The sequence below is a fragment of the Pseudomonas nitroreducens TX1 genome (assembly GCF_000313755.1).
In the GTDB taxonomy this organism is placed as follows: domain Bacteria; phylum Pseudomonadota; class Gammaproteobacteria; order Pseudomonadales; family Pseudomonadaceae; genus Pseudomonas; species Pseudomonas nitroreducens_A.
The window spans coordinates 106,271-160,516 of the sequence record NZ_AMZB01000137.1 but is presented as its reverse complement, the minus strand read 5'-3'; the positions used below and the strand labels follow the sequence as shown (position 1 = coordinate 160,516).

Sequence of the window (54,246 nt, the reverse complement as noted above, 5' to 3'; positions counted from 1 at the left end):
AATCCGTGAACGACAAGAAAGCCGTAATCCTGCTCTCCGGTGGCCTGGACTCTGCGACCGTGATCGCCATGGCCAAGGCCGACGGCTACGACTGCTACACCATGAGCTTCGACTACGGCCAGCGCCACCGTGCCGAGTTGCAGGCTGCCGAGCGGGTCGCCCGTCAGTTGGGCGTGATCGAGCACAAGGTGATCGGCCTAAATCTGAACGGCATCGGCGGCTCGGCCCTGACCGACACCAGCATCGAAGTGCCTGAAGCGCCCAGCGAAGGCATTCCAGTGACCTATGTGCCGGCGCGCAACACCGTATTTCTCTCTCTTGCCCTGGGGTGGGCGGAGGTGTTGGGCGCACGGGATATCTTCATTGGCGTCAATGCCGTGGACTATTCCGGCTACCCGGATTGCCGCCCCGAGTTCGTCGAGGCGTTCGAGCGCATGGCGAACCTTGCGACCAAGGCGGGCGTAGAGGGTGACGGCTTCCGTATCCAGGCGCCTCTGCAGTTCCTCTCCAAGGCGCAGATCATCGAGGCGGGCATCGCCCAAGGCGTGGACTACAGCCTGACCGTTTCCTGCTATCAAGCCGATGAGGATGGACGTGCGTGCGGTAAATGCGACAGCTGCCGACTGCGTTCCGAGGGCTTTTCCGCCGCTGGAATTTCCGACCCTACGCGATATTTCTGAAAAAAGTTTTCGCGGGGTGTTGTTTTTACGTTAGAAATCAGTATTATACGCACCACGTCGGGTCGTTAGCTCAGTCGGTAGAGCAGTTGGCTTTTAACCAATTGGTCGTAGGTTCGAATCCTACACGACCCACCATCAAATCCTGTGAAAGCCCCGTGATCGAAAGGTCACGGGGCTTTTGCCATGTGCCGGAAAAAGCCTGCTGTACGGCCGTCGACGCCGCATCGCATCAAGGGCAGTGGTGATAAAATCGCCGGCATAATCAGACCGTGCCTGTTGAGGTTCTCACACGATGTCCCAGATTTCCGAACGCCTGCTGGTCCAGGCCCATCTGGCGGCGAAGCAGCCGCGGGTGCTGAGCACGCAGGAAGAGGCCGATTACCGTGCGGCCATCGCCGCCGAACTGAAGGCGCAGAATGCCGTGCTCGTGGCGCATTATTACTGCGACCCGGTGATCCAGGCGCTGGCCGAGGAAACCGGCGGCTGCGTATCCGACTCGCTGGAAATGGCCCGCTTCGGCAACCAGCATTCGGCGCAGACGGTAGTGGTCGCCGGTGTTCGCTTCATGGGCGAAACTGCCAAAATCCTCAATCCGGAAAAGCGCGTGCTGATGCCCACCCTGGAAGCGACCTGCTCCCTCGACCTGGGCTGTCCGGTGGAAGAATTCTCCGCTTTCTGCGACAAGCATCCCGAGCGCACCGTGGTGGTCTACGCAAACACCTCGGCAGCGGTGAAAGCGCGCGCCGACTGGGTGGTGACCTCCAGCTGCGCCGTAGAAATCGTCGAGCACCTGATGGACAACGGCGAGCCGATCCTCTGGGCGCCGGACCAGCACCTGGGTCGCTATATCCAGCGCGAAACCGGCGCCGACATGCTGCTCTGGGACGGAGCCTGCATCGTCCACGAGGAGTTCAAGGCCAAGCAATTGGAAGACCTCAAGGCGGTCTACCCGGATGCTGCGATCCTGGTGCACCCGGAGTCGCCGGAAGCGGTGGTGGACTTGGCCGATGCTGTGGGTTCCACCAGCCAGTTGATCAAGGCTGCACAGACGTTGCCGAACAAGCGCTTCATCGTCGCCACCGACCGCGGCATCTTCTACAAGATGCAGCAGCTGTGCCCGGACAAGGAGTTCATCGAAGCACCCACCGCCGGCAACGGTGCGGCTTGCCGCAGTTGCGCGCACTGCCCGTGGATGGCCATGAACACCCTGGAGCGCACCCTGGCGTGCCTGAAGGAAGGCTCGGGAGAAATCTTCGTCGACCCGGCGCTGATTCCCAAGGCGATCAAGCCGCTCAAGCGCATGCTCGACTTCACCCAGGCGGCGAAGCTTAAGCTGGCAGGCAATGCCTGATCAGGTTGAATGAATGAAAAAGCCCGGCCGATGCCGGGCTTTTTCTTGGCTGCTTATAGGAGCGAGCTCGCTCGCGAACCGCATGACACCAAAAACAGGGCGTTCGCGAGCAAGCTCGCTCCCACGGGGGCTGCTCAGCGGCCCATCATTTCCTTGAGAATGCGTTCCTGGTCGCGGAATTCCTGCTGGCGGGCATCCAGGCGCGCGGCGAGGGTGAAGTTGCCGCCGGCGCGGCGCTTAGCGAAATCCAGTTGCTCGATCGCCTGCTTGTAGTCGCCAGTGAGCGCGTAGTACTCCGCGCGAGCCTGGTACACACCAATGGCGTTGCCACTCAGGGTGCAGGCGTCGGCCAGGCGACTCCAGACGTCCGGGTCCAGCGGACGGCGCTGGGACAGCTTGAACAGCGTCTTCTCGGCGTCGGCAGCGCGGTTGGTCTTCATCATCAGGTCGGCGTTGGCCTGGATCAGCGGATAGCTGTCCGGGTATTGGCCGAGCATCTTCTGCACTCGCGCCTGGGCATCGGGCAGCTTGTTGGCGGTAATGTCGACGTCGGCCATCGCCAGGTTGTAGCTGATGTCGTTGGGGGTCTTGGCCAGCAGTTGCTGGAGATTGCTGCGGGCCTCGTTGAGCTGGCCGATCTTGGTCTGCGACAGCGCCAGGCCGTAGCGGGCAGCGTCGTTCTTCGGGTCTTCGTCAAGCTGGGCGCGGAACTGCTTGCTCGCCATGCCCGGCGTGTCCTCGAACATCTGCTGGACACGGGCGCGCATCAGCTCGTAGCGCAGCGAGTCTTCCTTGCCGCCCTTGGGGTACTGCTCGGCGCGGTTGCGGGTGTCGGCGATACGCGATTCGGTCACCGGGTGCGTGAGCAGGAATTCCGGCGGCTTGCCCTCGTAGCGGTACTGGCGGGCCAGGCGTTCGAACATGTTGGGCATGGAGCGCGGGTCGTAGCCTGCACGGACCATGGTGGCGACGCCGACGCGGTCGGCTTCCTGCTCGTTCTGCCTGGAGAAGCGCAACTGGTTCTGGATCGCCGCTGCCTGGGTGCCGGCAATGGCAGCGATACCGGCGTCACCGGCGCCGGCGGCTGCGGCGACGATGCCCGCCAGCATGGCGGCCATCACCGGAATCTGCATGCGCTGCTGTGCTTCGATGCCGCGGGCGAAGTGGCGTTGGCTCAGGTGGCCGAGTTCGTGCGCCAGTACCGCAATGTACTCGCCTTCGGTCTGGGCATAGATGAACAGGCCACCGTTGACGCCGACCACGCCGCCGGGAGCGGCGAAGGCGTTGATCTGCTTGTCGCGGATCAGGATGAAGGCCAGACGGTGATCCTGCAGTTCGCTGGACTCGGCAAGGCGGTAGACGCTGGACTCGACATAGTCCTTGAGTTGCGGATCGTTGAGCGTGTCGACCTGGTTGCGCAGCATGCTCAGCCAAGCGCGGCCGAGCTGGAATTCCTGCTCCGGGGAGACGATGGACGAGCTCGCGTCCCCCAGGGAAGGAAGGTCGTCCGCCAAGGCCGGCATGGCGAAGGCGACAGCGAGCGACAGCAGGGCAGGGCGGAGTACTTTCATGTACACGAGGCTCGTTCCGAGAAAGGCTCTACTTTAGCTGCACGCTAACGCCTATGCCTAGTTTGCAGGACAGAAGTGCGGGGCAATTCGAAATGGGTATTTCCGCTCCGCTGCCGTTTTAACCCCCCGAGGGTGACGGTTGGATTAATGATCAGCGTCTCGGTCGGGCCTGGTTACTTTTCCAACGCTTTCGGTATTCTTGGGCGCCCTGACTGGAGTTCGTTTCGATGTCCGATTCCACGCCGTCTGTCCCCGCCTGTGACGCGGAGCTGGACGCCAGCGGTCTCAATTGTCCGTTGCCACTGCTCAAGGCCAAGCTCGAGCTGAACCGTCTTCCCAGCGGAGCGGTGCTCAAGGTAATCGCCACCGATGCGGGTTCCCAGCGCGACTTCCGCGTTTTCGCCGACCTTGCCGGGCACTCGCTGCTGCATGAAGAGGTCGAAGCCGGCGTCTATCGCTACTGGCTGCGCAAGAAGTAGCCGCTGATCCCCAGCAACGGTGACGTTGCCCCTTTCGTTTTGCAGGTTTCGTTGATGCTCAAGGTTTTGCAGAACTGGATGCAGCGCTATTTCTCCGATGAGGAGGCGATAGTGCTGGCGGTCATTCTCGGGCTGGGATTCACCGTCATCCTGGCCTTTGGCGGGATGCTCGCGCCGGTGCTGGCGGCGATGGTCATCGCCTTCCTCATCCAGGGCATGGTCGGCGTGCTGGAGCGCTTGCGCGTACCGCACCTGTTCGCGGTATGGCTGGTGTATTCGCTGTTTCTCGGCCTGCTCGCGGTGTTCCTGCTGGTGCTGGTGCCGCTGCTGTGGAAGCAGTTGTTCACCCTGTTCAACGAGTTGCCCGGCATGCTCGGCGAATGGCAGGCGACGCTGTTGATGCTGCCCGAGCGCTACCCGGACATGGTCACCGAGGAGCAGGTACTGCGCACCGTCGAGGCGGCGCGCAACGAGTTGGGCCAGCTCGGCCAGTGGGCGCTGACCTTCTCCCTGTCGGGCCTGCCGGTGGTGGTCAACATCATGATCTACCTGGTGCTGGTGCCGATCCTGGTGTTCTTCTTCCTCAAGGACCGCCGGCGCTTCTACCACTGGTTCCGCCGCTACCTGCCCCGCGAACGCGGGCTGATGAAGCAAGTGTGGAACGAGATGAACCAGCAGATCGCCAACTACATCCGCGGCAAGGTCATCGAGATCTTCATCACCGGCGTGGCGACCTACATCGCCTTTGCGGTGCTGGGCCTGAACTACGCGGCGCTGCTCGCGCTGCTGGTTGGCCTGTCGGTGGTGGTGCCCTACATCGGCGCGGTGGTGGTCACCGTGCCGGTGGCAATGATCGGGCTGTTCCAGTGGGGCTGGAGCGACCAGTTCATCTACCTGATGGCCGCCCACGCGATCATCCAGGCGCTGGATGGCAACGTGCTGGTGCCGCTGCTGTTCTCCGAGGCGGTGAACCTGCACCCAGTAGCGATCATCTGTGCGGTGCTGCTGTTCGGCGGGTTGTGGGGCTTCTGGGGCGTGTTCTTCGCCATCCCGCTGGCGACCCTGGTGAAGGCCGTGCTGGATGCCTGGCCGCGCCAGCCCACGCCGGAGCGCCAGGTCAGTCCGATGATGTAAACGAAAAAGGCCGCTGATCGGCGGCCTTTTCCTGCGTGCGGTATCGCTCAGACCCTGTTCAGTTCCTGGGCGGCAGCGAGCACGGCATCCACATGGCCGGGCACCTTCACGCCGCGCCATTCCTGACGCAGCACGCCCTTGGCGTCGATCAGGAAGGTGCTGCGGTCAACGCCCATGTATTCCTTGCCGTAAAGCTTCTTCAGCTTGATCACGTCGAACAGCTGGCAGACCGCCTCGTCCTTGTCGCTGATCAGCTCGAAGGGGAAGCACTGCTTGGCCTTGAAGTTCTCGTGGGACTTGATGCCGTCGCGGGAAACACCGAACACCAGGGTGTTGGCCTTGGCAAAGTCTTCGATCTTGTCGCGGAAGCCCTGGCCTTCGGTGGTGCAGCCCGGAGTGCTGTCCTTTGGGTAGAAATACAGGACGACCTGCTTGCCCTTGAGCTCGGACAGGCGGAAATCGACGCCGCTGGTGGCCGGGGCCTGGAAATCGGCGACGGGTTTGTTCAGTTCGACTGCCATGAGAAATTTCTCCTTGAGAGCCCCTTACGGGTGCTGCGGACGCCAGGGCTCGATCAGTGCATCCAGGTTCAGTGCATCGGCGAAGTCGAGGAACTGATCGCGCAGCCAGCTGATCTGGGTGCCGGCCGGCAGGGTCACGGTGATGGTGGCGTTTAGCATGCGGGTGTTGGTGTGCGGCGCTTGATAGGTGTCGCAGGTGAGGTTCTCTAGCTCGATGTTGTGATCGATGAAGAACTGGCAGATCTCGTTGAGGATATCCGGGCGATAGACGGCGCTGACATAGGCCACGTAGGGCAAGGCCTGGGCACGGGTGACATGGACATTGCTGCGGGTGACGCTGAGGGTGAAGCCGTGGCGCTTGGCCAGGGGCGACAGGCCGCCTTCCAGGCGCGCAAGGGCATCCCAGCTGCCGGAGACCTGCAGGACCAGAGCGCTGAACTCGCCGTGACGGGTCAGGCGGCTGCTGACCACCGAGCAGCGATTGTCGACGCAGGTGCGGCACAGCACACTGGTCAACTCCATCGGGTTCGGGCCCAGAGCACTGATCAGAAGGAATTGTTCACGAGGGTGAGAGGTGGACATGCAGCTTTCCTGGGAGTGGCGGCCAAGCGGGCCGCATCGACAAAGGAGAAAGGGTAGCGAAAAGCGCCGGCAAGGGGAATGTCTGGCCGCTCGTGGGTCGCTGCGTCACCTTGTGCGTGGCCGGTGGCGACAGTACCATTACGGCTTTCTTTTTCCGGCAGGAGCGGTTGCATGATTGCGGGCAGTATGGTGGCGCTGGTCACCCCCTTCGATGCTCAGGGTCGACTGGATTGGGACAGCCTCGCGAAGCTGGTGGACTTCCACCTGCAGGAAGGTACCAACGCCATCGTAGCGGTCGGCACCACGGGTGAGTCGGCCACTCTGGACGTGAAAGAACACCTGGAAGTGATCCGTCGCGTGGTCGACCAGGTCAACGGCCGCATCCCGGTCATCGCCGGCACCGGCGCGAACTCCACCCGCGAGGCCGTCGAACTGACCGAGGCTGCCAAGTCCGGCGGCGCCGACGCCTGCCTGCTGGTGACCCCGTACTACAACAAGCCGACCCAGGAAGGCCTGTACCAGCACTTCCGCCATATCGCCGAAGCCGTTGCCATCCCGCAGATCCTCTATAACGTGCCGGGCCGCACCGCCTGCGACATGTTGCCCGAGACCGTCGAGCGCCTGTCCAAGGTGCCGAACATCGTCGGCATCAAGGAAGCCACCGGTGACCTGCAGCGCGGCAAGGAAGTACTGGACCGCGTCGGCAAGGAATTCCTCGTCTACTCCGGTGACGACGCCACCGCCGTCGAGCTGATGCTGATGGGCGGCAAGGGCAATATCTCGGTGACCGCCAACGTTGCTCCGCGCGCCATGAGTGAGCTGTGCGCCGCCGCCATGCGTGGCGACGCCGCCGCTGCGCGCGCCATCAACGATCGCCTGATGCCCCTGCACAAGTCGCTGTTCATCGAATCCAATCCCATCCCGGTCAAGTTCGCCCTGCACGAAATGGGGCTGATTCCAGAGGGCATCCGCCTGCCTCTGACCTGGCTCAGCCCGCGCTGCCACGAACCGCTGCGTCAGGCCATGCGCCAGACCGGCGTTCTGGCTTAAGGAGCTCCCTCGCATGAAGCGACTGGCAGGACTGACTGCGCTCGCCCTGGTTATCGGCAACACTTCCGGCTGCGGCTGGCTGTGGGGCCCGGAAGGCTACTTCCGCGACCGTGGCGACGATTACCTGAACGCCCGTGAAACTGCACCGATGAAGGTGCCTGAGGGGCTGCAGAGCAAACAACTCGACCCGCTGCTGCCGATCCCGATGAACGTCGCCACCAGCACCGAGAAGGAAGGCGATTTCGAAGTGCCGCGCCCGCAGCCGCTGTCCGGCGCTGGCGAAGTCAGCGACTTCAGCCTGCAGAAGAGTGGCGATTCGCGCTGGCTGGTTGCCCAGCGTCCGCCGGCCGAAGTGTGGCCGGTTGCCCACCAGTTCTTCCAGGATAACGGTTTCTCCATCGCCAACGAGCGCCCGCAGACTGGCGAATTCAGCACCAACTGGCAGCCGCTGTCGCAGCTCTCCGCGTCCCTGGCGCGTCGCCTGAGCAGCCGCGTGTCGGGCGTCGAGCCTGACAGTGAAGCGCGCGTTCGCGTGCGCATCGAGCCGGGCGTGCAGACCAACACCAGCGAAGTCTACGTGCTGAGCGAAACCCGCCCGGCCGGCAGTACCGCCACGGGTGATTGGCCGACCAAGCCGGCCGTGCCGAGCCTGGATGCTGCACTGCTCGACGAAATGATCGCCAGCATGGCCACCAGCGCCGAGAAGGGCGGCTCCGTCTCCCTGCTCGCCGCGCACTCGGACTACGACACCCCCGGTGCCGTCCAACTGAACAAGGACGGCAGCGGCAACCCGGTGCTGACCATCGACTCCGACTTCGACCGTGCCTGGGTCAGCGTGGGTCGCGCCCTCGATCGCGCCGACATCCGGGTCGACGACCTCAACCGCAGCCTGGGCGTGTACTACGTCAACATCGCCGAAGGCGCGAAGAAGAAGGACGAAGACAAGCCTGGCTTCTTCAGCCGCATGTTCGGTGGTGGCGAGAAGACCAAGGAAGAAGAGGACGCCAAGGCCCAGCGTTACCAGGTCCGCCTGACCAGCGTGAGCAACACCGTCCAGATCACCGTCGACAAAGACATCAACACCTCCGCACCGGCTGACGTGGCGCAGGGCGTGCTTGAGAAACTCCAGGAGAGTATGCGGAATGCACTTCGCGGTCCTGGGGAGCGGAAGCCGGGGCAATTCGGCCTTGGTGAGCAGTTCTGACACCCGGATACTGATCGACTGCGGCTTCCCGCTGCGTGAAACCATCCGCCGTCTGGCGCGCCTGGGCGTAGAGCCCGGGCAACTGGACGCGATACTGGTTACGCACGAGCACTCCGATCACATCAACGGCGTCGAACTGCTGGCCCGGCACCATCGAATACCCGTATACCTCAGCGCCGGTACCCTGCAGGGAATGCGCAAGCCGGTGACCCCGGCGGGGTTGCTCAAATGCGGCGACCGCCTGGTACTGAAAGACCTGGAAGTCACTGCGGTGAGCGTCTCCCACGATGCGCGGGAGCCTCTGCAGTACGTGTTTTCCGATGGCCGGAAGCGCTTTGGCCAGCTCACTGATCTGGGAGCTGCCACGGCGCAGGTGCTGGAATGCTATCGTGGCCTCGACGCATTGATCGTCGAAGCGAACCACGATACCGACATGCTGGCCCGCGGTCCGTATCCCTATCCCCTCAAGGTCCGTGTAGGCGGCCAATGGGGACATTTGAACAACCGGCAGGCCGCCGAACTGGTGGCCCAGCTGGGCTGGGAAAGCCTGCAGCACCTGGTGCTGGCGCATCTCAGCGAAAAGAACAACTCGCCGCAGCTGGCCCGGCAAAGCTTCGTCGACACCTTAGGGTGCGACCCGGACTGGCTGCAGGTAGCCGATCAGCATTCTGGACTCGACTGGCGCACCATCGCCTGAGTCCACCCCTAAGCAAGCGGAGCCCATCATGGAAAAACGCGAAGAACTCTATCGCGGCAAGGCCAAGTCGGTTTACACCACCGATGACGCCGACCGCCTCGTCCTGCTGTTCCGCAACGACACCTCGGCGTTCGACGGCAAGCGCATCGAGCAGCTCGATCGCAAGGGCATGGTGAACAACAAGTTCAACGCCTTCATCATGCAGAAGCTCGAAGCCGCCGGCATTCCGACTCAGTTCGACGCCCTGCTGTCGGACAACGAAGTGCTGGTGAAGAAGCTCGCCATGATTCCGGTCGAATGCGTCGTGCGCAACTACGCCGCTGGAAGCCTGGTACGCCGCCTGGGCGTGGAAGAGGGTCTGCAACTCACCCCGCCGACCTTCGAACTGTTCCTGAAGAACGACGCCCTGGGCGACCCGTTCATCAACGAATCCCATGTCCAGGCCTTCGGCTGGGCGACCCTGGAGCAACTGGCCGAAATGAAGGCCTATTCCTTCAAGGTCAACGAAGTGTTGAGCAAGCTGTTCGACGACGCCGGCCTGCTGCTCGTGGACTTCAAGCTCGAGTTCGGCCTGTTCCACGGCAAGATCGTCCTTGGCGACGAGTTCAGCCCGGATGGCTGCCGCCTGTGGGACAAGGAAACCCGCAAAAAGATGGACAAGGACCGCTTCCGTCAGGGTTTGGGTGACGTTATCGAGGCCTATGAAGAAGTTGCGCAGCGTCTCGGCGTTCCGCTCTGATCTGACCAGCGCACGCAAGCGCCTGATACCACGAAAAAAATCCTGAAACAGGGCTTCGCCTTCAGGCTTCAAGCTGGTATCATGCGCGCCGCACGGAGAGATGCCGGAGTGGCCGAACGGGACGGATTCGAAATCCGTTGAACCAGCAATGGTTCCTAGGGTTCAAATCCCTATCTCTCCGCCATTACATATGGCCGAAGCCCCTGAAATTCCTAGAGTTTCAGGGGCTTCGTCTTTTCCGGATCTGCCATTTAGGACAGATTCCAGCGCTTACAGGCCCCGCTGCGCGCTCCTAGGCCTGCTCTCTGAATCCCATCATCTGCGACACGAGCGACGCCATGCTCTTGGTGTCTGTCGGAATCCATCGGCCATAGTGCTTGCGTACCATCGTCGCGTCAGTGTGCCCGAGCTGGCGCGCCACCCATTCCACCGGAACGTAGCTCGACAGCGCTTGGTTGGCGAAGGTATGCCGGCATTGGTTCGCCCCGCGGTGCCGCACGCCGTTGCGCTTGAGGTGCGGGGTCAACCACTTGCTGACCGTTTTTGCCGTCCAGGGCAGCCCGCTGATGCAGTTCCGGAACAGTAGACGGACTTCCTCCTGCTTTTCCGTCACGTTGTCCCGATGGGTAACGGTGGTCTGCATTGGCGCCTCACACTCGGCGTCCTTGAAGATGTCGTCCAGCAGGGCCAAGAACGGGTCGGTCAGCTCGACGAAGCGGAGGCGGGCGTGTTCCGTCGGCACCTTGAGTTCGGTGATCACTCTGGCGCGCTTCATCCACACCCCACCAGCCTCGCGGTCCACATCGTCAACGCCCAGGGCGATGATCTCGCTCAGGCTGAGCCTGGCCCAGCATTTGAACAGGACCATGCGCACATTCGCCATGCGCGCCGAGTCGCCGACGGTCAGCTTGTCGATCTCCTCTCTGGTGAATGGGGCGGCCGTCTCCTGTTTGTCGTCCGCTTCTTAGGGGGGTAGGGGGCGCAAAGCGTGATGTCGTTGATTTATTGCTGCTGCGAAAGGTACGGATCAGTCCTTCAAAAAATCTGTAACTTCTCGCGCTTCGTCCTTTACACATCAAGGAACGAACTATTTTTAAGATGGGGGCCGCAGAGTGCGGAAACGAAGAGCCCCCAGGTGCTACCAACACCTGATGGCTCGAATGAGCATCGTCCATTGGGAGAACTTATCTTGACGAAGCATAGGCGCTGAATTTGCGGCTGCAAACACCTTTTCAAGAACGTCGAACTGGCCTTCCTGATGATGTCATCGGGTCAGACAGCTGAGCCACCACTGTAACCGTACTGTGCCGTAGTGGCGCAATGGCATGGAGTGGGGTAAGTTCGGATCGCCCGGCAATGAACCGGATTAAGGAGCTTTTGTGAGAAAGATCGCCACAGCACTCTTCATCGCTCTAAGTGCGCACGTCGAAGCGTCAAGTGTTGACGTTGCAGGGAAGTTTGAACAACTCAAGGGCACTAGGGAAATGGCGTATTACATGCATGCAACTATGCAGGCTTTTACCATCGCGAACATGGAGCTTGAGATTTCCCGCCACCCTCCAATTTACTGCCAGCCCCGAGAGTTCAGCGCAGTAGATGTGATAGCCATGACATCCAATCAAATCTCGATAGCAAAAAAGGTATACGGGGAAAAATTCGACGAAATGCCCATTGGGATTGTGCTTTTAGATGCGCTTAAGACGAGCTTCCCTTGTCGGTGATCAGAGAACTGCCAGTGAATTTTGTTACGTTTCGGTTGCCCGGCATGAGGCGAATCAAGGAGGAACTGATGAGGTGATTCGTTTGCGATAGCCCTGAGGCCGAAGTGCTCCCAGTGCAGGCGATCGCGCGTCAGTAGAGTGCAGCGATTGCGGCTCTTATGAGATTTCAGAAACAGTCATCGAGATGTTGAGCAAGGCTCATTGGCTGGAAACGGAAGCCGTGCAACGCTGGATCAGTGAACGCCACGCCGCTGATCACAAGCGACGTTGCTGTGTATGACGGAGGACTTCGGGCCGACGGCTAGAGAGCTGCTTCAGCACCCTCCGCTCAATCCAACACACCAAGGGAATGGCCTTGCTGTTCCCTGTCGTGGTCTAAATCATCTGGAGGGTTTTTGATTCGAATCTTTGAAGATGACGATTCAACGGAAGCGATTCTCGAACAGGGCATTGCCGGCGTCACGGGAGGTCGGATAAGCACCCGCAATAAGTTGGCTCAGGTGCACGCCTTAGCTCAGCGGACTCATCACCCCGAAGTAAATACGCTCCCCACCGTCCACCACTTCTGGGTTGAGCTTGCGTTCATCTATGACGGTGCTGAATACAGATACTGTGAGGCGAAAAATGCCGTTGTGGCGTCCTACGACAAGCTCTTGGAGGAGCAGGAAATTTCAACTGGCACCTAGGCGCGCCTCTTGTCGCCGTTCAGGTTGGTGACTTCCTTGGCGCTTGCGGCCCAGGAAAGACTCTCGCCTGTGGTGCCGCGCTTGAACTGGGCGGTGCGCTTGTAGAAATCCAGTGCCTCCTCGGCAACCTGAAACGAAACGCGGTCCGTGATGCCTTCAGCCTGCAGTTGCTGGTCTATCTGCTTCTTCAGGAAATCGTGCGTGTTCATTGCCCCACCGACTTGTTGTTGCCGTTGTAGTACCCAGACCAGCCGGGGATGCTGAATCGAAGCCTGCCAGGGCAGCAGAGCCATTGATGATCGCCCCGCTGCAGGATGCGGTGGATCTTGGCGACGCAACTGATGCTGAGGTGGGTGGCGCTCCTGAAAAGCTGGAAGCAGTATCGGGTTGCCGTGAACCGTATCGATCTTACCCAGCTCGGCCTCAGGTTGCCTTCGCAGCCGAGCTAGCGGGGCGGCTTGGTACTTGTGATGTGTCCTTGTTGTTTCCGATCTTGAGATATCGTGTAGGAGGAAATACAATCCCATCTAAGTTGCTTGAGTGAAAGTTTATTGGGTTTTGCTCGGGCTTTAGATGGCCAAGGAGAGCTTGATGTTTCGTGGATTTTTAAAGGCTAGATATTTATTCGAATTTGAAAAGGTTCGCGGTAATAATTTTACAATTCTGCGATTTTTCTTGGCTTTCGCTGTTCTGTTTGGGCATTCATTTCCTTAGTGGAAATGGTAGCGATCCTATCACTATGCTGATTCTTCCTCATGCTTGGATAGGTAGCATAGCGGTAGGGGGGTGCTATAAGCGGTTTTCTTGTTTCTGCCTCGATATCAAATAGAAGTTTTTCTGATTTTGCTATTTCTCGCATATTAAGATTGTATCCGGCAGTAATTGTTTACTCTCTTGCGGCTATTCTAGTTATTGGTCCAATCGCATCCGGTGTTCCGCTTTCCCAGTATTTTCAACAGAATCCTTGGGTAAATATGTGGAACGCGACCCTGTGGGAGTGGAACTATAATCTTCCATATGGATTCCCTGGAAGGCCATTTTCTGGTGCTACAAATGGCTCCACGTGGACCCTCCCAGTAGAGATGCGCTGCTATGTTGCGTTGTTTATATTGGGCTTGCTCGGGGTTTTCAGATCGAAGGTGATTTCAAATATTGTCCTGGTCTCTGTTCTTGTGCTATCGAAAACCGAATTTTCAGATTTTCCACTTTTTGGCTCCACGGCTAACTTTAAAGAGCCGCTTCTTTTCTTTATTGTTGGTAGTTTGTTTTGGGTTAATCGAAGGTTTGTCCCATTGAATTGGCTGTTGTGTGCCGGTCTTTTGTTGGCTACCTTCGTTGCTGCAGGTTCTAAGTTTTATTTTTACATATACATACCAACTGTTGCATATGTTATATTTGTGATTGCCTACATGTTGCCGCATGTTGATATGGATAAGTTTGGGGATATTTCGTACGGCCTATATATATATATGCTTGGCCGATACAGCAATTGGTTTGGGCTCCCGGTCAAAATGCGTATGTGAATGCTTTTTACGCGAGTGTAATAGCAATCCCTGTTGCCTATGCTTCGTGGCGTCTGGTGGAAAGCCCCGCGCTTAAATTGCGCGCATACCTTGGTGGTGGAGCAATTAAGTCGCTCCCTAAAAGATCAGCTGAAGCCTGAGTAAAAGAGTCGCGAATGCCCACCTTGTGCGGGTATTTTTTTGTCTGGAGAAAAGCACATGCCACTCGCCCAGCAGCAACTGCTGCAGATACTTCTGATCGCCGGCCAGAGAGAGCTGGCGTTTTTGTTTCTGAGACCAGCCATGAATACCCGAGGTCTCCGCAACTGCAAGCCTGGCAACATCGACTACAACCCTCGCAACACCTGGCAGGGCCAGCTTGGCCTGGAGCTTGGCGTGCCGAAGCCGCGCTTCGCCCGATTCGATACGCCCGAGAACGGCATCCGCGCTCAGGGCAAGCTCCTGCTGGCCTATCGCGGAAAGGACGGGATGCTTGGCGTGGGCGGGCCCCGTATCGACACCGTGCGCGAGACTATCAGCCGCTGGGCGCGAGGCAACGAGAACGGCACCGAGGGGTACATCGGCGCGGTGGTCAAGTCACTGGGCGTTCAGCCCAGCCAGGTGATCGACGTTCGGTTGCCGACAACTCTGCGTGGCCTGGTGGTGGCCATCATCCGGCATGAGGACGGAGGTGTGCCCTACCAGGCGTGGCGATCAATGAGGGCATGCGGAGGGCGCTTGCCTGAGAGATAGCGCATTTGACGCGGCGAAGGGGCGGAGTGGTTAGCGGCGCCGGGCGTCGCTAAAGAACCGGGCGATTAGTATAGGGTTTGGTGCTACGGGAGATTGGGAGTCTGCGCCATTCAACTGCTTCAAGGCGTACACCTCGGCAGCGTCGAGGTTGAGATGGCCCTGGATATCTCTGAGCTGTTCAACTAAAGCGGAAATGATGGTCTTTAACGCCTGTATGTCCGCTTTCTGCGGCCGCACTTCAGCTGTAAGTGCTACGATTTCGTTATCGATATGCATTACTTATGCCAGTAAGGAATATGGCCTAAAAAGCTCGTTCTAGACGCTTTGAATGTATCAAAAATTATACGGCACGATTTCGCGTGATGGCAATGTGATTTCATTCGGTTCTCCAGGAGACCTCAATGACTGAAGTGGCCTGGAGGATTCTCGGCTTGGCACTGTCTGCCTTGATATTACTCACCACGGGTTTCGGCCTTGGTATGTGGCAGTCGACTAACCATCTCCGGCCGCAGCTCGACGAAAGTGCCGCACTACTGGTGATGTGCAAGTGGGCCTGGGGCAACCTCGAGGAGTTGACCAAGGAGCAGAACGCCAAGCTCGGTCAGTTGGCCAATCAGGCCGAGCAGTGGCAGGCGAAGGCCACCCAGGCGGTCGCCAATGCCCAGCAGCAGGCCGGCCAGCATTACGCCGCCGCCCAGCGGCTCCAGCACGAGCGCGCCGATGGCGACCAGTGCGCAGCGTCAGAGGCGGTCATCGACAAGGAGTTGGGGCTATGAAGTGGCTTCAGGTGTTTGTTGTTGCGCTGGTGGGATGCGCCGGCCAGGTAGAGCCTGGGCCGCGCACGGTGCGCGTCGAGGTGCCGGTGGCGATTCCGTGCCGCCCGCCGGCAGTGGAGGTACCTGGCTGGGCGACGGCTTCGCTGTAGAAAGACGATAGCCTGCAAACCAAGGTTCGTGCCTTGCTGGCCGAGTTGGAGCAGCGGAAGGAATATGAGCTTCAGCTGCAGGCGGCGGTGTCAGCACGTCAATGAATGGCGCGCAGGGCTGAGTCTGTAGGAGCAGAAATTCCAATATGGCTTACGGGGCGACAGTTGATTCGGGCTGCCTCAAATACTCTGCATTCACGAAAGGGTCAGCAGTCTGGTACTCGCCGACCTTTTCGCCGACGCAGGCCAACGGCATGACGCGAAGCTCAACGGAGGCATCACCAACAGTCACGATCTTCTGTAAGGAGATAGTGCATGCAGGCTGGTTGAACTGATTGCGGGTGTACTGATACCAAGCCTCATAATCTTGGCCCGGTTGGGGAGTGAAGATGATCGGAAATGGCTTGCAGTAAACTGAGCCAGGTCCGCCCGCCACGTAGCCGACGACGAGGGGCTGGTTTGCAGGAACGACGTGCTCATCGTAATAAAGGCGAGACTCGTTAATTTGGGCAGTCGACTTGCTTGCAGGCATGCCGACGACGAAGTTCTCCTCTCGCCGGAACATCTCACCCAAATGCGCATCGCCTTTTTTCCAGCCCGCCCGCTCAGGATCTGCCTGGGCCGCGGTGTCGTTGTAGAAACTCTCGCAACTTTTGCCGCTTACATACCCGCCTTGGATCATCCCTTGGGCGAAGAGACGAATGCGTGCCATCGACGAGGGGTCATATCTGGATGCTTCGGCTTCGTTCCGAACATTGGCTTTCTGGGTGGCGCCGCATCCGGTGAGGCTGAGTGCAACTATTGCGACAACGAGTGTCTTCATGACTGGTGCTGATCCTTCAGACGGTGGTGATTTCCTATAACGGGCGAGAATACACGAGCCTCATTGGCTGTAGCAGCGGCTCTTCCGCGACAAAGCGAAGCTGCTCCACCTGACATCGCATTATCGCTCCATTGCAGCTTCGTTTGGGGGGCGCCGCATACAGCGAGCGCTCGTTGAGCCTAATTCGCGGGAAATCTTAGGGCAGGTTTGCGCTCCCTCTCCCTCCTTTTGCGCCCGCCGAGAAATTCGCAGCCCAGACCTTAAGGGGCCTGCGAGGGTATATAAGTAGATCCCCTGTGGTTCAAATCCCTATCTCTCCGCCATTACATATGGCCGAAGCCCCTGAAATGCCTAGCGTTTCAGGGGTTTTGTCTTTTCTGGCTCCTGAAAACGCTGCCCAGCGCTTTATTACCCGCAATATCCATCCATCTTCTCCCGGTTCCCTTGCGTGGGATTCGCCTGGTACTGCTGTAGCCAGAATTGGCACGGCGCGCTGTTGAAGCGCTTTTCCTGCTCCGTTCTCTCGATCTGTTGATTCTGCTGATCCTGCACAGCCTGCTGACGTTGCAGATACTGCTGGAACATTTCCTCTTTGCTACGCGGTGCTGGCGGAGCAATCGGCGCTGTCTGGGTTGGCGCAGCGAGGCGGGTGACGGCCGGCGGCAGTTCGGACCAGGCCAGCCAGGCGGTTGCGGCGACGGCGAGGCAGCCAAGCCAGATTCCGGCGGCAATGCTGAAGGTGAGTTTCCAGAAGCTGACATTGAGTTCGGGCATAAGCAGAGGCTGTGGTTGGCGAAGTCCCACAGATACCTCATCCGCACCCTTGACGGAAGGAGGCAGGCCCGCCACGCCTTGCTGCGTCGCGGGCTGAGGGCTCATTTCGGAGCGGCGGCGGACTCGTAGGCTTCGAGGGCTCGCAGGGAGTAGATGTAGGCGGCGCCAGCGTTGAGGGAGATGGCGGTGGCCAGGGTCTGGGCGATCTCGGCTTCGGTGGCGCCGGCCTTGCGCGCGGCTTCGGCATGGACGCCGATGCAGCCATCGCAGCGGGTGGTGATGGCCACTGCGATGGCAATCAGTTCGCGGGTCTTGGCATCCAGGGCGTCACCATCAGCGGCAGCGGCTTCCAGGGCCTGGTAGGCGGCGATCATCTTCGGGTGCTTCTTGCCCAGCGCGCCGAAGGCTTTCTTCACGGCGGGAACGTACTCGGACCAGTTGAACAGCATGATGCTTCTCCTTGAGGCCGGCAGGGATGGGGTGTGGCCTTGAAGCTTAGTCTGCGTCAGCCGGCGTGCCTCGTATTGTCTGTTCCGCTCAGTTTTTTTATCGATGCGCTCGTCTGTCGTTGTTCGGTCCGGCGCTGAGTTGATCAATAGGCCTCGAGGATTTCGTAGCGCTGGCGAGCGCTGCCGGTTCCGACTTCCACTTCGTCGCCGGGGTGGCGGTGAAGCAGGGAGCTGCCCAGCGGGGCGCGCGTGGTGATGACCAGGATCTCGCACCCTTCAAACTGCACCTTGAGGCCTGCGCCGTCCGGACCGAGGAAGACCCAGCGTTGCTGGTCCTGCTCGTTGACCAGTTGCACCAGGGCGCTGGTCTGGATGCCCTGTTCCTCGTCGAAGTCGCGCAGTTGCAGGTTCTCGAACAGCGACAGCGCCTGGCGGATTTCCTCCACGCGGCGTGATTGGCCGGCGGCTAGGTAGGCCGCTTCCAGGCCGAGCGTGTCGTATTTGTTCTCGGCGATATTTTCCTCGTGGGTCGCGGTCTCGTGGGCCGTTTGGGCGGCACGCACGGCGACATCGAGGTCTTCGGAGAGGCGGGAGAGAATCAGTTGGTAGGCGCGTTTCTTGTCCATGGCGTCAGGCCGGAAATAAAGGCGCCTATCCTAGGGCCTTTACCCGGCGCCTGCGACCCTTTCCCGCCTTGGCGCGGAGGGTCCGCGCCAGGGCTGAGGGATCAGTAGCCGCTGAGGATGTTGACGATCACGCCGCTGGCGATGGCGACGAGGACGTAGTCGCCATTCACGTACAACCAGCGATGGTCACGCGGCGGCGCGTACAGGTGGCGAGAATGCCAATCCGTGACCCAGTAGCGATCGCCGCGATAGGCGGGCTCCACGATGACGCCGCGCCGCCAATCACGATGGGGGACTGGCATACCGGCTTGCGGGCGATAATTCGGGCTGCGGTAGGGATGGGCGTAGCCCTGGCCGGGACCTGCCGGGTCATATCGGCCGCGCTGCGGCGCTTGTTGCGGCGGGTGCTGAGGTTGCGGCCCGCGAGTGTCCTGCCGACCGGGGACATTGTCCGGACCTGGGCCGGGCTGGGCAAAACTGGCCAGCGGGCTGCCAAGCATCAGGGCGGCACAGAACAGGGTGACGGACTTTCTCATGGTGATCTCCTGGCGCAATCGGCTGAGCGGTGCGTATTTCACATTCTGGTTCCGGTTGATCCGGGCACTTCATGAGACCGCACCGCTGCATCAATCGGTGCCAAGGCTAAGTAAATGTCTGGTAAAGAGTTTTTCCGGTTTGTCAGCGTCCGGATACACGGAGCTGCAGAGTTGGAACATGGGGCGGGAATATCTTCAAATTTGTGCGGTTGCAGCATTTGATGGTATTTTTGTCGCAAACACACTTAATGGAGTTCGGTCATGAGCGCCCTGCTGAAGGAAAGCCCGGCTGCCGATGCCGTCCTGGCGAAAGCGGTGCTGACCGCCCGCGAGCACTTGTCGATGACCCAGCAGGAGTTGGCGGCTATCGTCGGGGTGGATCGTAGCGCGGTGAGTCGCTGGAAGCAGAACGGCCTGCGCGTGGATAGCAAGACCGGTGAACTGGCGCTGCTGCTGGTGCGCATCTACCGCGCGCTATTCGCGCTGTTCGGCGGCAATCATGAAGACATGCGCCACTTCCTGCGCACTGAGAACCGTCACCTGGGCGGCGTGCCGCTGCAATTGATGGAGCAGATACAGGGATTGGTCCTGGTGGTCGAATACCTGGACGCTATCCGGGGCAAGGTCTGAATGTCCTTCGCAGCCGGCGCCCGTCTCTGGGCGAAGTATGAGGATTCGGTCGTCGCTCCCATTCGTGGGCGCCTGGTGCGTTTGGTGGAAAGCCAGGGCCAGGTCGCGACACTGCAGTTGGTAGACACCCTGGAAGAGCAGGCGCTGCTTGAGGAGTTGCTGGAAACCAGCAAGCCGCGCATGCCGCCGCCCGCCGAGTCGCTGCACTATCTGTTGAAGACGCCGTTCCGCTATCCGCCGTTGCGTTGGGGCTCGCGATTTGGCCGCCGCCACGAACCCAGCCTGTTCTATGGCGCGCTCAAGCTGGAGACGGCCATGGCCGAATCGGCTTTCTACCGCTTCGTGTTGTGGGAAGGCATGGCGACACCGCCACCCAGCGGGAGAATCCTCTCCGAGCACGCTTCGTTCGAGGCGCGCTTCCAGGTGCAGAAAGGTGTACGCCTGCATCTGCCGCCTTTCCGCGAACACGCAGCACTGCTCGATCCCCAGGATTACAGTGTGACCCAGGGACTGGGCAGCGCCATGCGCGAGTCGGGTGTGGAAGCTTTCGAATACCGTTCCGCACGCTGCCCGCAGGGCGGCATCAATGTCGCGCTGTTCGCGCCCTCGGCCTTTACCGAGAAGCGGCCGCGTAATCTCACGCCCTGGTTGTGCGAGACGACATCGGAGTACGTGGCCTTCAAGCATGCACAGGTGCCGGATAGTCCAAGACTGTACCGGCGCGAGCACTATCTGGTGGATGGCAGGCTGCCGCATCCGGCCTGACCGTTCATCGTTTTGCCACTGTCGTGTCATGGTGAGCGGTGTATGTTCCGGGATGGCCAAGCAGGGAGCGCCACACCATGGATATACGGATAGCCGTCCATCCCAGCGACGATCGTCGCTGGCGCGTGTACCTCAACCAATTCTTCTACGACTGCAACAGCCGCAGTTCGGCCGAGCGCATTTATGCGCGCGTCTGCGCCGCCGAGCGGCTGGCGATTCAGCTTCCCGAACCACCCCGTATCGTCCGGCCGCAACGTGTGCCGCGCCAGCAGGTTCAGATCGCATAAAATTCGCCGGGTCTCGCGGTGGAAGACGGAGTTTCCGTCGCGCGCGTCGCCCCATGTGGGATTCACTGTCCGCCTGAGAACTCTTCCTATCCACTGCCCTGAAACGGGGCGGTCGGCTGCTGCGTGGCGCGCACTTGTGCACAATGCTGATGCGCTCTGTCAAGTCCCGGAAACATTGCATTTGGCCAGCCCGCGAATTTCCTTGCGTTTTTTAACTATTTGAAAAATAAAGGAAATTTACGTTGGTGAAAAAATCACCAATCTGTCACACGGCCCCAGATCACTGGGGGTAGGGCCGGTTTTCAGCAAGTTCTCCACTGAGTTATCCACAGCTTCTGTGGATTGTCCCGAGCGCTTGCTCCGGAGCCCTGTTCCAGGGCCTTTACAGCGGACGAGGCGGCTGGGGAAGGCGACTGTTAGACTGGCGCGATCCAATGCCACACCCCCCTGGAGTCCCGCATGCCACTCGATCTGTCCGCCCTGTTGCTCGGTGCGCTTGCCGGTTTGCTGCCCATGGCGGCGCTCGCCTGGCGGCTGCAGGCGCGGTGGATAGTGGTAGAGCAGGAGGCGACTTTACTGCGCGAGCGCCTGGCAACGGCGCAGTTGGCTCAGGACGGATTATCCGCCCAGGCTGAGGCGGACCGTGACGCCTTCCAACGGCTGAGCGGGCGGCATGGCGAGCTGTCCGCCGAGGTGGCGGCGTTGCGGCGCGAAGTCGAGCTGAGCAGGGAAGAGCGTGCGCGGCTGGGCAATGCCGAACAGGATTGGCAGGCCGAGCGGGCCGACAAGGAGGCGGAGCTGCGCCGACTCTCCGCCGAGCACGCGGCGCTGTCCGCCGAGCTGCGCGAGCAGCAGGAAAATCACCAGCAGCGTCTGGGCGACCTGCAGGCTGCGAAGGATGATCTGCGCGCGCAGTTCGCCGAGCTGGCCGGGAAGATCTTCGACGAGCGCGAGCAACGTTTTGCCGAGTCCAGCCAACAGCGTCTCGGGCAGTTGCTCGACCCGCTGAAGGAGCGCATCCAGTCCTTCGAGAAGCGGGTGGAGGAGAGTTACCAGGCCGAGGCCCGCGAGCGCTTCTCGCTGACCAGGGAGCTGGAGCGCCTGCAGCAACTGAACCTGCGCCTGGGCGAGGAAGCCACCAACCTGACCCGTGCACTGAAAGGTCAGAAGACCCAGGGCAACTGGGGCGAACTGATACTGGAGCGGGTGCTGGAGCATGCCGGCCTGGAGAAGGGCCGCGAGTACGAGACCCAGGTCAGCCTGCGCGCGCCGGATGGCGAGCGCTTCCAGCCCGACGTGCTGATCCGTCTGCCCGGCGACAAGCAGGTGGTGGTGGATGCCAAGGTCAGCCTGACCGCCTACCAGCAATTCATCGCGGCTGAGGACGAGGTGATCCGCCAGCAGGCGCTCAGGGCGCACGTGCTGTCGTTGCGCAACCATGTGAAGGGACTTTCGGGGAAGGATTACCGCCGTCTCGAGGGCCTGCACAGCCTTGACTTCGTACTGCTGTTCATGCCGATCGAGGCGGCCTTCTCGGCAGCGTTGCAGGCCGAGCCGAACCTGTTCCAGGAGGCCTTCGAGCGCAACATCGTGATCGTCAGTCCGACGACCTTGCTCGCCACGCTGCGGGTGATCGACAGCCTGTGGCGCCAGGAGCGGCAGAACCAGAACGCCCGCGAGATCGCCGAGCGCGCCGGGGCGCTGTACGACAAGTTCGTGCTCTTCGTGCAGGACCTGGACGAGATGGGCACCCGGCTGCAGCAACTGGACAAGACCTACGCGGCGGCGCGCAACAAGCTCTGCGAAGGACGCGGCAACTTGATCAGCCGTGCCGAACAGGTAAAGCTGCTCGGCGCGCGGGCGAGCAAGAATCTGCCGACGGACTGGCTGGAGCGGGCGTTGAGCGACGATTCGCCGGTGGTGGAGGAGGGCGAATAGCGTGAACCCTGGGAATGATCTTGTAGGAGCGAGCTTGCTCGCGAACTCGTTTTTCCCGAGAACATCGATGCCATCGGCGGACCCCGTTCGCGAGCACGCTCGCTCCTACGAAGAGCCGAGCACTCTGTCAGAATAGCGAGTAAGGCCTGCCCGCCGTGCCATCGGCGAAGCGCCTCAGCCTGAACGCGTGAAGGTCCATCCCCGGCTCACCGTTCGATATCCACTGGCTCATCAGCTGCCCGACGATGGGCCCCATGGCGAAGCCGTGTCCGCAGAAGCCCGTGGCGATCAGCAGGCCGGGCACTTCCGCCGGCGCATCGAGCACCGGGATGCCATCGGGCAGTACATCGATCAGGCCGGCCCAGCTTTCCACGACCTTGAGGTCATGCAAAGCCGGGAAAGCCTTGACCAGATTCTTCTGTGCAGCAAACACGCGCGAGGTGTTTGCCTTTACCTGCGGATCACGTTCGCCCAGAACCGGACCGTTCAAGCTGCGTTCAGAACCGGGCAGGCGCTGGCGCAGGTCGTGGAACAGCGCGCCGTTGAGCTTGAACGAGAAGCCCGCGCGGTGCTCCGGAAGATGCGGCAGGTAATGTTTGGCGCCGCGCAGGTAGTCGAGGTTGAGGTCGATATCGGCCTGGGTCTCGTCGGCGAGATTGAGGCTGCCATCGGCCCGCTGGCGAAAGCCGATGCCGTGGCCGATGAAGCTCTGCGCGCCAATGTCCGGACCGGGGCTGGTGCGCGAGACGGTGCAGCGCACGCCCTGTTGCGGCAGTTCCAGCCCGAGGCTCTGCACCAGACGCCAGCTGCTGGCGCCGGCGCAGACCAGCAATTGCCGGGTCTTTACGTAGCCGCGCTCGGTCTGCACGCCGCAGACGGCGCCGGCCGCGCGGTCGATGCCGGTGACGCCGCAGCCTTCGACGAACACGGCGCCGCGCTCGATGGCGCGCAGCGCATAGCCAGGCGCCACGCGGCGCGGCTCGGCCTGGCCGTCATTGGCGGTGTACAGGGCGCCCAGTGCCGGGTCGCTCAGGGCCGGCATCAACTGCGCGACTTCCGCGCGGCTCAGCAGCCGGGTGCCGAGGCCGAAGTTGGCGGCGACCTTCAGCCAATCTTCGTACTTGCGCTGCTGTTCCGGCGTTTCGGCGAGGTACAGGCAGCCGCCCTGGCGCCATTCCAGCGGCAGTTGCAACTCCTCTTCTAGGCGTTCCCACAGCGGGATGCAGGCCATCATCAGCGGCACTTCCGCCGGGTCGCGCGCCTGCTGGCGGACGAAGCCCCAGGCGCGGGTGGACTGTTGGCTGGCGAGGCCGGCCTTGTCCAGCACCAGCACGCTCAGGCCAAGGCCTGCAAGCTGCCAGGCAGTGGCGCAGCCCATGATGCCGCTGCCGGCGATGACCACATCCGCTTGCTCCGGCAGGCGCTCCACGCGGGAGGCAAGGGCGGGGTGGAGGGGGTAGGTACCCATTGGCATACGTCGGCATCCCTGTAACGAACGGAGAAGACCGCAGTATGCGTTCGGCGTGCGCCGCGCATCCACTGCGCGGGCACGCCGACTGGCGTTACGAGGCGCGTGCGGCCCGGCTGGCGGCTGGCGAGCGGGCCAGGTAGTCCAATGCTTCCTGGGTGTTGGCTTCGTGGTCCGGGTGGTACCAGGGCTTGAAGTAGCGCAGGAAGCTGGTGGCCAGCGAGCTGATCCTCGGCAGCACGCCGGACTTCGAACCATCGCGCCAGATGGCGGCGAAGGAGCGCGGCTGGGCGATGGTCGGGTCCTGCCGCGACAGGGTGCGGGTGCCGAAGGCGAACAGGTAGATGATCAGCGGCCACACCACGAACATCCACAGCTGGCGGCTGACGAAGCTACCGCCCAGGTGCACGTGCAGGTCGTGGGCGACGTTGCGGTGCTCCACTTCCTCGGCGCCGTGCCAGCGGAACAGGTCGAGCAGCACAGGGTCGGCCTTGGCGCGGTCCAGCGCATCGGCTTCGAGAATCCATTTGCCGAGAATGCAGGTGAAGTGCTCCACCGCCGCGACGATGGCGCAGCGCTGGCCGATCCACCAGCGCTTGAGCCAGGGTGTGCGGTTGAACAGGTTGAAGCCCAGCGGCGTGTCGCTGAGCAACTGTTCGAACAGGTAGTCCATGACCTTCAGGTAGCGCGTCGAGTCGATGCCATGGTGGCTCAGGTAGCGTTCCAGTGCTCCGGAATGCGCACGGGCGTGCATCGCCTCCTGGCGAATGAAGCCCTGCACGTCCTCGCGCAGGCGGCCCTCCCTCACGAAGGGCAGGGCCTTGTTATACAGCCGGCAGAACCACAGCTCGCCCGCCGGCAGCATCATGTGGATGACGTTGATCGCGTGGGAGGCTTCGGGCTCGCCGGGAATCCAGTGCAGCGGCGAGTCGCTGTAGTCGAACTGCACCTTGCGTTGTACGAGCTTGTGATGATGGTCGTTCATGGCAGTTCTCAGGCAGTCAGATTGAGGCGGGCGAACAGGCGCGACAGCCAGGGCATGAAGCGCCATTGCAGGGCGCCCAGGTGCACTTCGCTGCCGACCTTCACCACCGGCTGGTTGCGTTCCACCGCGCGGGTGATGTGCTCGCCGACGATGTCCGGGCTGAGCCGGCGGCGACGGTAGAAGCGCTGCACTTTCGTGCGGTGTTTCGCCTGTTGTTCATCATTCATGCCGGCGAAGCGCGTGGCCTGGACGATGCCGGTGTCGACGAAGCCCGGACATGCCGCGCTGACGCCGATGCCGTGGCCGGCCAGCTCGGCGCGCAGGCATTCGCTGAGCATCAGCACCGCCGCCTTGCTGGTGGCGTAGGCCGGGTAGTTGCGCGAGGGCGCGAAGGCCACGCCGGAGGCGACGTTGACCAGGTGCCCCGGTTTGCCGCTTTCCACCATCTGCATGCCGAACAGCCGGCAACCGTCGATCACGCTCCACAGGTTGATACGCAGCAGGCGCTCCCATTCCTGCGGAGTGGTCTTGAGCATCGGCCCTGCCATGCCGATGCCGGCGTTGCTCACCACCACGTCGGGCACGCCAAGGCTGCTTTTCACCCAGTGGGCGAAACGCTCCATGGCGGCACTGTCACCCACATCCACGCAATAGCTATGGGCGCTGGCGCCGACCGCGCGGGCCAGTTCGGCGCTGCGTTCGGCGGCGGCCGGGTCAATGTCCGCGGCCAGCACGCTAGCGCCGCGTTCGGCGAAGCTGAGCAGGGTCGAGCGTCCGATACCGCCGCCCGCACCGGTCACCACCACCAGCTTGCCGGCGAAGGGCCCGGAGCCCGGTTTCAGTGCGGCGCGCTGCAGTTCCGGTGTGGCTTCGCCGCCCTCGATGTGGCTCACGAATTCGTCGATCCAGTTGCCCAGTTGAGTTGGCTCGGCGAGCAGTTGCCAGTGCCCGGCGGTGACGTCGCGGCGCCACAGGCGCGGGGCCCACAGCGAGAGTTGCTGGAACAGCTGTTGGCCTACGTAGCGGTCGCGGGTCGGCACGATGAGTTGCACCGGCACCTCGGTATGCCGTTTGCGCGGCTTGAAGATCGAGGTGATGAAGTTGGCCCGGTAGAGCTTCACCCCGTGCTCGCCATCGCTGGCCTGGTGTGGGTTGCGCACGGGGTTGCGGATGCCTTCGACCTTGCGCAGGTACTGCGGCCAGGCCTTCGCCGCGCCGAACCGCCAGGACAGCGACGGCAGTAGCGGCAGGTGGAAGTAGTAGATGTACCAGGAGTGCAGCAGTTGGCTGGCCACCTGCAGCAGCGCACGCGGCGTCTTGCGGCGCAGGCGATCGCGCATCCAGAAGCCGACGTGGTCCAGGCAGGGGCCCGAGATGCTGGTGTAGGAAGCGATACGTGCGCGCAACTGTGGATCGGTGACGCTCTCCCAGGTCTGGATCGAGCCCCAGTCGTGGGCCACCAGGTGCACCGCGCACTGCGGGCTGACCGCGTCGAGCACGGCCTTGAGGTCCTGGCTGAGCAGTTCCAGGCGGTAGTCGCGGGTCTTGCGCGGCTTGTCCGATTCGCCGGCTCCGCGCACGTCATAGGCCACCAATTGGTAGCGCCCGGACAGGCGACGGATCAGCGGCAGCCAGACTTCATGGTTGTCCGGATAGCCGTGGACGAACAGCACCGTCGGCAGGTGCGGCTCACCCCAGCGCCAGACCGCCAGGCGCACGTTGCCGGACTGCACGTCCAGCCGCTCCGGTGCCGGCAGGGCTTTCTCCAGCATGGCGTTCATGCCACCTCCCGCCGCGCCGGGGCGCTGATCAGGCCGCGCTGGGTCCAGCGGCGCACGTGGGGCAGGTCGTCGTCCAGCCAATAGGCATCGTCGTCGGTGACCACCAGCAGCTCCTCGAATTTGGCGCCCACGCCGCGAAGGCCCAGGTGCGGCTCCACCGCCCAGAGGCCCGGCGTGGGGGCGTGCTGCGAGCGGTCGTTGCTGGACCATAGTGGCGACCAGCCTTCGCGGCGGCCGGTGACCAGGGCGTTCTTCATCAGGGTGGCGATATTGCGCACGCCGAATCGCGCCACCGAGGGGCCGCTGTTGCGCGCGCCGAGCTTTTCCACGCGGTGGGCCAGCACTTCGAAGGGGTAGGCCTTGTGCCGGGGCAGGGTGCCCTGGCGTTGGCAGAGACGGTCTACCGACTGGCTGACTTCGGCCAGCGGCAGGCGCTGGCGGACCTGCTCGACGATCAGGTTGCGGTGCGCCAGCAGGTCGTCCATCAGGCGCTCCACCAGCAGGTTGTGGCCCAGCGCGCCGGAGTAGCCGACGTCGGCGGTATAGCCGCCCAGGGTCGGTGCGCAGTCGAGGATGAAGGGCATGCCTTCTTCCAGGCGCTGCTTGCCGGGGTAGAAGGCCAGGTTGAAGCCGCCCAGGTGGCGCAGGCCTTCGAACCCCTTGAACGCCGTGCGCGGGCCGAACCAGGCGAAGGGCTGGTGGAACCAGTCGCGTACGCCGTGATCGAGCAGCCAGGTTTTCATCAGGGCGGCGGTCTCGCGCTCGCTGATGCCCGGGCGCAGTTCGCCGGCGATGGTTTCGCAGCAGCGGTAGGCCAGTTGCTGAATCTCGCGGAAGTGCCGCAGGTCTTCGGGGGTGGGCACCCAGGCGCCTTGGGACATGACTTTCTCCAGGCTGGTTGTTGTTATCGTTACATCGGTCGATGTCATGATCGATGCTGACCCATCGCTCACCGTTGCGCCATGCGTGCGCGGCGGGCCTGAAGTGTTACCGCCGCGGCGAGCCACTGGCGGTGCGGGTTCCGAGTGAGCGGGGGGAATCGGCTGGGTGCAGTTCCCGTCTTTGGTTGGGCTTGGGAGATGAGAAAAGGATCACCGAAGGATTAATCCTTCCGATTGTTCCGCGGGCATGTCGCTGGCTATCATCCGGCCATGAGCACACCCCTGAACCTCCTGCAGCGCCTGCTGCAGCGCCCGGATGACGCGCCTTCCGAACTGGAAGAGGAGCGCGAGTATTCCGTGGATGAGCTGGCCCGCGAGGGCGGCACCACGGTGCGCAACCTGCGCGCGTACCAGGATCGCGGCCTGCTGCCGCCGCCCGAGCGCCGGGGCCGCGCGGGGGTGTACTTCGCCAGCCACCTGCGCCGCCTGCGGCTGATCAACCGTCTGCTGGAACGCGGCTACAACATCGCCAACATTAAGGAGCTGCTGGAAAGCTGGGAGCGCGGCCACGATCTGGACCACGTACTTGGCCTTGACGAGGCCATAGTTGGCCCGTGGAACCTGGAGTCCCCCGGTAGCATCGAGTTCAACGATCTGCAGGCGCTGTTTGGCGATGAGCTGAACGACGCCGTGATCGACCAGGCGCTGGCGCAAGGGCTGCTGGCTTTCGATGGCGAACGCATCAATATCCCCAGCCCGCGCCTGTTCAATGCCGGTGTCGAGCTCTATCGCGCGGGCATTCCGCTGGCGGCGCTGCTGGATCATCTGGCGGTGCTGCGGACCGATACCGAACACCTGGCCGCCGGCATCGTGCGGCTGGTGGTGACCCACCTGGTGGACAAGCCCGGTGCCGACCTGTTGCCCGGTGCAGCCGATCTGGAGCGTCTTGCCGAAGTCTTCCAGCGTTTGCGGCCGGTGGCCGAGCAGGTGGTACTGGTGGAGCTGGCGCGCGGCCTGAAGCGCTCGGCCAACGAAATGCTCGGCGAGCGCGTCGGGGAAATCCTCCGGCGCATGGAGACGCCGGACTAGAGCCTCAGCTGTCGCCGGCGACCTGTGCCAGCTTGCCGCGCAGCCAGCGCCGTGCCGGGTCGTCCTCGCTGGCCTCCGACCAGATCTGCACGAAGTCGAAAGGCGCGAGTTTCAGCGGTGGTGCGAAGCTGGCCAGGCCATGGCTGTCGAGATCGTCGGGGAGCATCCGCGCGGCAATCGTCAGGACCATGTCAGTGCCCGCCAACAGGCTGGGCGCCACGCTGAAGTGCGGCACGGTGGCGGCCACCCTGCGGCGGCGGCCGAGCTTTTCCAGGTGGCTGTCGATTTCTTCCGCAGGGCTCTGCTGCAGCGCGACGCGCAAGTGCGGGGCGGCAAGGTAGGCGTCCAGGTCCAGGCGCTTTCTGTCGCCCAGGGTTTCCGTCGAACACAGGCAGACGAAGCGTTCCTCGAACAACTGCTGCACTCGCAGTCCTTCGGGCAGCATCGGGAAGACCCCGAGTGCACCGTCCAGCTCGCCGCTTGCCACCTGTTCGGCCATGCCCACCCGTGAGGCCTGGCGGATGTCCAGATGGATGCCCGGCGCTTCGCGGCGCAGGAGCGGCAGCAGCGCGGGCAGCACCACCCAGGTGCCGTAGTCGGACATGCCCAACCTCAGTACCAGCTCGGCGCTGGCGGGGGCGAAGTCATCGCCCAGCACCAGCCGCCGCACGCCGCCGAGAATTTCCCGCAGCGGCCCGGCCAGTTCGAAAGCGCGGCGGGTCAGCTGCATCTGGTTGCCGGTGCGTACCAGCAGCGGGTCGTCGAGCAGGTCACGCAGGCGGTTGAGCGCGTGGCTTACCGCCGGCTGGGTCATGGCCAGGCGCTCGGCGGCGCGGGAGACGTGGCGTTCTTCCAGCAGGGCATCGAGGATCACCAGCAGGTTGAGGTCGATGCGGCGCAGGTCATGAATCGAGTGCATTCAGGTTGTACCGATCATTCATTTCCATGAGCCGGATGGATAGCAGAAGCTGAGCCTCATCGACAAGCCATGGAGAATTTTCGATGTCGAAACTGCTTCTGCTCTTGCCCGCCATTGGCGTGGGCGCGCTGGTTGCCTTGCAGGCGGGCAGCAACTCGCTGCTGGGACGCCAATTGGGTCATCCGCTGAGTGCCAGCCTGACCTCGCTGGGTGTCAGCCTGGCGGCGGTGATCGTTGCGCTGCTGGCGTTTCGCGTACCGCTTCCGGCCGCCGCCGGAATAGCCACCACGCCCTGGTGGGGCTGGCTCGGCGGGCTGTTCGGGGCGGCCTATCTGACGGTGGCGGTGATGCTGGCGCCGCAGCTGGGTGCGGCGACTTTCCTGGCCTGCGTGGTGGCGGGGCAGATGCTGATGTCGGCGTTGTGCGACCAGTTCGGCTGGGCGGGTTTCAGTGTGCGGCGGCTGTCGCCGGAAGGGTTCGTGGCGATCGGGCTGATCATTGCCGGGGTGGTGTTGTTGCAGTGGCGGGGGAGGGTGGTTTGAGTCGAGTACGGAACTGGCTGGGAAGACCCTCTCCCCAGCCCTCTCCCTGAAGGGAGCAGTCCGTGCCGGCTGACGACACGGCATCAACCTGCTCCGAACCAGTCCCCTCTCCCTTCAGGGAGAGGGTTAGGGAGAGGGCATCAAACCATCGCGTAGGACCATCACCGCAAACTCAGATGCCGACTCAACAATGCCCGCAACGCGGCCGGCTTCACCGGCTTGGGCAGGAAGTCCAGTCCCGCTGCATGGATCTGCGCCACCAGTTCGGGGCGGGCATCCGCGCTGATCACCACGCCTGGCACCGGTTCGCCCAGACGGGTACGCAGCCAGGCCATGAGGTCGGTGCCCAGCTCGCCGTCGTCCAGGTGATAGTCGATCAACGCCAGTTGCGGGCGCGCGTCCTCTTCCAGCAGTGCTTGGCATTCCTCGCGGCTGCGCGCGGTAAGCACGCGGCAGCCCCAGCGAGTGAGCAGGCTGTTCATGCCGGTGAGGATGCTGTCCTCGTTATCGACGCACAGCACCTGCGCGCCGTTGAGCTGCTCCGGGGTTTCCACCTTGTGCCCGTTGATTGCCGCCGGTGCCGGCTGGCGAGCCAGCGGCACGCTGACGCTGAACACGCTGCCCTTGCCCGGCCAGGAGCGCACCTGCAGGCGGTGGCCGAGCACCTTGCAGAGCCGGTCGGCAATCGCCAGGCCAAGGCCCAGGCCTTTCTCGGCGCGGGTCTGGTGGCTGTCCAGGCGTTTGAATTCCTCGAAGATCACCTGCAGCTTGTCCGGTGGGATGCCCGGGCCGTGGTCCCAGACTTCCAGCCGCAGGTGCCCGGCCTCGCGGCGCACGCCCAGTAGCACGTGGCCCTTGGCGTAGCGGAAGGCGTTGGTGAGGAAGTTCTGCAGCACGCGGCGCAGCAGCTTGATATCACTTTCCACGCGCAGCTTGCTGCCGCGCACGTGGAAGTCGATGCCGTGCTCCTGGGCCAGCACGCGGAACTCCACGCCGAGGGTGTCGTACAGGTTGCTCAGCGGGAAGGCCGCGACGTCGGCGCTGACGCGGCCTCCCTCGAGACGCGAGATGTCCAGCAGGTCGGTGATCAGGTCTTCAGCCGAGCGTAACGAGGAGTCCAGGTGGCGCACCAGTTCGGTGGCTTCTTCGGGCAGTTTTTCCTGGTGGGCGAGGGCGGCGGAGAACAGCCGCGCGGCGTTCAACGGCTGCATCAGGTCATGGCTGACGGCGGCGAGGAAGCGCGACTTCGACTGGTTGGCGGCTTCCGCGGTGCCCTTGGCTTCGGTCAGCGCCTGGTTGAGTTGTGACAGCTCGAAGGTGCGCTCCTGCACGCGTTGCTCCAGGCTCTCGTTGGCGTCCTTCAGGCCCTGTTCGGCATCGCGGTAGTTGGTGATGTCGGTGAAGCTCATGACGAAGCCGCCGCCGGGCATCGGGTTGCCGATCAGTTCGATCACCCGGCCATTGGGGAACAGTCGCTCGGAGGTATGCGGCGTGCCCTGGCGCATCCAGTACAGGCGCTTGGCGACGTGCAGGTCCGGATCGCCCGGGCCGCACAGGCCGCGTTCGGCGTTGTAGCGGATGATGTCGGCAATGGGCCGGCCCACGTAGATCAGTCCGTCCGGATACTCGAACAGCTCGATGTAGCGATGGTTCCAGGCCACCAGGCGCAGCGACTGGTCCACCACGCTGATGCCCTGGGTGATGTTCTCGATGGCGCCCTGCAGCAGCGCGCGGTTGAACTGCAGCACCTCGGAGGCTTCGTCGGCGATCTTCACCACGTCCTCCACCTGCATTTCGCGGCCTTCGATGGCGGCCTTCACCACGGCGCGCGCGGAAGAAGCGCCGAGCACGCCGGCGAGCAGGCGCTCGGTGTGGGCGATCCACTCGTCGTTGGCATTCTGGCTGGGGGTGAAGCCCTTGCCCTGGCGGTAGGCGAAACGGATGAAGCTCTGTCGCGCGCGCTCCTCGCCGACGAAGCGGGCAGCGAGCATCAGCAGGTCTTCCAGCTGCACCGCAAGCATCGAGCGCGAGCTGAGCTTCTGGGAGATTTCCTGGCCGATGAAGCGGCTGGCCTGCCAGTGCTCGGACACGCGGGTACGGGAGAACACCGAGACCAGCCCGAACAGGGCGAAGTTGCCGATCAACGAGAGCAGCACGCCGAGCGTCAGCGGCTCGATGGACAGGCCGAACGGCCGGCCGGCGAGCCAGGCCAGGCCGGGGAAGGCGTGCAGCGGCCAGCCCAGGCCCTTGGCGACCACCGGCAAGACCAGCGTGTAGGCCCACAGCAGCGAGCCTGCAGCCAGGCCGGCGAACACGCCCCGGCGGTTGGCCTGCTTCCAGTACAGCGCGCCGATCATCGCCGGGCCCAACTGGGCGATGGCGGCGAAGGCGATCTGGCCGATGGTGGCGAGGCTCGCGGTGGAGCCCAGCAGGCGGTAGCTGACATAGGCCAGCAGCAGGATCAGCGCGATGCTCACCCGGCGCACGGTCAGCAGCCAGTGGCGGAACACCTCGAAGGGCTGCTCGGCTTCGCCTTTGCGGCGCAGCAGCCAGGGCAGCAGCATGTCGTTGGAGACCATGGTGGAGAGGGCCACGCTGGCGACGATCACCATGCCGGTGGCCGCCGACGCGCCGCCGATGAAGGCCAGCAGGGCCAGTGCCGGGTGCGCCTCGGCCAGCGGCAGGCTGATGACGAAGGAATCAGGCATCACGCCGGCGGGCAGGTGCATCTGCCCGGCGAGGGCGATGGGCACCACGAACAGCGCGGCCAGCACCAGGTAGATCGGAAACACCCAGCGCGCGAGGTTGAGGTCGCGCGGCTCGATGTTCTCCACCACCAGCACGTGAAACTGGCGCGGCAGGCACATGATGGCGGTCATCGCCACGCCGGTCTGCAGCAGCATGGCCGGCCAGTGCACGGTCTCCTTCCAGTACTCGTTGAGCTGCGGGGCGACCCGGGCCTTGTCGACCAGGTCGCCGAATCCGTCATAGAGGCCGTAGGTGACGAAGATGCCCACGGCGAGGAAGGCGGTGAGCTTGACCAGTGATTCGAAGGCGATCGCCAGCACCATCCCGCGGTGGTGCTCGGTAACGTCCAGGTTGCGGGTGCCGAAGACGATGGTGAACAGGGCGAGAACCAGTGACACGATCAGCGCCGTGTCCTGGGCGCGGATGCCGGTGGAATCAGGGCCGGCGCCGATCAGCAGGTTGACGCCGAGGACGATGCCCTTGAGCTGCAGGGCGATATAGGGCAGCACGCAGACCACGCAGATCAGCGCCACCACGACCGCCAGCGCCTGGGACTTGCCGTAGCGTGCGGCGATGAAGTCGGCGATGGAGGTGATGTTCTCCTGCTTGCTGATCATGATCATCTTCTGCAGCACCCAGGGCGCGAAGAGCATCAGCAGCACGGGGCCGACGTAGATCGGCAGGAATGACCACAACTGGTCGGCAGCCTGGCCGACGGCGCCGAAGAAGGTCCAGCTGGTGCAGTAGACCGCCAGGGACAGGCTGTAGACCCAGGCGCGGACACGCGGCGAAAGAGGGGCGCGACGGCGGTCGCCATAGAACGCGATGGCGAACAGGACCGCCATGTAGAGCAGGGCGACCGTTGCGATCAACCCACTGGACAACGACATGCTGACTCCGGAAGTGAACGGGCTCCCCCGCAGGAGCACTCGCAGCAGTTTCGCACCAAAGTCCGGAACTGTCAGACGCCTGCTACCAATGTCTCAGTGGCGCTGTGTCACGCCTCACACTTGAGAGTGGAACGCCGGGCTGGTAGCTTGCCGGCCTTTTCGCGGTCCGTCTGTCGAGCGCCTGCCGGCGCGCGGCACTTCAGCAGGCCGCTACGCTCTGATGTGAGCGATGATGTCGCGTCGTGTTTCGAGGAGGGCGCCATGTTCAGACCGTTACCTATCACCTTGCAGCGCGGGGCCCTGCGCCTGGAGCCCATGGTGGAGGCCGACGTGCCGGACCTGGTGACGCTGGCGGAGCAGAATCGCGACGTCCTGCAGTTCATGAGTGCGCCGGGGCGCCCGGACTGGTACCGCCAGGGCCTGGCAGAGCAGCGGGAGGGCCGCGCCCTCCCGCTGGTGGTGCGCCTGGGCAACCAGATAGTCGGCACCACGCGCTTCATGGATTTCCTCCCGGCGCTGCCGGCCTGCGAGATCGGCGCCACCTGGCTGGACCAGAGCCAGCATGGCAGCGGCCTCAACGCCACCATGAAGTACCTGATGCTGCGCCACGCCTTTGACAGCTGGAAGATGGTCCGCGTGCAGTTCAAGACTGCTGCCAGCAACGAACGCTCCCAGCGGGCCATCGAGAAGCTTGGCGCGGTGCGCGAAGGCGTACTGCGCAACCATCGGCGCCTGGCCGGCGGGCGTCTCGACGACACCATCCTCTACAGCATCACAGACCAGGAATGGCCGCAGGTGAAGGCCGCACTGGAAGCCGGTTTCAACGGCTGAAGGGGCGGTGTAAGGTGATCGACCCGCGCGCTCTGCAGAGCGGCGGTGCGACATCGAGGCAGGACCATGGCAGAACATCACGCGAGCGGCGAACGCACCCGCTTCTGGCGCGCCCAGGAGCTGGGCGGCGTGGAGTTGCTGCACGCGCGCTACATCGAGCAGGTGTTCTCGCCCCACGTCCATGAAGGCTTCGCCTTCGTCATGATCGAGCAGGGCGCGCAGCGCTTCCACCATCGCGGCGCCGAGCACGTCGCCCCGGCCGGCAGCGTGGTGCTGATCAACCCCGACGAGGTTCATACCGGTTCCAAGGCCGACGAGGACGGTTGGCGCTATCGCGGCTTCTACCCGGAGCTGGCGCAGGTTTCCGGCGTGCTGGAGGAGCTGGAGCTCGGCCCAGGCGGTACGCCGTCCTTCGACGCCAGCGTAGTGTTCGATCCGCAGCTGGTGCAGGCGCTGTTCGCTGCGCACCACCTGCTGGATTCCGAGGCGACTGTGCTGCAGTGCCAGACCTGTTGGCGCGAAGCCTTGCTGATGCTGTTCCAGCGTCACGCGCGGATTCCCGAGGCGCCGCCGGCGGGCAACGAGCCCCTGGCCGTGGCCCGCGCCCGTGAACTGCTGGGTTCGCGCTTGATGGAGCCGCCGTCGCTGGAGGAACTGGCCGCCGCCGTCGGGCTGTCGCCTTTCCACTTCGCCCGGGTCTTCCGCAAGGCCACCGGCCTGCCGCCCCACGCCTGGCTCAAGCAGCGTCGCCTGGAGCAGGCGAGGGCGCTGCTCAAGCAGGGCTGCATGCCGGTGAACGTGGCCATGCAATTGGGTTTCGCCGACCAGAGCCACCTCAGCCGACAGTTCAAGCAGGCCTATGGCGTCGGTCCCGGCGAGTATCGCCAGGCTTGCGCACGCTCGTTCCGTTCGACCTGATTTTCTCCCCGTCACCGGGAAACCCCATCACACAAGGGCTGCTGGCCTATCGCCGCGTCTGATGAACAGCCGTTCGAGATACCGAAAAGAGAATCCGAGTCAACCGGAATATTTTTTCATTTGCGACACATTTGCATTTACAAAATTTACAATCAGTTCTAATTTCCCGCCCCTTCACGAAGTCCTCGCGGAGGGGGAAGCATGTCGCACGTTCGTCCATGGTCGCGCCTGGCGATCGCCGTAGCCCTGGCCGCGCCGCTGTTGCCGGCACTGGCCGAGGAAGAGCCCCAGTCGCTGGAGACTGTTACCGTCGTCGGTGACTGGCTCGGCGAGGCGGATCAGCAGGTGGTGCAGAACCACCCCGGCGCGCGCACCGTGGTGCGGCTCGAGCAGATGATCGAAGAGGGCGCGCAGAACGTGCGCGACGTGCTGCGGGGCATTCCCGGCGTGCAGGTGCAGGACAACAACGGCACCGGCGGCAGCGATGTCTCCCTCAACGTCGGTGTGCGCGGCCTGACCTCGCGCTTGTCGCCGCGCTCCACCGTGCTCATCGATGGAGTCCCGGCCGCCGTTGCGCCCTATGGCCAGCCGCAGCTGTCGATGTTCCCGCTGTCGGTCGGCAACCTCGACAGTGTCGATGTGGTGCGTGGCGCCGGCTCCGTGCGCTATGGCCCGCAGAACGTCGGCGGGGTGATCAACTTCGTCACCCGCGCGATTCCCAAGGAATTCTCCGGCGATGTCGGCAGCACCGTGGAGACCGCTTCCCACGGCGGGTGGAAGAAGCTCTACAACGCTTTCCTCGGCGGTACCGCCGACAACGGCATGGGCGCCGCGCTGCTGTACTCGGGCGTGAAAGGCGCCGGCTACCGCGACGGCAACGACGCCACCGACATCGATGACGTGATGTTCAAGACCCACTGGGCGCCCACCGACGTCGACGAGTTCTCCGCCAGTTTCCATTACTACGACGGCAGCGCCGACATGCCCGGCGGCCTGACCCAGGCACAGTTCGACAAGGACCCGTACCAGTCGGTGCGCGACTACGACAACTTCACCGGCCGGCGCAAGGACGTGTCACTCAAGTACAAGCGGCAGATCGACGACCTCACCCAGGTCGAAGTGCTGACCTACTACAGCGACAGCTTCCGTGGCAGCACCATCGCCAATCGCGATCTCAAGACCCTGGCTTCCTATCCGCGTGACTACCACACCTTTGGTATCGAGCCGCGCGTGTCGAAGATCTTCATGGTCGGCCCGACCACCCAGGAAGCCAGCATCGGCTACCGCTACCTGAAGGAAGCCATGCACGAGCGCGCCAGCCAGGTCGGACTCGTGAACAACACCCCGACGCCGATTCCCGGGGCGGATGGTCATGTCTATCAGGATCGTACCGGCGGCACCGAAGCGAATTCCATCTACCTCGACGACAAGATCGACGTGGGCAACTGGACCGTCACCCCGGGCATCCGCTTCGAGCGCATTTCTACCGACTGGCACGAGCGCCCGGTCCTCGACAACAAGGGCAAGCCAGTCCAGGAGAAGAACCGCAGCAAGGACTACAACGAGCCGCTGCCGGCGCTGGCGGTGATGTATCACCTGTCCAACGAGTGGAAGCTGTTCGCCAACTACGAGACGTCCTTCGGCAGCCTGCAGTACTTCCAGCTCGGCCAGGGCGGCAGCGGCAACGACACCGCCAGCGGCCTGCAGCCGGAGAAGGCGAAGACCTACGAAGTCGGCACTCGCTACGACAACGGCACCTGGGGCGGGGAAGTCACGCTGTTCTACATCGACTTCGACGACGAGCTGCAGTACATCAGCAACGACGTGGGCTGGACCAACCTGGGCGCCACCAAGCACCAGGGCATCGAGACCTCGGCGCACTACGACATGGCGGCGCTGGACCCGGTACTCGCCGGCCTGACCGCCTACGGCACCTTCACCTACACCCGCGCGACCTACGAAGGCGAAATCCCCGGCTTCCAGGGCCGCGACCTGCCGCTGTACTCGCGCCAGGTGGCGACCATCGGTCTGCGCTACGAGCACGACCGCTGGACCTACAACTTCGACGGCTTCGCCCAGTCGAAGCAGCGCGCGCCCGGTCCGACCACCAATTCCAACGGCAGCTTCACCGGCAATTACATCACCGAGCCGAGCGCCGATGGCCAGTACGGCAACATCCCCGGCTACGTGCTGTGGAATGCCCGCGTGGGCTACGACTTCGGCCCGCAGGCGTCGAACCTGAAAGTCGCCGCCGGGGTGAAGAATATCTTCGACCAGATGAACTACACCCGCTCCAGCGACAACAACGCCGGCATCTACCTCGGCGAGCCGCGCACCTTCTATGTGCAGGGCAGCGTCGGCTTCTGATCGGATGCCGACACCTGGAAAAGCCCGTCCTGCGTGACGGGCTTTTTCTTGGCCCGCGCTTTGCGAATTTGTCGTCAGCGCAATGGATTTGTGCGGAAAATGTGGCTTTTCTTCACGCTGTTGCCGTCATATCCGTGCTGTCATTCCGGCTCGAGGCCGCTACGCAGGTAAACAAGGACGATGTCTCAACATTCGCAATTCGCCCTGCTGGGCACCAAGCGATTCCTGCCCTTCTTCATCACCCAGCTGCTGGGTGCGTTCAACGACAACATTTTCAAGCAGTCGCTGATCCTGGCGATCCTCTACCACCTCACCGTCGGCGGTGACCGCAACCTGCTGGTCAACCTCTGCGCGCTGCTGTTCATCCTGCCGTTCTTCCTGTTCTCCGCCCTGGGCGGACAGTTCGGCGAGAAGTTCAACAAGGACGCGCTGATGCGCGCGCTGAAGCTGGCCGAGATCGTCATCATGCTGGTGGGCGCCGCCGGTTTCGTGTTCGGCAGCCTGCCGCTGCTGTTTCTCGCCTTGTTCGCCATGGGCACCCACTCCGCGCTGTTCGGCCCGGTGAAGTACTCCATCCTGCCGCAGCACCTGCGCGAGGACGAACTGGTGGGCGGCAACGCCCTGGTGGAGATGGGTACGTTCCTCGCCATCCTCTGCGGCACCATCGGCGCCGGTGTGCTGATGTCGCGGCAGGACTACGCCGCTGGCGTCGGCATCGCCGTGGTGCTGGTGGCGACCTGCGGCTTCCTCGCCAGCCGCAAGATTCCCCGCGCGGCCGCCGCGCTGCCGGAGCTGAAGATCGACTGGAACATCTTCCGCCAGTCCTGGAGCATCCTCCTGCTCGGCCTGCGCCAGCGGCCGGCGGTGTCGCGCTCGCTGGTGGGCAACTCCTGGTTCTGGTTCCTCGGCGCGGTCTACCTGACGCAGATTCCGACCTACGCCAAGGAGCTGCTGCACGGCGACGAGAGTGTGGTGACGCTGATCCTCACGGTGTTCTCGGTGGGCATCGCACTGGGTTCGATGCTTTGCGAAAAGCTCTCGGGGAAGAAGGTGGAGATCGGCCTGGTGCCCTTCGGCTCCATCGGCCTGAGCCTGTTCGGCATCCTGCTGTGGTGGCATTCGGGCGGCTTCCCGCAGGGCGAGCAGCCGTACACCTGGCTGGCGGTGCTGGAGCATTCGCAGTCCTGGGCTGTGCTGGCGGATATCCTCGGCATCGGCATCTTCGGCGGTTTCTACATCGTGCCGCTGTACGCGCTGATCCAGGCGCGCACCGAAGAAGACAAGCGCGCGCGGGTGATCGCCGCGAACAACATCCTCAATGCGCTGTTCATGGTGGTCGCGGCGATCGTCTCGATCCTGCTGCTGTCGGTGGCGAAGCTGTCGATCCCCGAACTGTTCCTCGTGCTCTCGCTGATGAACGTCGCGGTGAACGTGTACATCTTCAAGATCGTGCCCGAGTTCACCATGCGCTTCCTGGTCTGGCTGCTGACCCACTCGATGTACCGGGTGGATCACCGCAACCTCGACGCCATCCCCGATGAAGGCCCGGCCGTCCTGGTGTGCAACCACGTGTCTTTCGTCGATGCACTGCTGATCGCCGGCTCCGTGCGTCGCCCGGTGCGCTTCGTCATGTACTACAAGATCTTCCGCATCCCGGTGCTCAATTTCATCTTCCGCACCGCGGGCGCCGTGCCCATCGCCGGGCGCAACGAAGACGCGCAGACCTACGAAAAGGCCTTTGCCAAGGTCGCCGAGTACCTGCGCGAAGGGGAGTTGGTGTGCATCTTCCCCGAAGGCATGCTGACCCTGGATGGCGAGATGAATGAGTTCCGCGGCGGCGTGGAGCGCATCATCGAGGAGACCCCGGTGCCAGTGATCCCAATGGCGTTGCAGGGGCTGTGGGGCAGCTTCTTCAGCCGCGATCCGCAGAAGGGCTTCCTGCGCCGCTTGTGGTCGCGGGTCTGCCTGGTGGCTGGCCAGCCGGTGGCACCGCAAGAGGCCAAGCGCCTGGTGCTGCAGCAGCAGGTGGCTGAACTGCGTGGCGCGGCTCGCTGAGGCTGCGCGACGGAAAAGAAAAAGCCCCGGCATTGCCGGGGCTTTTTCGTGGGGCAGGACGAGGATCAGATAACCTGAACTTCGTCAGCCTGCAGGCCCTTCTGGCCTTCTACGACGATGAAGGAGACCTTCTGGCCTTCCTGCAGCGACTTGAAGCCATTGCCCTGGATGGAGCGGAAGTGAACGAATACATCGTTGCCGCTTTCCGGGGTGATGAAGCCGAAGCCTTTAGCGTCATTGAACCACTTGACGGTGCCGGTCTGACGATTCGACATGGAATTACACCTTGAACTATTGAAGATTGTTTTGCGGACAAGGTCCGCGCTCGTCCTGAGTTGCAAGGTGCAGTCGAAGCCGGGTGGTGGGGAATGGCCCCACCAGGTCACGAGCCACAGTGACCCTAGCAAACACAGTGGCCCGCAGCATACCGACAAATTTTCGGGAAAGCGACAGCCCGCCGGTATCGAGAACCGATACAGCGTCAGTGGCTCAATTTCAGGCCGACCAGTCCGCACAGGATCAGCGCAACGCTGAGCAGGCGTACCGGCGCCATGGACTCGCCGAACAGCACGATACCGACGATGACGGTGCCCACTGCGCCGACGCCGGTCCAGATGGCGTAGGCGGTGCCCAGCGGCAGATTTCTCATGGCCAGGCCAAGCAGGCCCATGCTGGTGATGATCGCCAGCACGGTCAGGGCGGTCGGTATCGGACGGGTGAAGCCTTCGGTGTATTTCAGTCCGACGGCCCAGGCGACTTCGAACAGGCCGGCGACGAACAGGATGATCCAGGACATGGAGCTCTCCAGACGGTGGGTGGATACGAAGGGCCGTCCCCGCTGGAGCACCGGAAGGTGGTGAGGTCGTCCTCACAATGTGCATTATTTTGCACAAAAGTGGGGCGCCGGGCAACCCGGCGCCGATGTATTGCCCTATTGCGGGGCGGTCTTCTGGGCGGATGGTTCGTCGGTCATGCGACGGAACACCGCGGCCAGGATCGATCCGGAGAGGTTGTGCCAGACGCTGAAGAGCGCGCTGGGAACGGCGGCAAGGGGCGAAAAATGCGCGTTTGCCAGGGCTGCGCCCAGCCCGGAGTTCTGCATGCCGACTTCGATGGCCAGTGCCTTGCGCTGGGCCAGCGGCATGCCTGTCAGGCGCCCGGTCAGGTAGCCCTGCAACAGCCCGAGCCCGTTATGCAGCATGACCACGGCGAGGATCAGCAGGCCGGACTCGGCGATCTTCGCCTGGCTGGCGGCCACTACCGCGGCAATGATCACCACGATGCTCACCACCGACACCAGCGGCAACACGTCCACGGCAACGCGAGTCCGCTCTCCGAGCAGGCGCTGTGCAATGAAGCCCAGGGCGATGGGCAGCAGAACCACCTGGACGATCGACAGGAACATGGCGCCGAACGAGACCGGCAGCCAGGCGGACGCCAGCAGCCAGACCAGGGCCGGTGTGACGAGCGGGGCCAGAAGGGTAGTGACCGACGTGATCGCAACCGAGAGTGCCACGTCGCCGCGCGACAGCCAGGTCATGACGTTGGAGGCCGTGCCGCCTGGACAGCAGCCGACCAGGATGACGCCCACGGCGATTTCGTCGGGCAGCGCCAGCAGTTTGCACAGCGCCCAGGCGGTGCCCGGCATGATGATGAATTGCGCGAGTACGCCGATGATTACCCGGCCGGGATGACGACCGACCTCGCGGAAGTCTTCGGCCTTGAGCGTCAGCCCCATGCCGAACATCACCAGCCCCAGCAGCGGCACGATGGCGACGGTCAGCCCCTTGAACCAGGCAGGCTGGAAGAAGGCCAGTACGGCGAAGAGCAGGACCCAGACAGGAAAGGTGTTGCCGAAGAAGCGGCTGAGGGAGGCAAGGGCACGCATGGGACTTTCCTTCTTATTGTGTCAGGCGCCGCCTGTGGGCGGCGCCTGGTGCGGCATCAGATGCCTTCGGGCATTGCCTCGCCACCGAGCGCTTCGATCAGCGCCGGGATGAACTCGGCGAAGGTCAGCATCATCAGGGTGAAGCTGGCGTCGAGCTGGCCGAGGGCGTCTTCGCCGCCATCCTGCTCCGCTTTCTCCTGCAGCATGTCTTCGAAACGCAGGCGCTTGATCGCGACCTTGTCGTCGAGGACGAAGGACAGCTTGTCCGACCAGGCCAGGGACAGTTGGGTGACCAGCTTGCCGGAGGTCAGGTGCAGCTGGATTTCCTCGCTGGTCAGGTCCTGGCGCTTGCAGCGCACCACACCGCCGTCTTCGTGGGTGTCACGCAGTTCGCACTCGTCGAGGACGAAGAAGTCGCCGGCGGCTTCCTGGGTCTTCACCCAGTCGGTCAGGGTGGCGGTCGGTGCGGTCTTCACGGTCAGCGGCCGAACCGGCAGCGAGCCCAGGGCTTCGCGCAGGGTGGAGAGCAGGTCTTCGGCCTTCTTCGCGCTGGAGGTATCGACCAGGATCAGGCCGAGGCTCGGTGCGATGGCAGCGAAGGTCACCGAGCGGCGGATGAACGCCCGCGGCAGCAGGGTCTGGACGATTTCGTCCTTGAGCTGGTCGCGTTCCTTCTTATAGACCTTGCGCATCTGCGCGGCTTCGATCTCGTCGACCTTCTCCTTGAGCGCGTCACGCACGACGCTGCCGGGGAGAATGCGCTCTTCCTTGCGCGCGCTGACCAGGAAGAAGCCTTCGCTGGCATGCACCAGCGGCGCGTCCGGGCCCTTGCCGAAAGGCGCGGAGAAACCGTAAGTAGTCAGTTCCTGGCTGGCGCAGGAGCGCGCCGGCTTGCTGGCCAGGGCCTTCTCCAGGGCATCGGCGTCGATCTGCAGATCCTGGGTGAGGCGATATACGAGCAGATTGCGGAACCACATGAGGGTCTAACTCCTGGACACAAAGGACCCATTATTCCGTTCGGCGCGGTTCAGGCCAACCCCGTTTCGTCATTCACGCTCTTCATCTAAGCCTTTGGAACATCTGAAAATTTTTTTCATTCGGGGGCTTGCCAGGTTCAAATGTCCTCCGTAGAATGCGCCCCACTTCGAGACGAAGGGTGATTAGCTCAGCCGGGAGAGCATCTGCCTTACAAGCAGAGGGTCGGCGGTTCGATCCCGTCATCACCCACCACCTCGAGGTCCGACGCAGCGGTAGTTCAGTCGGTTAGAATACCGGCCTGTCACGCCGGGGGTCGCGGGTTCGAGTCCCGTCCGCTGCGCCACAATTCGAAAGCCCTCAGGTAGCAATGCCTGGGGGTTTTTTCTTTGCCTGTCGTTTTATCGAAGCCAGGACTTCCTGCGAAAGCCTTCCCGCCGAAAGTTGCCTGTTCCGATCACACCGATTCCGTGCGGGTCGTCTGACTTATCCTGTTAATTTTCCTATAAGTTTGCTGTGGGAACTTCTCCCCCTGCAGTGGTTCCTATTGCCCATAGCCACTGGCCACGAGCGCCTGATAAGCTCGCGGCTTCATTACTTCAGCCATGACGGCGCAAAGACAAGGATTCAGCATGAAACAACATCGGTTGGCGGCAGCGATCGCGCTGGTCGGCCTGGTTCTCGCGGGCTGCGACAAACAGGCCGCCGAAGTGGAACTCAAGACTCCTGCGCAGAAAGCGTCCTACGGCATCGGCCTGAACATGGGCAAGAGCCTCGCCCAGGAGGGCATGAATGACCTGGATTCGAAAGCCGTCGCCCTGGGGATCGAAGACGCTGTCGGCAAGCAGAAGCAGAAGCTGACCGATGAAGAGCTGACCGAAGCCTTCACCGCCCTGCAGAAGCGCGCTGAAGAACAGGTCGCCAAGAAGAATTCCGAAGCGCTGGAAGCCGGCAAGAAATTCCTCGAGGAAAACGGCAAGCGCGAGGGCGTGGTCACCACCAAGTCCGGCCTGCAGTACGAAGTCGTGAAGAAAGCCGACGGTCCGCAGCCCAAGGCCTCCGACGTCGTCACCGTTCACTACGAGGGCAAGCTGGTCGATGGTACTGTCTTCGACAGCTCCATCCAGCGTGGCAGCCCGATCGATCTGCCAGTTGGCGGCGTGATTCCGGGTTGGGTCGAAGCCCTGCAACTGATGCACGTCGGCGAGAAGATCAAGCTCTTCATCCCGAGCGAACTGGCCTATGGCGCCCAGAGCCCGAGCCCGACCATCCCGGCCAACTCCGTGCTGGTGTTCGACCTGGAACTGCTGGCCATCAAGGACCCGAATCAGCCTGATGCCGCAGAAGCTCCGGCACCGGCCGCGGAAGCGCCGAAGAAGTAACTGAGTACCTTCGTACCAGAGAAAACGCCCCGTTACCCACGGGGCGTTTTCATTTATGCGCAAAGCGCTCTGGAACGGCGTACTGACCGCAGGGTCTGAAAGGAAGTAACCTTGGGCGCGGTGTTACCCTTATGCACATATTTGACGCAGATGAAACAATGTCCTCCCCTTGACATTGATCGGCCCATCGCTTAGCCGCAACTGCATGATTTTTAACGCATTTACAGGGCTGAACAAAAAATCGCCGATCTGTCTGCAGGCCTCGTGGCTCGGGCGTTTTGGCGATGTAGGGGGTGGCTTTCAACAGAGTTATCCACAGGAAAGGTGGATAACCTGAACCCGCTCTGTACGAATCTTCCTATCGAGGTGAATCGATGAAAAAGCCTCCGGGATTTGATCGTTTCCTGAAGCTCGCCAGCCGTTTCATTGCGGGTGGGAGATTGCCGGCGCTGCTGTTCGCGGTGTCGCGCAAGAGTGGCCGGATCAAGCTGGCCAAGACCGATCTGAAGTTGCTGCAGGAGTTGCTGGTGGCGTGGGTCCGTGGCGATTATCGCGGTATCAGTTCCCAGGCGCTGGTGTCGGTGGTGGCGGCACTGTTGTACTTCCTTTCGCCGGTTGACCTGGTGCCTGACTGGCTGCTGGGTGTCGGCTTCCTCGACGACCTTGCGGTACTGGCCTGGGTAGTGCGCCGTTGGCAAGCGGAGATCGACGCCTTCAAGCTCTGGCGTGATGCACAAGGCGTGGAAACCCGCGAGGCCCTGAAGCAATTGCCGCCGCCGGAGGCGATTCAGCGCCTTTGACGCACCCGCGCATTCTGTTCGCCCAGCAGGCGCTGAATGGTGCCGTCATCCACCATCGTCTGCAGCACGGCATCCAGTCGCTCGGCCGCCAGCGGCAGGGCCGGGCCATAGGAGCAGTGGATCGAGTAGCGCTGTACGTTGCTGCGGCTGATCGCCAAGGGCAGTTGGTTGTGCTGGGCGAGAAGAAATTCCAGCGGACGGCGCATGTCGATCAGCGCGTCCAGGCGCCGCGCCTCAAGCATGTGCAGGCGGGTATCCAGATCGCGCACATCGGCGCGTTTGGCCCTGCCGTCGGCAAAGGCCTGCATCAGTGGCTCGGGGTAGATGTAGCCGAGGTTGGTGCCGACGCGAATGCCGTCCGCGTGGGAAAGATCGTCCAGCAGGACGGAATCAGCCCGCTGGGCGATGACATCCTCTTCTTCGAACAGGCTGGGCGACCAGTGCAGCTTTTCTGGCGCCTTCATCCACTGCGGATTGTTGATGCACAGCAGGTGGATTGCGCCCTGTGCCAGCGCGGATTCGGCACGCTTGTCCGGCGTTTCCACGAAGCGAACCTCGAGCCCCAGGCGCTGTCCGACGGTTTCGCCCAGGTCGCGGATGAAGCCAGGCGCCAATTCATGGTCGATACTTTCCGCGTAGGGCATGCCGTTGCTTGGCGAATAGCCCCAGCGCAGCTCCTCGGCGTTACACAGGGCGCTGGCCAGGCAAAGGCAGAACGGAAGCAAGCGCTGCACGTCGGTCCCCATGTCTGTGGCGAGAGGCGCTGCGCAGTATAGCCGGCACAGGCGCGCATCAGGCTGTTAAGATGGGCGCCTGCAAGGAGTGTTGTCATGAACGTTCAAGTCATCATGCGTGACGGCGAAGCGGAGTACGCCGTGGTTCCCTGGGCTGAATACCAGACCCTGCTGGCCGCTGCTGGCCGTGGCGTTGCGCAGGTCGTCAAACCCGTTTCCGCCCCGGCGCTCGACGAAAAGCCGGACTGGAAAACACTGCGTGAAGCCCGTGGCTTATCCCTTGAAACATTGGCGCGTTCGGTGGGTATCAGCCCGTCCTACCTGGAACTGATCGAGAACGGCGAACGCGAAGCCAGCGACGCCATCCAGCACGGCCTGCGTCGTGCCCTTGGCACTGGGGAGTCCGTTTCTTGAGCGTGCAGATCAGTCGCAAGCATTGGGAAGGCCTGCTCGGCGAGCTGGAAGATGCTCGCCGTCAGCGTCACCTGTTGACCTACCGCGCGCTGATCGAGCGCCTGCAGCTGCCGACGCCGGCGATGACGGTGCTGACCGCAGCGCTGGAGCATCTGGCCGCGCTGGATGCCCGCGCCGGCCGTCCGTTGCGCAGTTCGCTGGTGATCAGCCAGGGCGCCAGTCGTTTGCCGAGAACCGGCTTTTTCGAGTATGTCGAACGCCTCGGTCGCTTCTCCGGCGCGCCGGATGGCCCCGCGGCCGCCGGCTGGCATGCGGCGGAAGTGGCGCGAGTCTTCGAGTTCGAGTACTCCGAGGAGCTTTGACGTGGCGACACCTCGCGAGCTGTTCTGGCGCTTGCGTGCGCGGTTGAGTTACGCCGTGGCGCGGCGCCTGATGGGCTGGCCGTGGATGGTCCGCCAGCCGCGTTCCTGGGCCTGGATGCAGGGCCAGTTTTCGCGCATGGCTGCGCTGGGCGACATCGGTGCGCAGAGTTTCTACGGGCACCTGTTGCTGTTCCGCGGACAGGGTTTCGGCGCGCGCGAGGAAGGCCTGCGTCTGCTTCGTGCCGCCGCTGCTGCAGGCGATCACAAGGCGGCGTACCAGTTGGGCGTGCAAGCGCTCAAGGGCGATACCCGGCACGTCGGTGATGCGCAGGAAGCGGCACGCTATTGGGCGCAAGCCGCCGAGGCGGGCCACCCACTGGCGGCACGCAAGCTCGGCGAGCTGTATCGCAGCGGCGGTCCTGGCCTGGAAGCCGATGAGGCCCAGGCCGAGCGCTACGAAACGCGCGCCCGCCAGTTGGGGCTCTGACTCAATCTGTCGTGAGGATGTGCAGGCTGTAGCCGGGCATGTTCTTCGCGTGACGCTTGGCCTCCGAGGCCAGCCCGGCCAACTGGCTGGCATCCAGGCGCTGCCCGGCGCCACGCTTCACCTGCACTACGCCGATCGACAGTGACAGCAGCGGATACTCCTCGCGTCGCCCCTGGCGGTTGTGCGCGACGAAGCAGCCCGCGTCCAGGTGCTCGCGGCTGTAGAAGCGCCGGCACTGCCCCTGGAAATCCTCCAGCAGGTGATTGAGCCGTTCGCGCCAGTCCTGCGTGCCTAGCACCAGCATGAAATCGTCGCCGCCGATGTGGCCGACGAAATCCCGCGTCGGGTCCACGCGTTCGCCCAGGCACTGCGCCAGGCACAGCAGGACTTCATCGCCACGCGCGTAACCGTAGAGATCGTTGAAAGGCTTGAAGCTGTCGATGTCGACGTAGCACACCACGGCTTCGCGGCCCTGCTGCAACAGGCGCGCCAGGCATTGCTGAATCGGCACGTTGCCCGGCAGCAGGGTCAGCGGGTTGGCGTGGCGGGCCTGGCGTAACTTCTGCTCGGTGATCAGCTTGAGCACGTCGATCACCCGGCCCAGGCCAAGGTAGCGGCCGTTCAGGGTGATGATGAAGTCTTCCTCGATGCGCTGCCGCGCGCGACTGGTCAACAGGCGGCTGACCTGCTGCAGCGTCTGGCTGCGCTCCACCGCGAGGAAGTCATCGCTCATCAGTCGGCTGATCGGTTTGCGCGCATACAGCTCCGGAGCGAAGGGCTTGAGCAGGGCCTCGGACAGCGCGTGCCGGTGGACGATCCCTACTGGCTGGTCGTCCCGGTCCAGCACTGCCAGCGAATTGAGATTGGCCTGCGCGCGGAAGGCCTCCAGCACATCTCCGATGGGCGTGCCGTCGCGCACGGCCGGTTGCTCCAGCAGCAAGGGGTTGAGATCGGATTGATCTTCGGCGAGCAGGGCGCCGGCGCTGTCGACTTCCGGCAGCAGGGTGCGCGCGTCACGCGGTGGCGTTTCGTTGGGACGGCCGAGCAGGTAGCCCTGCACCAGGTCCACGCCCATCTCTGAGAGCACGGCCAGCTCTTCCGGAATCTCGATGCCTTCGGCGATCACCTGGGCGCGGGAGGCGTGGGCCATCTTCAGGATCGAGCCGACGAACTCGCGCTTCACGGCATCCAGGTGGATGCCTTCGATGAAGTGTCGGTCGATCTTCACATAGTCGGGACGCAGCTCGGACCACAGGCGCAGGCTGGAGTAGCCGGCGCCCAGGTCGTCCAGGGCGATGGAGAAGCCCATGGCGCGGTAGTGGTGCAGCGCGGTGTCGAGCAGGGTGAAGTCCTCGATGGGCGTCTGCTCGGTCAGCTCGATCACCACGTCGCTGGGCGAGATGCCGAAGGTCTGCAGCAGCTGCAAGGTGCGGCCGGGCTGGTGGGTCGGTTCCAGCAGGGATTCCGGCGATACGTTGAGGAACAGCCTGCCCTCCAGTTTCAGGTCCCGGAAGCGCGCGCAGGCCTTGCGCCGGCAGAGCAGCTCCAGCTGGCTCAGACGACCGCTGCTGCGGGCAATGCTGAACAGCGGCAAGGGCGAATGCAGGGGGCCGTTGGACGGGCCGCGGGTAAGGGCTTCGTAGCCCACCAGGCGCCTTTCCGAAAGCGACAGGATGGGCTGGAACAGGCAGTGCAGGTCGCCGTGAGCGAGGATCTGGTCCAGCGCGCTCAACTGCTCGGTGACGGTCATGACGGTTCTCGGTGGCTGTAAAAGTAAAGGGCCGGTTTCCCGGCCCTGTGCATTTCACGACAGTGTCATGACTGTTTGATGTCACCCGATCAGTGTTTGGCCACCTGGGAATCCAGATTGAGGTAATCGATCAGGATGTGCCCTGATTCGGTGAGGTAGGCGTCGTCCTGCGGCTTGGTCTTGTCCTCTTCCGGCAGGGCGTTCTCGTCTTCCTTCTTCAGCTCCTTGAGCGGCTCCTGGCCCTTGGACTTGCGCAGGGCGTTCTCCATGGCCAGTTGACGGTTCTCGATGCTGGTCTGCTGAGCGCGTCGCTTGGCTTCGTTGAGACTGACGGTCTTTTCCTTCATCAGCTCCTGGGCCAGGGCGAGACGCTCGCGGGCATAGACGAAGTCCGCGTTGTGCTCGGTGCGCGCATCGTGACGGGTGCGCAACTGGTCGAGGAACGGCTTGAACGGATCGACCTGGGCCTTCAGCGCGGGCTTGATGGTGTCCCACGGCATGGAGTCGGGCAGGGCGCTCTCGCCGATTTCCTTGTCGTCGACGATGGACGGGTAGGCGATGTCCGGTATCACGCCCTGGTGCTGGGTGCTCTGGCCGGAGACGCGGTAGAACTTGGCCAGGGTCAGCTTCAGCTCGCCATGGTTCAGCGGCTGGATGGTCTGCACGGTGCCCTTGCCGAAGGTCTGGCCGCCGACGATGAGCGCGCGGTGGTAGTCCTGCATGGCGCCGGCGAAGATTTCCGAAGCCGAGGCGGACAGGCGGTTGACCAGCACGGTCATCGGGCCGGTGTAGAAGGCCTTGCCTTCGTCATCGTTGAGGACGTCGACACGGCCGTCGCTGTTGCGCACCAGCACGGTCGGGCCCTGGTCGATGAACAGGCCGGTCAGCTCGGTGGCTTCCTGCAGGGAGCCGCCGCCGTTGTTGCGCAGGTCGATGACGATGCCGTCGACCTTGTCCTTCTGCAGCTCGCCGATCAGTTTCTTCACGTCGCGGGTGGTGGACTTGTAGTCCGGGTCGCCCGCGCGATAGGCCTTGAAGTCGAGGTAGAAGGCCGGCACATCGATGATGCCCAGCTTGTAGTTCCTGCCTTCGTGATCGATGGTGATTTCCGACTTCTTCGCCGCCTGGTCTTCCAGCTTCACCGCCTCGCGGGTGATGGTGACGATCTTGCTGGTCTGGTCGTTCGGCGCATTGGTCGAGGGGATCACTTCCAGGCGCACCTGCGAGCCTTTCGGGCCGCGGATCAACTTGACCACCTCATCCAGGCGCCAGCCGACCACGTCGACCATCTCGCCCTTGCCCTGGGCGACGCCGATAATCTTGTCGGAAGTGGCGATCTGCTTGCTCTTCTCGGCGGGGCCGGCCGGGACCAGGCGCACGACCTTGACGTAGTCGTTGTCGCTCTGCAGGACGGCGCCGATGCCTTCCAGAGACAGGCTCATGTTGATGTCGAAGTTTTCCGCGCTATCCGGAGACAGGTACTGGGTGTGCGGATCGTAGGTCTGGGCGAAGGCGTTGATATAAGCCTGGAAGATGTCTTCGCTGCGGGTCTGCTCCAGGCGCATCAGCTGGTTCTTGTAGCGCTTGGTCAGCTGTTCCTGGATGGCCTTGTTGTCCTTGCCGGCGATCTTCAGGCGCAGGACTTCGTCCTTCACCTTCTTGCGCCACAGGTCGTCGAGAGCAGCGCTGTCTTTCGCCCAGGGCGATTTCTCGCGGTCGATTTCCAGAGATTCGTCGGTGTTGAAGTCCATCTTGTCGACGCCCTTGTTCAGGGTGGCCAGGGCGAAGTCCAGGCGCTCCTTCAGGCGGTCGAGATGACGCTTGTAGATGGTGAAGCCGGGCTCCAGTTCGCCGCTCTTGAGGAAGTCGTCGAACTGGGTGCGCCAGGGTGCGAACTGGTCGATGTCGGACGCGGTGAAGTACATGCGCGCCGGATCGAGGGTCTTCAGGTAGCTGTCATAGATCTTTGCCGAGCGCTCGTCGTTCAGCGGCGGCTTGTTGTAGTGATGGCGCTTGAGCAGTTCAACGATGTTGAGGCTGGCGATCACTTGATCCCGGTCCGGCTGCAGGCCGTCCCAGACGTTCGGGCTGGTGGTGGCCGCGAACGAGGAAAAGGCGGTTGCGCCGAGGATGAACAACAGGGCGGTACGGGGCAAAAATCGCTTCATGCTGATTCGACTGATCGCGGAGTTATGACGCATATTAGGCCTTAATTGGCGGCGCCGGGTTCAATCGCAGGTGAATTCGGCGCGAAGAAAGGGCCCGACCTTTCGGATCGGGCCCTGCGAAGTCACTATGGAGGCAGCGTGAACGCATTGCAAGGCATCGAAGGGCGAGTGGAGTGGGTTGAGCGCCCCAACCCGACTTGCGCACAGGGACAGATTCGCATCCAGGTCGCCGCGGCGGGACTCAACCGCGCCGACCTGTTGCAGGTGGCCGGCCTCTACCCGCCGCCGCCTGGGGCGAGCGACATCATCGGCCTGGAATGTTCCGGCGTGGTGACCGAGGTCGGCGCCGGCAGCACCTGGCAGGTGGGCGACCGCGTCTGCGCGCTGCTGGCCGGCGGAGGCATGGCTGAGGAAGTGGTGGTGGACCAGCGCCATGCGCTGCCGGTGCCCGCGGGCCTGAGCCTGGCCGAAGCTGCCGCGCTGCCCGAGGTTTACGCCACGGCATGGCTGAACCTGTTCATGCTCGGCGCACTGCAACCCGGTGAGAAGGTCCTGTTGCACGCGGGCGCCAGCGGCGTCGGCTCGGCCGGTATCCAATTGTGCAAGGCTTTTGGCAGTCCGTGTTGGGTAAGCGTCGGATCGGCCGATCGTCTTGCCTATTGCCAGGATCTGGGCGCAGAAGGCGGCGTGCTGCGTGGCGAGAGTCTCGAATCGCTTCGGGATTTCGCTCCCTTCGATGTGATCCTCGACCCGGTGGGAGCGAACTACGCCAAGCTGGATCTGGAAATCCTCGGCCGTGACGGTCGATGGGTGGTCATTGGCCTGATGGGCGGTCGCAAGGCCGAACTGGACCTGGCCCTGCTGCTGGGCAAGCGCATCCAGCTGATCGGCTCGACCCTCCGATCGCGCGACGCCGACTACAAGGCGCAGCTGATCGCCGAGCTTGGGCAGAAGGTCTGGCCGCTGTTCGAATCAGGCAAGCTGAGCCCGCAACTGGAGAGCACCTTCCCGGTCCGCGACGCGCAGAGCGCGTTCGATGCCCTGGCGAGCAACCAGGTGCAAGGCAAGGTGGTGGTGCTGATCGACGAAAGCCTGAGCTGAGGCTCGGCGCGCCAGCTCGCGCCTGCAGAACCGCTGATGAAAAGGGCCGCTTCCGCGGCCCTTTTCCATTGCGCGACGTCACTTCCAGTTGAGGACGTCCCAGCCCATCTTCTGCGCGTGCTCCAGCAACACCGGGTCGGCATTCACCACGTGCGGCTTGCCCACCAGCTTGAGCAGCGGCAGGTCGTTACGCGAATCGGAGTAGAAATGTGCCTCGGCCAGGGAACTGTCGTCGCCTTCTAGCAGGTCGAGCAGGCGCAGCACCTTGCCTTCGCGGTAGGTGAGCACGCCCACGGTGCGACCGGTGTAGTGGTCGTTCAGCACTTCCAGGTCGATGGCCAGCACTTCGTCGATGCCGATCCGTTCGGCGATGGGCTTGACCAGGTGCACGCCGGAGGCCGAGATCACCAGCGGACGGTCACCTGCCTCACGGTGGCGGGCGAGGGTGGCACAGGCATCGCTATGGATCAGCGGCTCGATCACGTCCTCGACGAAGGCTTCCACGTCACGCTCGATTTCTTCCACGCTGCGCCCGGCCATCGGCTCCAGGGCGAAGGCCATGTAGTCCTCCATGGGCAGCTTGCCCTGCGCGTACAGCGCCATCAGTTCGGCGTCGCGCTTGAGGAACGACTCCGCGTCGACCCAGCCCAGATCGGCCATGCGCTTGCTCCACAGGCTCGCGCAGTCGCCGTCGATCAGGGTGTCGTCGAGGTCGAATATCACCAGGGCCATCAGGCCACCTCCCGAATGCTTTCAATGTCTACTTGCAGGCCAAGCTGGGTGCCGGCCGGGTACAGGCGCTCGGCGCTGCGATTGAGGACGTCCACGGTCAGCTCGACGCCGCTGGCGTCGACCCGGTAGCGGATCACGTTGCCCAGCAGGCTGTGGGAGAGTACCCGAACCGGGATGCCTTCGCCCGGCTCCACGCTCAGGCGCAGGGATTCGGGACGGATCGCCACCTGCTGGCGGAAGGGACGGTCAAGCAGTCGGGTCGCCTGGGCAGCGTCGAGCAGGTTGTAGTTGCCGATGAAGCCGGCGGCGAAGGCGTTTTCCGGGGCGGTGTAGAGCGTCTCGGCGTCGCCGCTCTGGACGATGCGCCCGGCGTTCATCAGCACGATGCGGTCGGACAGCGTCAGCGCTTCTTCCTGGTCGTGGGTGACGAACACCGTGGTCAGTTTCAATTCCTGCTGGATGCGCCGGATCTGCTCGCGCAGGTGCTTGCGGATGCGTGCGTCCAGCGCCGACAGCGGCTCATCCAGCAGCAGTAGGCGCGGCCGGGTGACCAGTGAGCGGGCCAGGGCGACGCGCTGGCACTGGCCGCCGGAGAGCTGGTGCGGATAGCGCGCTGCCAGCGGGCCGAGCTCGACCATCTCCAGCGCCTCGCGCACGCGCTGGGCGGACTCCGCCGCCGGCACTTTCTGCATGCGCAGGCCGAAGGCGACGTTCTGTTCCACGGTCATGTTGGGGAACAGCGCATAGCTCTGGAACACCATGGCGATGCCGCGCTTCTGCGGGCTCTTGGGCACGATGTCCTCGCCGTCCAGCAGGATGCGCCCGCTGTCCACCGCGGTGAGTCCGGCGATGCAGCGCAGCAGGGTGGACTTGCCGCAGCCGCTGGGGCCGAGCAAGGTGACGAACTCGCCACGCTCGGCGGCGAAATCGATGTCCTGGAACACCGTGGTGGTGCCGTAGCTCTTGTTCAGTGTCTCGACGCTGAGGAAGCTCATGCCTTGTCCTTGCTTAAACGGTTCGCCGCCCAGGTGAGCAGCAGGACGAAGAGGAAGTAGGAAACCACCACCGCGCTGGTGTAGTGGCCGCTGCTGTTGCGCATGTTGTTGAGGAACACCTGCAGCGTTTCGTAGCGGGTGCCCACCAGCAGGTTGGCGAAGACGAACTCGCCGATGAGGAAGCTGAAGGACAGGAACAGCGCCACCATCAGGCCCTTGCGCAGGTTCGGCAGTACCACCAGCAGGGCGGCCTGCCAGGTGCTGGCGCCGAGCAGGTGGGCGGCGTCCATCAGGTCGTGCAGGTTGATTGCCTGCAGATTGTTGCTGATCGCCCGGTACATGAACGGCAGCGCGATGGTGAAGTAGCAGCCGATCAGGATCCACGGCGTACCGACTATGGGCACCGGGCCCGAGGCGTAGAGCTGTAGCAGGCCGACCGACGACACCACCGGCGGCACCGCGAAGGGCAGCAGGATCAGCACGTTCATCAGCGCATCCAGGCGCGGGAAGTAGTAGTGGATGACGAACATCAGCGGCAGCACCAGCGCAACGCTGAGGATC

Annotated in this window: 55 protein-coding genes, 4 tRNA genes and 3 pseudogenes (1 of these 62 running past the window's edge); 35 read left to right on the top strand and 27 right to left on the bottom strand. The window is 63.1% G+C overall.

Going from position 1 to position 54,246, the window contains the following annotated elements; all coding sequences use genetic code 11:
* The first annotated feature begins 5 nt into the window (after positions 1 to 5).
* The 3 genes from queC to nadA all read left to right on the top strand — a co-directional run bounded on the left by queC (position 6) and on the right by nadA (position 2,031).
* Positions 6 to 680: a 7-cyano-7-deazaguanine synthase QueC gene (gene queC / locus C167_RS0130470; RefSeq protein ID WP_026079375.1), complete on the top strand. Its 675-nt coding sequence runs from the start codon at positions 6 to 8 to the stop codon at positions 678 to 680.
* Between the two features lie 59 nt (positions 681 to 739).
* Positions 740 to 815: transfer RNA gene (locus C167_RS0130465), tRNA-Lys, on the top strand.
* Between the two features lie 157 nt (positions 816 to 972).
* Positions 973 to 2,031 (top strand): quinolinate synthase NadA, encoded by a 1,059-nt coding sequence (gene nadA / locus C167_RS0130460; RefSeq protein WP_017522095.1) that lies wholly within the window; start codon positions 973 to 975, stop codon positions 2,029 to 2,031.
* Between the two features lie 134 nt (positions 2,032 to 2,165).
* Here nadA and C167_RS0130455 read toward each other — a convergent pair whose 3' ends face one another.
* Positions 2,166 to 3,602 carry a M48 family metalloprotease gene (locus C167_RS0130455; protein ID WP_017522094.1) on the bottom strand — a complete coding sequence of 479 codons (1,437 nt, stop codon included), beginning with the start codon at positions 3,600 to 3,602 and terminating at the stop codon, positions 2,166 to 2,168.
* A gap of 227 nt (positions 3,603 to 3,829) precedes the next feature.
* Here C167_RS0130455 and C167_RS0130450 point away from each other — a divergent pair, with 227 nt between their 5' ends.
* The gene (locus tag C167_RS0130450; RefSeq protein WP_017522093.1) at positions 3,830 to 4,081 is read left to right on the top strand and encodes a sulfurtransferase TusA family protein; all 252 of its coding nucleotides are present in this window, start codon (positions 3,830 to 3,832) and stop codon (positions 4,079 to 4,081) included.
* A gap of 54 nt (positions 4,082 to 4,135) precedes the next feature.
* Entirely contained in the window at positions 4,136 to 5,215 is a 1,080-nt protein-coding gene (locus tag C167_RS0130445) for an AI-2E family transporter (protein ID WP_017522092.1), read from the top strand.
* A gap of 47 nt (positions 5,216 to 5,262) precedes the next feature.
* Here the strand turns inward: C167_RS0130445 and C167_RS0130440 are convergent, their stop codons facing one another.
* Both C167_RS0130440 and C167_RS0130435 read right to left on the bottom strand, forming a co-directional pair.
* Complete coding sequence (locus C167_RS0130440) at positions 5,263 to 5,736, bottom strand: peroxiredoxin (RefSeq protein ID WP_017522091.1); 474 nt, start codon at positions 5,734 to 5,736, stop codon at positions 5,263 to 5,265.
* 24 nt (positions 5,737 to 5,760) lie between these two features.
* On the bottom strand, positions 5,761 to 6,318 hold the full coding sequence (locus C167_RS0130435) for a glycine cleavage system protein R (protein ID WP_017522090.1): 558 nt from the start codon (positions 6,316 to 6,318) through the stop codon (positions 5,761 to 5,763).
* A gap of 171 nt (positions 6,319 to 6,489) precedes the next feature.
* On the opposite strand from C167_RS0130435, the gene dapA reads away from it, so the two are divergent.
* The 5 genes from dapA to C167_RS0130410 all read left to right on the top strand — a co-directional run bounded on the left by dapA (position 6,490) and on the right by C167_RS0130410 (position 10,192).
* The gene (gene dapA / locus C167_RS0130430; protein ID WP_017522089.1) at positions 6,490 to 7,368 is read left to right on the top strand and encodes a 4-hydroxy-tetrahydrodipicolinate synthase; all 879 of its coding nucleotides are present in this window, start codon (positions 6,490 to 6,492) and stop codon (positions 7,366 to 7,368) included.
* A gap of 13 nt (positions 7,369 to 7,381) precedes the next feature.
* The gene (gene bamC / locus C167_RS0130425; protein ID WP_017522088.1) at positions 7,382 to 8,572 is read left to right on the top strand and encodes an outer membrane protein assembly factor BamC; all 1,191 of its coding nucleotides are present in this window, start codon (positions 7,382 to 7,384) and stop codon (positions 8,570 to 8,572) included.
* A complete protein-coding gene (locus C167_RS0130420) occupies positions 8,511 to 9,269 on the top strand; it encodes an MBL fold metallo-hydrolase (RefSeq protein WP_017522087.1) in 759 nt (252 codons plus the stop codon). The genes bamC and C167_RS0130420 overlap by 62 nt, the downstream gene beginning before the upstream one ends.
* Positions 9,270 to 9,297: 28 nt before the next feature.
* Positions 9,298 to 10,008, top strand: coding sequence for a phosphoribosylaminoimidazolesuccinocarboxamide synthase (gene purC, locus C167_RS0130415; RefSeq protein ID WP_017522086.1), 711 nt, complete (start codon positions 9,298 to 9,300; stop codon positions 10,006 to 10,008).
* 94 nt (positions 10,009 to 10,102) lie between these two features.
* Positions 10,103 to 10,192: transfer RNA gene (locus C167_RS0130410), tRNA-Ser, on the top strand.
* A gap of 108 nt (positions 10,193 to 10,300) precedes the next feature.
* On the opposite strand, the gene C167_RS33125 is transcribed toward C167_RS0130410, so the two are convergent.
* Complete coding sequence (locus tag C167_RS33125) at positions 10,301 to 10,891, bottom strand: site-specific integrase (RefSeq protein WP_017522085.1); 591 nt, start codon at positions 10,889 to 10,891, stop codon at positions 10,301 to 10,303.
* Positions 10,892 to 11,387: 496 nt separating this feature from the next.
* Between C167_RS33125 and C167_RS0130400 the strand changes: the two genes are divergently transcribed.
* Together C167_RS0130400 and C167_RS0130395 are read left to right on the top strand one after the other, a co-directional pair.
* Positions 11,388 to 11,729 carry a hypothetical protein gene (locus tag C167_RS0130400; protein ID WP_017522084.1) on the top strand — a complete coding sequence of 114 codons (342 nt, stop codon included), beginning with the start codon at positions 11,388 to 11,390 and terminating at the stop codon, positions 11,727 to 11,729.
* Positions 11,730 to 12,124: 395 nt separating this feature from the next.
* Positions 12,125 to 12,415 (top strand): hypothetical protein, encoded by a 291-nt coding sequence (locus tag C167_RS0130395; protein ID WP_017522083.1) that lies wholly within the window; start codon positions 12,125 to 12,127, stop codon positions 12,413 to 12,415.
* Here the strand turns inward: C167_RS0130395 and C167_RS0130390 are convergent.
* A complete protein-coding gene (locus C167_RS0130390) occupies positions 12,412 to 12,708 on the bottom strand; it encodes a hypothetical protein (RefSeq protein ID WP_235154364.1) in 297 nt (98 codons plus the stop codon). The genes C167_RS0130395 and C167_RS0130390 overlap by 4 nt on opposite strands.
* A 21-nt stretch (positions 12,709 to 12,729) precedes the next feature.
* Between C167_RS0130390 and C167_RS35540 the strand changes: the two genes are divergently transcribed.
* From C167_RS35540 to C167_RS33120, 3 genes and pseudogenes are all read left to right on the top strand, one after another.
* Positions 12,730 to 12,864 (top strand): tail fiber assembly protein, encoded by a 135-nt coding sequence (locus C167_RS35540; protein ID WP_017522081.1) that lies wholly within the window; start codon positions 12,730 to 12,732, stop codon positions 12,862 to 12,864.
* A gap of 342 nt (positions 12,865 to 13,206) precedes the next feature.
* Positions 13,207 to 13,938, top strand: a complete 732-nt coding sequence (locus C167_RS35535; protein ID WP_081596741.1) for an acyltransferase family protein — start codon at positions 13,207 to 13,209, stop codon at positions 13,936 to 13,938.
* A gap of 282 nt (positions 13,939 to 14,220) precedes the next feature.
* Positions 14,221 to 14,663: pseudogene (locus C167_RS33120) on the top strand (structural protein P5).
* Positions 14,664 to 14,700: 37 nt separating this feature from the next.
* On the opposite strand, the gene C167_RS0130365 reads toward C167_RS33120, so the two are convergent.
* Complete coding sequence (locus C167_RS0130365; protein ID WP_017522080.1) at positions 14,701 to 14,946, bottom strand: hypothetical protein; 246 nt, start codon at positions 14,944 to 14,946, stop codon at positions 14,701 to 14,703.
* Positions 14,947 to 15,071: 125 nt separating this feature from the next.
* Here C167_RS0130365 and C167_RS0130360 point away from each other — a divergent pair, with 125 nt between their 5' ends.
* Together C167_RS0130360 and C167_RS33115 are read left to right on the top strand one after the other, a co-directional pair.
* Complete coding sequence (locus tag C167_RS0130360) at positions 15,072 to 15,446, top strand: hypothetical protein (RefSeq protein WP_017522079.1); 375 nt, start codon at positions 15,072 to 15,074, stop codon at positions 15,444 to 15,446.
* Positions 15,443 to 15,700, top strand: a pseudogene (locus tag C167_RS33115) (hypothetical protein). Before C167_RS0130360 ends, C167_RS33115 begins: the two are co-directional and overlap by 4 nt.
* Positions 15,701 to 15,746: 46 nt before the next feature.
* Here the strand turns inward: C167_RS33115 and C167_RS0130350 are convergent.
* The 5 genes from C167_RS0130350 to C167_RS0130330 form a co-directional block, all read right to left on the bottom strand.
* Positions 15,747 to 16,418, bottom strand: coding sequence for a hypothetical protein (locus C167_RS0130350; protein ID WP_017522077.1), 672 nt, complete (start codon positions 16,416 to 16,418; stop codon positions 15,747 to 15,749).
* 408 nt (positions 16,419 to 16,826) lie between these two features.
* Positions 16,827 to 17,192: a hypothetical protein gene (locus C167_RS0130345; protein WP_157791886.1), complete on the bottom strand. Its 366-nt coding sequence runs from the start codon at positions 17,190 to 17,192 to the stop codon at positions 16,827 to 16,829.
* 101 nt (positions 17,193 to 17,293) lie between these two features.
* A complete protein-coding gene (locus tag C167_RS0130340) occupies positions 17,294 to 17,641 on the bottom strand; it encodes a carboxymuconolactone decarboxylase family protein (protein ID WP_017522075.1) in 348 nt (115 codons plus the stop codon).
* A gap of 143 nt (positions 17,642 to 17,784) precedes the next feature.
* Complete coding sequence (locus C167_RS0130335; RefSeq protein WP_017522074.1) at positions 17,785 to 18,267, bottom strand: GreA/GreB family elongation factor; 483 nt, start codon at positions 18,265 to 18,267, stop codon at positions 17,785 to 17,787.
* A gap of 101 nt (positions 18,268 to 18,368) precedes the next feature.
* Positions 18,369 to 18,803, bottom strand: coding sequence for an RcnB family protein (locus tag C167_RS0130330; protein ID WP_017522073.1), 435 nt, complete (start codon positions 18,801 to 18,803; stop codon positions 18,369 to 18,371).
* 261 nt (positions 18,804 to 19,064) lie between these two features.
* Here C167_RS0130330 and C167_RS0130325 point away from each other — a divergent pair, with 261 nt between their 5' ends.
* From C167_RS0130325 to rmuC, 4 genes are all read left to right on the top strand, one after another.
* Positions 19,065 to 19,433, top strand: coding sequence for an MbcA/ParS/Xre antitoxin family protein (locus tag C167_RS0130325; RefSeq protein ID WP_017522072.1), 369 nt, complete (start codon positions 19,065 to 19,067; stop codon positions 19,431 to 19,433).
* Positions 19,434 to 20,198, top strand: a complete 765-nt coding sequence (locus tag C167_RS0130320; protein WP_017522071.1) for an RES family NAD+ phosphorylase — start codon at positions 19,434 to 19,436, stop codon at positions 20,196 to 20,198.
* A 77-nt stretch (positions 20,199 to 20,275) separates the two neighbouring features.
* Positions 20,276 to 20,485 (top strand): hypothetical protein, encoded by a 210-nt coding sequence (locus C167_RS0130315; protein WP_017522070.1) that lies wholly within the window; start codon positions 20,276 to 20,278, stop codon positions 20,483 to 20,485.
* A 513-nt stretch (positions 20,486 to 20,998) separates the two neighbouring features.
* Positions 20,999 to 22,423: a DNA recombination protein RmuC gene (rmuC, locus tag C167_RS0130310; RefSeq protein ID WP_162140479.1), complete on the top strand. Its 1,425-nt coding sequence runs from the start codon at positions 20,999 to 21,001 to the stop codon at positions 22,421 to 22,423.
* A gap of 127 nt (positions 22,424 to 22,550) precedes the next feature.
* Here the strand turns inward: rmuC and C167_RS0130305 are convergent, their stop codons facing one another.
* From C167_RS0130305 to C167_RS0130290, 4 genes are all read right to left on the bottom strand, one after another.
* Positions 22,551 to 23,891, bottom strand: a complete 1,341-nt coding sequence (locus C167_RS0130305) for an NAD(P)/FAD-dependent oxidoreductase (RefSeq protein ID WP_017522068.1) — start codon at positions 23,889 to 23,891, stop codon at positions 22,551 to 22,553.
* 94 nt (positions 23,892 to 23,985) lie between these two features.
* Complete coding sequence (locus C167_RS0130300; protein WP_017522067.1) at positions 23,986 to 24,876, bottom strand: metal-dependent hydrolase; 891 nt, start codon at positions 24,874 to 24,876, stop codon at positions 23,986 to 23,988.
* Positions 24,877 to 24,884: 8 nt separating this feature from the next.
* Positions 24,885 to 26,657 carry an SDR family oxidoreductase gene (locus C167_RS0130295; RefSeq protein ID WP_017522066.1) on the bottom strand — a complete coding sequence of 591 codons (1,773 nt, stop codon included), beginning with the start codon at positions 26,655 to 26,657 and terminating at the stop codon, positions 24,885 to 24,887.
* Positions 26,654 to 27,538 carry a M24 family metallopeptidase gene (locus C167_RS0130290; RefSeq protein WP_017522065.1) on the bottom strand — a complete coding sequence of 295 codons (885 nt, stop codon included), beginning with the start codon at positions 27,536 to 27,538 and terminating at the stop codon, positions 26,654 to 26,656. The genes C167_RS0130295 and C167_RS0130290 overlap by 4 nt, the downstream gene beginning before the upstream one ends.
* A gap of 270 nt (positions 27,539 to 27,808) precedes the next feature.
* Between C167_RS0130290 and C167_RS0130285 the strand changes: the two genes are divergently transcribed.
* A complete protein-coding gene (locus tag C167_RS0130285) occupies positions 27,809 to 28,627 on the top strand; it encodes a MerR family transcriptional regulator (RefSeq protein ID WP_026079372.1) in 819 nt (272 codons plus the stop codon).
* A 4-nt stretch (positions 28,628 to 28,631) separates the two neighbouring features.
* Here the strand turns inward: C167_RS0130285 and C167_RS0130280 are convergent, their stop codons facing one another.
* On the bottom strand, positions 28,632 to 29,546 hold the full coding sequence (locus C167_RS0130280) for a LysR family transcriptional regulator (protein ID WP_017522063.1): 915 nt from the start codon (positions 29,544 to 29,546) through the stop codon (positions 28,632 to 28,634).
* Between the two features lie 83 nt (positions 29,547 to 29,629).
* Here C167_RS0130280 and C167_RS0130275 point away from each other — a divergent pair, with 83 nt between their 5' ends.
* Positions 29,630 to 30,088, top strand: coding sequence for a DMT family transporter (locus tag C167_RS0130275; RefSeq protein ID WP_017522062.1), 459 nt, complete (start codon positions 29,630 to 29,632; stop codon positions 30,086 to 30,088).
* Positions 30,089 to 30,249: 161 nt separating this feature from the next.
* On the opposite strand, the gene C167_RS0130270 is transcribed toward C167_RS0130275, so the two are convergent.
* Entirely contained in the window at positions 30,250 to 33,726 is a 3,477-nt protein-coding gene (locus C167_RS0130270) for a PAS domain-containing hybrid sensor histidine kinase/response regulator (RefSeq protein WP_017522061.1), read from the bottom strand.
* A 232-nt stretch (positions 33,727 to 33,958) separates the two neighbouring features.
* On the opposite strand from C167_RS0130270, the pseudogene C167_RS0130265 reads away from it, so the two are divergent.
* The 4 genes and pseudogenes from C167_RS0130265 to C167_RS0130250 all read left to right on the top strand — a co-directional run bounded on the left by C167_RS0130265 (position 33,959) and on the right by C167_RS0130250 (position 39,897).
* Positions 33,959 to 34,557, top strand: a pseudogene (locus C167_RS0130265) (GNAT family N-acetyltransferase).
* A gap of 66 nt (positions 34,558 to 34,623) precedes the next feature.
* Complete coding sequence (locus C167_RS0130260) at positions 34,624 to 35,475, top strand: helix-turn-helix transcriptional regulator (RefSeq protein WP_017522059.1); 852 nt, start codon at positions 34,624 to 34,626, stop codon at positions 35,473 to 35,475.
* A gap of 201 nt (positions 35,476 to 35,676) precedes the next feature.
* Entirely contained in the window at positions 35,677 to 37,842 is a 2,166-nt protein-coding gene (locus tag C167_RS0130255) for a TonB-dependent receptor family protein (RefSeq protein ID WP_017522058.1), read from the top strand.
* A 180-nt stretch (positions 37,843 to 38,022) separates the two neighbouring features.
* Positions 38,023 to 39,897 carry an MFS transporter gene (locus C167_RS0130250; RefSeq protein ID WP_017522057.1) on the top strand — a complete coding sequence of 625 codons (1,875 nt, stop codon included), beginning with the start codon at positions 38,023 to 38,025 and terminating at the stop codon, positions 39,895 to 39,897.
* A gap of 65 nt (positions 39,898 to 39,962) precedes the next feature.
* Here C167_RS0130250 and C167_RS0130245 read toward each other — a convergent pair whose 3' ends face one another.
* From C167_RS0130245 to rdgC, 4 genes are all read right to left on the bottom strand, one after another.
* Positions 39,963 to 40,172 (bottom strand): cold-shock protein, encoded by a 210-nt coding sequence (locus C167_RS0130245; RefSeq protein WP_015478234.1) that lies wholly within the window; start codon positions 40,170 to 40,172, stop codon positions 39,963 to 39,965.
* 206 nt (positions 40,173 to 40,378) lie between these two features.
* Positions 40,379 to 40,693 (bottom strand): quaternary ammonium compound efflux SMR transporter SugE, encoded by a 315-nt coding sequence (gene sugE, locus C167_RS0130240; RefSeq protein ID WP_017522056.1) that lies wholly within the window; start codon positions 40,691 to 40,693, stop codon positions 40,379 to 40,381.
* Between the two features lie 135 nt (positions 40,694 to 40,828).
* Positions 40,829 to 41,785, bottom strand: coding sequence for a bile acid:sodium symporter family protein (locus C167_RS0130235; RefSeq protein WP_017522055.1), 957 nt, complete (start codon positions 41,783 to 41,785; stop codon positions 40,829 to 40,831).
* A gap of 56 nt (positions 41,786 to 41,841) precedes the next feature.
* The gene (gene rdgC / locus C167_RS0130230; protein WP_017522054.1) at positions 41,842 to 42,762 is read right to left on the bottom strand and encodes a recombination-associated protein RdgC; all 921 of its coding nucleotides are present in this window, start codon (positions 42,760 to 42,762) and stop codon (positions 41,842 to 41,844) included.
* Between the two features lie 177 nt (positions 42,763 to 42,939).
* Between rdgC and C167_RS0130225 the strand changes: the two genes are divergently transcribed.
* The 4 genes from C167_RS0130225 to C167_RS0130210 all read left to right on the top strand — a co-directional run bounded on the left by C167_RS0130225 (position 42,940) and on the right by C167_RS0130210 (position 44,942).
* Positions 42,940 to 43,015 (top strand) — tRNA-Val (locus C167_RS0130225).
* Positions 43,016 to 43,029: 14 nt separating this feature from the next.
* Positions 43,030 to 43,106 (top strand) — tRNA-Asp (locus C167_RS0130220).
* A 286-nt stretch (positions 43,107 to 43,392) separates the two neighbouring features.
* Positions 43,393 to 44,142, top strand: coding sequence for an FKBP-type peptidyl-prolyl cis-trans isomerase (locus C167_RS0130215; RefSeq protein ID WP_017522053.1), 750 nt, complete (start codon positions 43,393 to 43,395; stop codon positions 44,140 to 44,142).
* 374 nt (positions 44,143 to 44,516) lie between these two features.
* On the top strand, positions 44,517 to 44,942 hold the full coding sequence (locus tag C167_RS0130210) for a YkvA family protein (RefSeq protein WP_017522052.1): 426 nt from the start codon (positions 44,517 to 44,519) through the stop codon (positions 44,940 to 44,942).
* Here C167_RS0130210 and C167_RS0130205 read toward each other — a convergent pair.
* Positions 44,930 to 45,688, bottom strand: a complete 759-nt coding sequence (locus tag C167_RS0130205; RefSeq protein WP_017522051.1) for a transporter substrate-binding domain-containing protein — start codon at positions 45,686 to 45,688, stop codon at positions 44,930 to 44,932. The genes C167_RS0130210 and C167_RS0130205 overlap by 13 nt on opposite strands.
* A gap of 84 nt (positions 45,689 to 45,772) precedes the next feature.
* Here C167_RS0130205 and C167_RS0130200 point away from each other — a divergent pair, with 84 nt between their 5' ends.
* The 3 genes from C167_RS0130200 to C167_RS0130190 all read left to right on the top strand — a co-directional run bounded on the left by C167_RS0130200 (position 45,773) and on the right by C167_RS0130190 (position 46,939).
* Positions 45,773 to 46,090 carry a helix-turn-helix domain-containing protein gene (locus C167_RS0130200; RefSeq protein WP_017522050.1) on the top strand — a complete coding sequence of 106 codons (318 nt, stop codon included), beginning with the start codon at positions 45,773 to 45,775 and terminating at the stop codon, positions 46,088 to 46,090.
* Positions 46,087 to 46,452: a hypothetical protein gene (locus tag C167_RS0130195; RefSeq protein ID WP_017522049.1), complete on the top strand. Its 366-nt coding sequence runs from the start codon at positions 46,087 to 46,089 to the stop codon at positions 46,450 to 46,452. The genes C167_RS0130200 and C167_RS0130195 overlap by 4 nt, the downstream gene beginning before the upstream one ends.
* Positions 46,453 to 46,522: 70 nt before the next feature.
* Entirely contained in the window at positions 46,523 to 46,939 is a 417-nt protein-coding gene (locus C167_RS0130190) for a sel1 repeat family protein (RefSeq protein ID WP_235154366.1), read from the top strand.
* Position 46,940: 1 nt separating this feature from the next.
* On the opposite strand, the gene C167_RS0130185 is transcribed toward C167_RS0130190, so the two are convergent.
* Both C167_RS0130185 and C167_RS0130180 read right to left on the bottom strand, forming a co-directional pair.
* A complete protein-coding gene (locus tag C167_RS0130185; RefSeq protein WP_017522047.1) occupies positions 46,941 to 48,689 on the bottom strand; it encodes a bifunctional diguanylate cyclase/phosphodiesterase in 1,749 nt (582 codons plus the stop codon).
* An 89-nt stretch (positions 48,690 to 48,778) separates the two neighbouring features.
* A complete protein-coding gene (locus C167_RS0130180) occupies positions 48,779 to 50,857 on the bottom strand; it encodes a carboxy terminal-processing peptidase (RefSeq protein ID WP_026079369.1) in 2,079 nt (692 codons plus the stop codon).
* Between the two features lie 138 nt (positions 50,858 to 50,995).
* Here C167_RS0130180 and C167_RS0130175 point away from each other — a divergent pair, with 138 nt between their 5' ends.
* Complete coding sequence (locus tag C167_RS0130175) at positions 50,996 to 51,958, top strand: NAD(P)H-quinone oxidoreductase (RefSeq protein WP_017522045.1); 963 nt, start codon at positions 50,996 to 50,998, stop codon at positions 51,956 to 51,958.
* A gap of 78 nt (positions 51,959 to 52,036) precedes the next feature.
* Here the strand turns inward: C167_RS0130175 and C167_RS0130170 are convergent, their stop codons facing one another.
* The 3 genes in view from C167_RS0130170 to C167_RS0130160 are tightly spaced (each overlapping or abutting the next) and all read right to left on the bottom strand, a layout consistent with a single transcriptional unit that may run on beyond the window.
* Positions 52,037 to 52,690 (bottom strand): HAD family hydrolase, encoded by a 654-nt coding sequence (locus C167_RS0130170; protein WP_017522044.1) that lies wholly within the window; start codon positions 52,688 to 52,690, stop codon positions 52,037 to 52,039.
* Entirely contained in the window at positions 52,690 to 53,685 is a 996-nt protein-coding gene (locus C167_RS0130165; protein ID WP_017522043.1) for an ABC transporter ATP-binding protein, read from the bottom strand. Before C167_RS0130165 ends, C167_RS0130170 begins: the two co-directional genes overlap by 1 nt.
* On the bottom strand, positions 53,682 to 54,246 hold the 3' portion of the coding sequence (locus tag C167_RS0130160) for an ABC transporter permease (protein ID WP_017522042.1). It continues 224 nt past the right edge of the window; the window shows 565 of its 789 coding nt (coding positions 225-789); its start codon lies beyond the right edge, outside the window; it ends in the stop codon at positions 53,682 to 53,684. Before C167_RS0130160 ends, C167_RS0130165 begins: the two co-directional genes overlap by 4 nt.

Coding starts and splice junctions, on each gene's coding strand:
- nadA (WP_017522095.1), top strand. CDS start 973: ATGTCCCAGATTTCCGAACGCCTGCTGGTCCAGGCCCATCTGGCGGCG.
- C167_RS0130455 (WP_017522094.1), bottom strand. CDS start 3,602: ATGAAAGTACTCCGCCCTGCCCTGCTGTCGCTCGCTGTCGCCTTCGCC.
- C167_RS0130450 (WP_017522093.1), top strand. CDS start 3,830: ATGTCCGATTCCACGCCGTCTGTCCCCGCCTGTGACGCGGAGCTGGAC.
- C167_RS0130445 (WP_017522092.1), top strand. CDS start 4,136: ATGCTCAAGGTTTTGCAGAACTGGATGCAGCGCTATTTCTCCGATGAG.
- C167_RS0130440 (WP_017522091.1), bottom strand. CDS start 5,736: ATGGCAGTCGAACTGAACAAACCCGTCGCCGATTTCCAGGCCCCGGCC.
- C167_RS0130435 (WP_017522090.1), bottom strand. CDS start 6,318: ATGTCCACCTCTCACCCTCGTGAACAATTCCTTCTGATCAGTGCTCTG.
- dapA (WP_017522089.1), top strand. CDS start 6,490: ATGATTGCGGGCAGTATGGTGGCGCTGGTCACCCCCTTCGATGCTCAG.
- bamC (WP_017522088.1), top strand. CDS start 7,382: ATGAAGCGACTGGCAGGACTGACTGCGCTCGCCCTGGTTATCGGCAAC.
- C167_RS0130420 (WP_017522087.1), top strand. CDS start 8,511: ATGCACTTCGCGGTCCTGGGGAGCGGAAGCCGGGGCAATTCGGCCTTG.
- purC (WP_017522086.1), top strand. CDS start 9,298: ATGGAAAAACGCGAAGAACTCTATCGCGGCAAGGCCAAGTCGGTTTAC.
- C167_RS33125 (WP_017522085.1), bottom strand. CDS start 10,891: ATGGCGAATGTGCGCATGGTCCTGTTCAAATGCTGGGCCAGGCTCAGC.
- C167_RS0130390 (WP_235154364.1), bottom strand. CDS start 12,708: ATGGCTCTGCTGCCCTGGCAGGCTTCGATTCAGCATCCCCGGCTGGTC.
- C167_RS35540 (WP_017522081.1), top strand. CDS start 12,730: ATGCGGTGGATCTTGGCGACGCAACTGATGCTGAGGTGGGTGGCGCTC.
- C167_RS0130365 (WP_017522080.1), bottom strand. CDS start 14,946: ATGCATATCGATAACGAAATCGTAGCACTTACAGCTGAAGTGCGGCCG.
- C167_RS0130360 (WP_017522079.1), top strand. CDS start 15,072: ATGACTGAAGTGGCCTGGAGGATTCTCGGCTTGGCACTGTCTGCCTTG.
- C167_RS0130350 (WP_017522077.1), bottom strand. CDS start 16,418: ATGAAGACACTCGTTGTCGCAATAGTTGCACTCAGCCTCACCGGATGC.
- C167_RS0130345 (WP_157791886.1), bottom strand. CDS start 17,192: ATGCCCGAACTCAATGTCAGCTTCTGGAAACTCACCTTCAGCATTGCC.
- C167_RS0130340 (WP_017522075.1), bottom strand. CDS start 17,641: ATGCTGTTCAACTGGTCCGAGTACGTTCCCGCCGTGAAGAAAGCCTTC.
- C167_RS0130335 (WP_017522074.1), bottom strand. CDS start 18,267: ATGGACAAGAAACGCGCCTACCAACTGATTCTCTCCCGCCTCTCCGAA.
- C167_RS0130330 (WP_017522073.1), bottom strand. CDS start 18,803: ATGAGAAAGTCCGTCACCCTGTTCTGTGCCGCCCTGATGCTTGGCAGC.
- C167_RS0130325 (WP_017522072.1), top strand. CDS start 19,065: ATGAGCGCCCTGCTGAAGGAAAGCCCGGCTGCCGATGCCGTCCTGGCG.
- C167_RS0130320 (WP_017522071.1), top strand. CDS start 19,434: ATGTCCTTCGCAGCCGGCGCCCGTCTCTGGGCGAAGTATGAGGATTCG.
- C167_RS0130315 (WP_017522070.1), top strand. CDS start 20,276: ATGGATATACGGATAGCCGTCCATCCCAGCGACGATCGTCGCTGGCGC.
- rmuC (WP_162140479.1), top strand. CDS start 20,999: ATGGCGGCGCTCGCCTGGCGGCTGCAGGCGCGGTGGATAGTGGTAGAG.
- C167_RS0130305 (WP_017522068.1), bottom strand. CDS start 23,891: ATGGGTACCTACCCCCTCCACCCCGCCCTTGCCTCCCGCGTGGAGCGC.
- C167_RS0130300 (WP_017522067.1), bottom strand. CDS start 24,876: ATGAACGACCATCATCACAAGCTCGTACAACGCAAGGTGCAGTTCGAC.
- C167_RS0130295 (WP_017522066.1), bottom strand. CDS start 26,657: ATGAACGCCATGCTGGAGAAAGCCCTGCCGGCACCGGAGCGGCTGGAC.
- C167_RS0130290 (WP_017522065.1), bottom strand. CDS start 27,538: ATGTCCCAAGGCGCCTGGGTGCCCACCCCCGAAGACCTGCGGCACTTC.
- C167_RS0130285 (WP_026079372.1), top strand. CDS start 27,809: ATGAGCACACCCCTGAACCTCCTGCAGCGCCTGCTGCAGCGCCCGGAT.
- C167_RS0130280 (WP_017522063.1), bottom strand. CDS start 29,546: ATGCACTCGATTCATGACCTGCGCCGCATCGACCTCAACCTGCTGGTG.
- C167_RS0130275 (WP_017522062.1), top strand. CDS start 29,630: ATGTCGAAACTGCTTCTGCTCTTGCCCGCCATTGGCGTGGGCGCGCTG.
- C167_RS0130270 (WP_017522061.1), bottom strand. CDS start 33,726: ATGTCGTTGTCCAGTGGGTTGATCGCAACGGTCGCCCTGCTCTACATG.
- C167_RS0130260 (WP_017522059.1), top strand. CDS start 34,624: ATGGCAGAACATCACGCGAGCGGCGAACGCACCCGCTTCTGGCGCGCC.
- C167_RS0130255 (WP_017522058.1), top strand. CDS start 35,677: ATGTCGCACGTTCGTCCATGGTCGCGCCTGGCGATCGCCGTAGCCCTG.
- C167_RS0130250 (WP_017522057.1), top strand. CDS start 38,023: ATGTCTCAACATTCGCAATTCGCCCTGCTGGGCACCAAGCGATTCCTG.
- C167_RS0130245 (WP_015478234.1), bottom strand. CDS start 40,172: ATGTCGAATCGTCAGACCGGCACCGTCAAGTGGTTCAATGACGCTAAA.
- sugE (WP_017522056.1), bottom strand. CDS start 40,693: ATGTCCTGGATCATCCTGTTCGTCGCCGGCCTGTTCGAAGTCGCCTGG.
- C167_RS0130235 (WP_017522055.1), bottom strand. CDS start 41,785: ATGCGTGCCCTTGCCTCCCTCAGCCGCTTCTTCGGCAACACCTTTCCT.
- rdgC (WP_017522054.1), bottom strand. CDS start 42,762: ATGTGGTTCCGCAATCTGCTCGTATATCGCCTCACCCAGGATCTGCAG.
- C167_RS0130215 (WP_017522053.1), top strand. CDS start 43,393: ATGAAACAACATCGGTTGGCGGCAGCGATCGCGCTGGTCGGCCTGGTT.
- C167_RS0130210 (WP_017522052.1), top strand. CDS start 44,517: ATGAAAAAGCCTCCGGGATTTGATCGTTTCCTGAAGCTCGCCAGCCGT.
- C167_RS0130205 (WP_017522051.1), bottom strand. CDS start 45,688: ATGGGGACCGACGTGCAGCGCTTGCTTCCGTTCTGCCTTTGCCTGGCC.
- C167_RS0130200 (WP_017522050.1), top strand. CDS start 45,773: ATGAACGTTCAAGTCATCATGCGTGACGGCGAAGCGGAGTACGCCGTG.
- C167_RS0130190 (WP_235154366.1), top strand. CDS start 46,523: ATGGGCTGGCCGTGGATGGTCCGCCAGCCGCGTTCCTGGGCCTGGATG.
- C167_RS0130185 (WP_017522047.1), bottom strand. CDS start 48,689: ATGACCGTCACCGAGCAGTTGAGCGCGCTGGACCAGATCCTCGCTCAC.
- C167_RS0130180 (WP_026079369.1), bottom strand. CDS start 50,857: ATGAAGCGATTTTTGCCCCGTACCGCCCTGTTGTTCATCCTCGGCGCA.
- C167_RS0130170 (WP_017522044.1), bottom strand. CDS start 52,690: ATGGCCCTGGTGATATTCGACCTCGACGACACCCTGATCGACGGCGAC.
- C167_RS0130165 (WP_017522043.1), bottom strand. CDS start 53,685: ATGAGCTTCCTCAGCGTCGAGACACTGAACAAGAGCTACGGCACCACC.